Annotated in this window: 40 protein-coding genes, 3 tRNA genes and 3 pseudogenes (1 of these 46 only partly in view); 17 read left to right on the top strand and 29 right to left on the bottom strand. The window is 63.0% G+C overall.

Features of this window, described 5'->3' with window-relative positions; all coding sequences use genetic code 11:
• Positions 1-256: 256 nt before the first annotated feature.
• Together RCH11_RS02420 and RCH11_RS02415 are read left to right on the top strand one after the other, a co-directional pair.
• A pseudogene (locus tag RCH11_RS02420) lies at positions 257-3,349 on the top strand (RHS repeat domain-containing protein); the annotation flags it as partial.
• Positions 3,350-3,364: 15 nt separating this feature from the next.
• Positions 3,365-3,610, top strand: a pseudogene (locus RCH11_RS02415) (IS3 family transposase); the annotation flags it as partial.
• 184 nt (positions 3,611-3,794) lie between these two features.
• Here the strand turns inward: RCH11_RS02415 and RCH11_RS02410 are convergent.
• The 3 genes from RCH11_RS02410 to RCH11_RS02400 all read right to left on the bottom strand — a co-directional run bounded on the left by RCH11_RS02410 (position 3,795) and on the right by RCH11_RS02400 (position 5,407).
• Positions 3,795-3,870, bottom strand: a tRNA-Val gene (locus tag RCH11_RS02410).
• A 97-nt stretch (positions 3,871-3,967) separates the two neighbouring features.
• Complete coding sequence (locus RCH11_RS02405) at positions 3,968-4,441, bottom strand: peroxiredoxin (protein WP_327055377.1); 474 nt, start codon at positions 4,439-4,441, stop codon at positions 3,968-3,970.
• Between the two features lie 78 nt (positions 4,442-4,519).
• Positions 4,520-5,407 (bottom strand): aldose 1-epimerase family protein, encoded by an 888-nt coding sequence (locus RCH11_RS02400; protein ID WP_327055376.1) that lies wholly within the window; start codon positions 5,405-5,407, stop codon positions 4,520-4,522.
• A 153-nt stretch (positions 5,408-5,560) separates the two neighbouring features.
• Here RCH11_RS02400 and aceE point away from each other — a divergent pair, with 153 nt between their 5' ends.
• The 7 genes from aceE (at position 5,561) to RCH11_RS02365 (ending at position 14,433) form a co-directional block, all read left to right on the top strand.
• Complete coding sequence (gene aceE, locus RCH11_RS02395) at positions 5,561-8,287, top strand: pyruvate dehydrogenase (acetyl-transferring), homodimeric type (protein WP_327055375.1); 2,727 nt, start codon at positions 5,561-5,563, stop codon at positions 8,285-8,287.
• A gap of 18 nt (positions 8,288-8,305) precedes the next feature.
• Entirely contained in the window at positions 8,306-9,505 is a 1,200-nt protein-coding gene (locus RCH11_RS02390; RefSeq protein WP_327055374.1) for a PucR family transcriptional regulator, read from the top strand.
• A 161-nt stretch (positions 9,506-9,666) separates the two neighbouring features.
• Positions 9,667-10,584: an ACP S-malonyltransferase gene (locus tag RCH11_RS02385; protein WP_327055373.1), complete on the top strand. Its 918-nt coding sequence runs from the start codon at positions 9,667-9,669 to the stop codon at positions 10,582-10,584.
• A complete protein-coding gene (locus RCH11_RS02380) occupies positions 10,581-11,585 on the top strand; it encodes a beta-ketoacyl-ACP synthase III (RefSeq protein ID WP_327055372.1) in 1,005 nt (334 codons plus the stop codon). Before RCH11_RS02385 ends, RCH11_RS02380 begins: the two co-directional genes overlap by 4 nt.
• 40 nt (positions 11,586-11,625) lie before the next feature.
• Positions 11,626-11,874 carry an acyl carrier protein gene (locus RCH11_RS02375; RefSeq protein WP_327055371.1) on the top strand — a complete coding sequence of 83 codons (249 nt, stop codon included), beginning with the start codon at positions 11,626-11,628 and terminating at the stop codon, positions 11,872-11,874.
• Positions 11,875-11,989: 115 nt separating this feature from the next.
• Positions 11,990-13,225, top strand: a complete 1,236-nt coding sequence (locus RCH11_RS02370) for a beta-ketoacyl-[acyl-carrier-protein] synthase family protein (protein ID WP_327055370.1) — start codon at positions 11,990-11,992, stop codon at positions 13,223-13,225.
• The gene (locus RCH11_RS02365; RefSeq protein WP_327055369.1) at positions 13,222-14,433 is read left to right on the top strand and encodes a glycosyltransferase family 4 protein; all 1,212 of its coding nucleotides are present in this window, start codon (positions 13,222-13,224) and stop codon (positions 14,431-14,433) included. The genes RCH11_RS02370 and RCH11_RS02365 overlap by 4 nt, the downstream gene beginning before the upstream one ends.
• A gap of 33 nt (positions 14,434-14,466) precedes the next feature.
• On the opposite strand, the gene RCH11_RS02360 is transcribed toward RCH11_RS02365, so the two are convergent.
• Positions 14,467-14,958, bottom strand: coding sequence for a DUF3145 domain-containing protein (locus RCH11_RS02360; protein ID WP_327055398.1), 492 nt, complete (start codon positions 14,956-14,958; stop codon positions 14,467-14,469).
• Positions 14,959-15,179: 221 nt separating this feature from the next.
• On the opposite strand from RCH11_RS02360, the gene RCH11_RS02355 reads away from it, so the two are divergent.
• Positions 15,180-15,740 (top strand): PadR family transcriptional regulator, encoded by a 561-nt coding sequence (locus tag RCH11_RS02355; protein ID WP_327055368.1) that lies wholly within the window; start codon positions 15,180-15,182, stop codon positions 15,738-15,740.
• A gap of 1 nt (position 15,741) precedes the next feature.
• Here the strand turns inward: RCH11_RS02355 and RCH11_RS02350 are convergent, their stop codons facing one another.
• The 6 genes from RCH11_RS02350 to RCH11_RS02325 form a co-directional block, all read right to left on the bottom strand.
• Complete coding sequence (locus RCH11_RS02350; protein ID WP_327055397.1) at positions 15,742-17,424, bottom strand: bifunctional 3'-5' exonuclease/DNA polymerase; 1,683 nt, start codon at positions 17,422-17,424, stop codon at positions 15,742-15,744.
• 162 nt (positions 17,425-17,586) lie between these two features.
• Positions 17,587-18,018, bottom strand: a complete 432-nt coding sequence (locus RCH11_RS02345) for a DUF779 domain-containing protein (RefSeq protein WP_327055367.1) — start codon at positions 18,016-18,018, stop codon at positions 17,587-17,589.
• Between the two features lie 96 nt (positions 18,019-18,114).
• Positions 18,115-19,638 (bottom strand): acetaldehyde dehydrogenase ExaC, encoded by a 1,524-nt coding sequence (gene exaC / locus RCH11_RS02340; RefSeq protein WP_327055366.1) that lies wholly within the window; start codon positions 19,636-19,638, stop codon positions 18,115-18,117.
• A gap of 53 nt (positions 19,639-19,691) precedes the next feature.
• On the bottom strand, positions 19,692-21,041 hold the full coding sequence (locus tag RCH11_RS02335; protein WP_327055365.1) for a GAF domain-containing protein: 1,350 nt from the start codon (positions 21,039-21,041) through the stop codon (positions 19,692-19,694).
• Between the two features lie 389 nt (positions 21,042-21,430).
• The gene (locus tag RCH11_RS02330; RefSeq protein WP_327055364.1) at positions 21,431-22,276 is read right to left on the bottom strand and encodes a DUF1684 domain-containing protein; all 846 of its coding nucleotides are present in this window, start codon (positions 22,274-22,276) and stop codon (positions 21,431-21,433) included.
• 247 nt (positions 22,277-22,523) lie between these two features.
• A complete protein-coding gene (locus tag RCH11_RS02325; RefSeq protein WP_147784641.1) occupies positions 22,524-22,727 on the bottom strand; it encodes a cold-shock protein in 204 nt (67 codons plus the stop codon).
• A gap of 289 nt (positions 22,728-23,016) precedes the next feature.
• Here RCH11_RS02325 and RCH11_RS02320 point away from each other — a divergent pair, with 289 nt between their 5' ends.
• On the top strand, positions 23,017-23,490 hold the full coding sequence (locus tag RCH11_RS02320) for a YdeI/OmpD-associated family protein (protein ID WP_327055363.1): 474 nt from the start codon (positions 23,017-23,019) through the stop codon (positions 23,488-23,490).
• Position 23,491: 1 nt separating this feature from the next.
• Here the strand turns inward: RCH11_RS02320 and RCH11_RS02315 are convergent, their stop codons facing one another.
• Entirely contained in the window at positions 23,492-23,656 is a 165-nt protein-coding gene (locus RCH11_RS02315; RefSeq protein WP_327055362.1) for a hypothetical protein, read from the bottom strand.
• Positions 23,657-23,748: 92 nt separating this feature from the next.
• On the opposite strand from RCH11_RS02315, the gene RCH11_RS02310 reads away from it, so the two are divergent.
• Both RCH11_RS02310 and RCH11_RS02305 read left to right on the top strand, forming a co-directional pair.
• Complete coding sequence (locus RCH11_RS02310) at positions 23,749-23,898, top strand: hypothetical protein (RefSeq protein WP_327055361.1); 150 nt, start codon at positions 23,749-23,751, stop codon at positions 23,896-23,898.
• Positions 23,899-23,916: 18 nt separating this feature from the next.
• A pseudogene (locus RCH11_RS02305) lies at positions 23,917-24,837 on the top strand (winged helix DNA-binding domain-containing protein); the annotation flags it as partial.
• 135 nt (positions 24,838-24,972) lie between these two features.
• On the opposite strand, the gene RCH11_RS02300 reads toward RCH11_RS02305, so the two are convergent.
• The 4 genes from RCH11_RS02300 to RCH11_RS02285 form a co-directional block, all read right to left on the bottom strand.
• A complete protein-coding gene (locus tag RCH11_RS02300; protein ID WP_327055360.1) occupies positions 24,973-25,332 on the bottom strand; it encodes a hypothetical protein in 360 nt (119 codons plus the stop codon).
• A 114-nt stretch (positions 25,333-25,446) separates the two neighbouring features.
• Positions 25,447-27,474, bottom strand: a complete 2,028-nt coding sequence (locus RCH11_RS02295) for a glycosyl hydrolase (RefSeq protein WP_327055359.1) — start codon at positions 27,472-27,474, stop codon at positions 25,447-25,449.
• A complete protein-coding gene (locus tag RCH11_RS02290; RefSeq protein ID WP_327055358.1) occupies positions 27,474-28,205 on the bottom strand; it encodes an HlyD family efflux transporter periplasmic adaptor subunit in 732 nt (243 codons plus the stop codon). The genes RCH11_RS02295 and RCH11_RS02290 overlap by 1 nt, the downstream gene beginning before the upstream one ends.
• Positions 28,202-29,962: a glycosyltransferase family 2 protein gene (locus RCH11_RS02285; RefSeq protein WP_327055357.1), complete on the bottom strand. Its 1,761-nt coding sequence runs from the start codon at positions 29,960-29,962 to the stop codon at positions 28,202-28,204. Before RCH11_RS02285 ends, RCH11_RS02290 begins: the two co-directional genes overlap by 4 nt.
• A gap of 351 nt (positions 29,963-30,313) precedes the next feature.
• Between RCH11_RS02285 and RCH11_RS02280 the strand changes: the two genes are divergently transcribed.
• On the top strand, positions 30,314-33,550 hold the full coding sequence (locus RCH11_RS02280) for an HAD-IA family hydrolase (RefSeq protein WP_327055356.1): 3,237 nt from the start codon (positions 30,314-30,316) through the stop codon (positions 33,548-33,550).
• Positions 33,551-33,839: 289 nt separating this feature from the next.
• On the opposite strand, the gene RCH11_RS02275 is transcribed toward RCH11_RS02280, so the two are convergent.
• Together RCH11_RS02275 and RCH11_RS02270 are read right to left on the bottom strand one after the other, a co-directional pair.
• Entirely contained in the window at positions 33,840-34,394 is a 555-nt protein-coding gene (locus tag RCH11_RS02275) for a hypothetical protein (protein ID WP_327055355.1), read from the bottom strand.
• Between the two features lies 1 nt (position 34,395).
• Positions 34,396-34,968, bottom strand: coding sequence for a helix-turn-helix domain-containing protein (locus RCH11_RS02270; RefSeq protein WP_327055354.1), 573 nt, complete (start codon positions 34,966-34,968; stop codon positions 34,396-34,398).
• A gap of 310 nt (positions 34,969-35,278) precedes the next feature.
• Here RCH11_RS02270 and RCH11_RS02265 point away from each other — a divergent pair, with 310 nt between their 5' ends.
• Positions 35,279-35,974 carry a site-specific integrase gene (locus RCH11_RS02265; protein ID WP_327055396.1) on the top strand — a complete coding sequence of 232 codons (696 nt, stop codon included), beginning with the start codon at positions 35,279-35,281 and terminating at the stop codon, positions 35,972-35,974.
• On the opposite strand, the gene RCH11_RS02260 is transcribed toward RCH11_RS02265, so the two are convergent.
• From RCH11_RS02260 to RCH11_RS02245, 4 genes are all read right to left on the bottom strand, one after another.
• Positions 35,929-37,242, bottom strand: a complete 1,314-nt coding sequence (locus tag RCH11_RS02260; RefSeq protein ID WP_327055353.1) for a hypothetical protein — start codon at positions 37,240-37,242, stop codon at positions 35,929-35,931. The two genes, RCH11_RS02265 and RCH11_RS02260, sit on opposite strands and share 46 nt — an antisense overlap.
• Before the next feature lie 139 nt (positions 37,243-37,381).
• Positions 37,382-37,455, bottom strand: a tRNA-Ile gene (locus RCH11_RS02255).
• Positions 37,456-37,526: 71 nt separating this feature from the next.
• A complete protein-coding gene (locus RCH11_RS02250; protein ID WP_327055352.1) occupies positions 37,527-38,777 on the bottom strand; it encodes a glycosyltransferase in 1,251 nt (416 codons plus the stop codon).
• 22 nt (positions 38,778-38,799) lie between these two features.
• Positions 38,800-39,741, bottom strand: coding sequence for a DMT family transporter (locus tag RCH11_RS02245; protein WP_327055351.1), 942 nt, complete (start codon positions 39,739-39,741; stop codon positions 38,800-38,802).
• A gap of 40 nt (positions 39,742-39,781) precedes the next feature.
• Between RCH11_RS02245 and def the strand changes: the two genes are divergently transcribed.
• Positions 39,782-40,348: a peptide deformylase gene (gene def / locus RCH11_RS02240; RefSeq protein ID WP_327055350.1), complete on the top strand. Its 567-nt coding sequence runs from the start codon at positions 39,782-39,784 to the stop codon at positions 40,346-40,348.
• Positions 40,349-40,474: 126 nt separating this feature from the next.
• On the top strand, positions 40,475-41,911 hold the full coding sequence (locus tag RCH11_RS02235; RefSeq protein ID WP_327055349.1) for an HNH endonuclease signature motif containing protein: 1,437 nt from the start codon (positions 40,475-40,477) through the stop codon (positions 41,909-41,911).
• Positions 41,912-41,973: 62 nt separating this feature from the next.
• Here the strand turns inward: RCH11_RS02235 and RCH11_RS02230 are convergent, their stop codons facing one another.
• The 8 genes from RCH11_RS02230 to RCH11_RS02195 form a co-directional block, all read right to left on the bottom strand.
• Positions 41,974-42,279 (bottom strand): AzlD domain-containing protein, encoded by a 306-nt coding sequence (locus RCH11_RS02230; RefSeq protein ID WP_327055348.1) that lies wholly within the window; start codon positions 42,277-42,279, stop codon positions 41,974-41,976.
• Between the two features lie 180 nt (positions 42,280-42,459).
• Positions 42,460-43,305 (bottom strand): AzlC family ABC transporter permease, encoded by an 846-nt coding sequence (locus tag RCH11_RS02225; RefSeq protein WP_327055347.1) that lies wholly within the window; start codon positions 43,303-43,305, stop codon positions 42,460-42,462.
• On the bottom strand, positions 43,292-44,212 hold the full coding sequence (locus RCH11_RS02220; protein WP_327055346.1) for a sensor histidine kinase: 921 nt from the start codon (positions 44,210-44,212) through the stop codon (positions 43,292-43,294). Before RCH11_RS02220 ends, RCH11_RS02225 begins: the two co-directional genes overlap by 14 nt.
• Positions 44,213-44,469: 257 nt before the next feature.
• A complete protein-coding gene (locus tag RCH11_RS02215; RefSeq protein ID WP_327055345.1) occupies positions 44,470-44,817 on the bottom strand; it encodes an SHOCT domain-containing protein in 348 nt (115 codons plus the stop codon).
• Between the two features lie 176 nt (positions 44,818-44,993).
• The gene (locus tag RCH11_RS02210; protein WP_327055344.1) at positions 44,994-45,659 is read right to left on the bottom strand and encodes a response regulator transcription factor; all 666 of its coding nucleotides are present in this window, start codon (positions 45,657-45,659) and stop codon (positions 44,994-44,996) included.
• Positions 45,656-47,056: a sensor histidine kinase gene (locus RCH11_RS02205; RefSeq protein ID WP_327055343.1), complete on the bottom strand. Its 1,401-nt coding sequence runs from the start codon at positions 47,054-47,056 to the stop codon at positions 45,656-45,658. Before RCH11_RS02205 ends, RCH11_RS02210 begins: the two co-directional genes overlap by 4 nt.
• A gap of 135 nt (positions 47,057-47,191) precedes the next feature.
• Positions 47,192-47,264 (bottom strand) — tRNA-Asn (locus RCH11_RS02200).
• Positions 47,265-47,361: 97 nt separating this feature from the next.
• A protein-coding gene (locus RCH11_RS02195) for a lactonase family protein (RefSeq protein ID WP_327055342.1) crosses the window boundary here: on the bottom strand, positions 47,362-48,118 show its 3' portion. Its footprint extends 239 nt past the window's final position; 757 of the gene's 996 nt are visible here — the last part of the coding sequence; its start codon lies off the right edge, out of view; its stop codon occupies positions 47,362-47,364.

Genomic DNA, 48,118 nt, shown 5'->3' with positions numbered 1-48,118 from the left:
CGGAAATACTCGGTGGCCCCACACCGCGCTACTGACCAGATCGACCAGTGGCCCCGAACGTCAATATCGGTGGCCCCCAAAAGCTCAAATACTCAGTGGCCACTGTCCCGCTCCGACCCACTGATCTTCTCCCTGGATTGGCCCGTCCGAACATCGACAGCAACGTCGCTTGCGGTTCTCCCAGCCGGCGACGTTGACCCTCTCGGTGTTGTCGGATGTGGAGTCAGTGGTGACCATTTCACACTTTTCCTCTCGCATGCGGGGAACTTTAGCTGCGTCAGTTTCGTTGGTACTAGCGGTGGGCCTGGTGGGCGCGATTCCGTTGTCGGCGTCGGCGTCTCCGCTGCCGGCTCCGACCGTGGTTGGGATGACCGGGGCGCGGCCGTCCGCGACTCATGTGTCGTTTCCGATCAGTGACCAGGTATCGGCGGCGGTCGATGTGGGGACCGGGAATTTGGAGGTGGCGACCCAGGCGATGACGTTACCGGGGGTGACTTCCGCAGTCCCGTTGACTGCGGTGTTCAACTCCATGTCGCAAGTGGTCGGCGCTCCGTCACGGCCGGGAGCGAATAAGTGGATTGGCAGCGCGGCAGGAGCCGGTACCCTCACGCTGAACTCGACCTCGGGGGCTCTGGTGTTCGTCACCGCCGATGATGCAACATGGTCGTTCGCCCCGGTGGCCGGGTCCGCGGTGGCGTTCACCTCTCCGGCAGGATTTCAGGCCACGGTGGCGGCGCAGCTGACCGGTGGGACGGTGAGCGGATACACCCTCACCTCTTATGTGTCGCAAACGGTGGAAGCGTTCGATTCGAATGGGTTGGGGAAAACGATCACCGATCGGAACGGGAACGTCACCACATTCGGGTTCGACCCCTACGGGAATCCAACCAGCGTCACTTCCTCGGCCGGTCCGACTTCCGCACGCACGGCAACGATCGCCTATAACGCGGCCACGTTCACGGAGACGGTGACGCAGACGAATGGGGTGTTGACCCGGAGTGTGAAGTACATCAAAAATGCGGCATCTGATCTGACCAGCATTGTTGACACGATGGGTAACAGCACCGCGTTCACCTACACCTCCGGCATGCTGACCCAGATAATCTCCGTCACCGGTGCCGAAACTGATGTCAGCTACGACAGCTCCGGTCGGGTCACCCAGATCGACCAGCACAATACGACCGCAGGTTCTCCGGGCACCTCAACGACCCGCCTCACGTACCCGTCAGCCAGCCAAACACTGGTTGCCGGACCTGACACGTCCACCGGTACGGGGGTTGCGACCGGCCCGCACCTGACGTTCGCGATCGGCAGCGGATATCTGGTCTCCCAAGTGACCGATCAGATGGGTCGGGAACGTTCCGCCACATACAGTCCCACCAATCTTGCACCGGCCGCGTCGACCAGCGGAAACACCGACACCACCCCGCCGGCCGGGTCCACCCCCACGGGGACATCAGTGAACACGTTCGGTGCGAACGCCGGCCAGTCGTTGACCGCGGCCGCAGCCCCGGTAGGTGCGACCCGGACGGCTGCGTATGCGAACACGGGCAGCACCGCCTACCTTCCATCCTCCACCAGCAGCGACACTGGGGACCAGACGGTGAACCACTACACCGGATCCGGCAACATCGACCCGACCACCGACTCGACCACCAATGCGACCCTCGCCGCGACCGCAGCATTGACCTACAACCCGAACGGGACCGTCAGTACAGCTACAGCGCCGAACAATGTTGCCGTCGGGACAACCCCGGCAAACCCGACCAGGTACGGGTATGACCAGTACACATTGCAACTGAACTCGATCACCCCGCCCACCGGCACCAGCCTCGGCGTGAAAGCTCTCACCTATGACGGGTTCGGTCGACTGAAGACGATCACCGACGGGCGAGGCACCACCACCACCACCCATAACACGACCACCTACAGCTACGACAACATCGACCGGCTCCTGACCACCGCGTTTTCCAGCGGCCTCACCACGGTGACGAATACGTACAACAATGCCGGGCAGCGTTTGACCAGTGTCTCAGCGTCCGGGACGATCACCAACACCTACGACCAACTCGGCCGACTCCTCACGACAGCGAACACCGCCGGCGGCGGCACCGAAACGTACACCTACGACAGGGCATCGAACCTGGTCACCACCACCGACGGGTTCGGAACAATCACGAACACCTACGACACCTCTGGTGTGCTGCAGGATATGAAATATCCGCACAACGGCTCGTTTCAACATTTGGTCTTCACAACGGATGACCAGGGACGGCGCACCGACCAGTACCTGCAAGCCGATTCGACCGGCACCTACTGGGCAGGACACGTGCACACCACCTACGACACCTCCGGGCGGATCAGTGGATTGAGCGCTGCGACCGGGCAAGCACCCACCACCATCACCCCAGTGTTGGATATGACCTACTGCCACAACACGGCAAGTCCCGCCCCGACCTGCGGCACCGGAACATCTACGGACCGGTCGAAACTGCAGTGGCAGAAAGACAATCTCACCGGGCAAGTCACCGCCTTCGGCTACGACGCCGGCGGGCGACTGCTCACGGTAACCCAGTCCGGCGGTGTGACGAACAACACGTACACGTACACCTACGACGCGGACGGGAACCGGAAAACAGCGGTCGTGACCGGATCGAACCCGGCCACCCAAACCCTGACCTTCAACGCGGCCAACCAGATCACCAACACCGGGTACAGCTACGACGGTGCCGGAAATTTGACCGCCACCCCGACAGCGACATACACGTATAACGCAGCGGAGCAGATGACCCAAGCCGTCGTCAGCGGTGTCACCAGCACCTACACGTACGCCGGCGCCTCCCAATCCGAGGTGCTGTCCGAAACTCGAGGCGGGTCCTCGCCGATCGCCACGAAACTTGTGTATGGGCGCACCGACGCGAACGGGCAACCCGAGATTGAGCAGTACAGCATCAACGGTTCCCAGGCGTACGTGTTCGATGACCCCACTACCGGGCAACCGCTCGGGATTGTGACCTCGAGCGACCAAGCCTGCATGCTCGTCTTCGATGGCACCGAAAACCCGGTCGGACTGCTCACCAACAGCGCCACCGTGTCCTTCGCCTACAAGTACGACCCGTGGGGAGTGCAAACACTCACCAGCGGCGGGACCGGCAACGGCGCTACGCAGAACCCGTACGCATTCCACGGCGGGATCAAAGACCCCGGCTCCGGGCTGGTCAAGTTCGGCCTCCGCTGGTACAACCCCACCACCGGAACCTCGACCCAACAAGACACCCCCGACAACCCACTCGACCCAGCCAACGCAAATGGATATGCCTACGCCGGCGATGACCCCATCAACGGAAACGACCCGACGGGCGCAGGTGTCTGCGGTACAGCTTTGCGAGTTGGAGCGTGCGCCGATAACGCCGCCATGGAATCGTTTTTCTCACTGCCGCGAAAAATAGCACTGAATAAAAGACGGTGGCAGACCCGGGAGGAATTGCGCCTGGCCATCGTGACTTGGATCGAATTGACTTAGCATCACCGGCGCCGCCAACGACGCCTCGGATGCTTCACCCCGATCGAGTTCGAGGTAATCCACGCCGAGACCACTCACGCAGACTGAATGCCTTAAACACGACAAGTCATTTCAATCGACAGCGATTCGTTTGCGACTGATATCGGTCCGAAATTCCCAGTGAGTCTGACTCAGTGACCTTACGCACCAACACCACACCAACACGGCGGGGCCGAAGAAGTGGAGCCGCCCAGGATGGGGGGGCGAATCAACCTCTGACCAGCGCTTTATATGGTGGGCCCTACCGGGCTCGAACCGATGACATCCACGGTGTAAACGTGGCGCTCTACCAACTGAGCTAAAGGCCCGCAGTACATACCAAGGGGGAAGACCGCGACGAATTTATATCGTACAGGCATCCGCACTGCCCCAAGATTCGCTGGGGGAGCGCGATCCCAACGAAATCTAGACGGTCAGCGGAGCCAGCTCGGCCAGCGCATCGCGGTAGGCCGCGATAGATCGGGCCTCACCCGGCGCCGTGACGAAACTCGCACGGATGATGCCGTTCAGGTCGATGAGGAAGCTCGCTCGATTCGCGAAGCCCTTTTCGGGGAGAAAGACGCCGTATTCTTTCGCGACAGCACCGTGCGGCCAGAAGTCGGCGAGAAGATTGAAGTCGTAACCCTCGGCCTCGGCGAACGCCCGCTGGGTGGCCTTGGAGTCGACCGAAACTCCGAGCAGTTCGATGCTTTTGTCGCTGAAGAGAGCGAGGTTATCGCGCAAGTCGCAGAGCTCGCTCGTGCACGTACTCGAGAAGGCGAGGGGGAAGAAGACGAGGGCGACGGGCTTCTTGTGGCGGAAGTCGCTCAGCCTGATGTGCTCCCCAAATTGGTTGGGGAGTTCGAAATCGGGTGCCTGGGTGTCGTTTTCCAGAGTCATGCGTAATTCCTATCCTCCGGAAGATGTGAACATCCGGTAAACACAATCTTCAACCATACGCCCGGAAGCGGCTCGTACCTACGATGCCGGATGCTCGATCATGACGCCGTAGGTGAACTCGCGGCTCTCGCTCGGTCCGAGTACGAACTGATGAGGCTTCTTGTCGTATTCGCCGGAGAAGTCCGATGCTGCTGTCATGCCGAACCATGGCTCGATGCAGACAAACTCGCCCGGTGCCTTCGACCACAACCCGAGAATCGGGAAATCCGGAAATTCCACGGTGATGCTCGGAGCACCGGGCGCAGAGTAGCGGACCGAGCGACTCGACAGCTGATCAAAGATCACGGCATCCGCCTCGAAAAGCGACACATCGAGCTTCAGCGTGCGGTCGATTACGGGATTCGGGAAGGAGTCGACCGCGAGCAGGCCCTGCTCGAGGCGACGGATAGGTGCCGCCTCTGGCAGTTCGAACTCGATGACGTGCTGACCCTTACCCGCAGCCCCCGGAAGTGGCCAAACGAAACCGGGGTGAGCGCCGAGGGATGCCGCGAATGGCTCAGACCCGGGGTTCGAAACGGTTTGGGTAACCCGGACTGTGGCATCCACCAACTCGAAGCGAACTGCTAGACGGAACGAGAACGGGAAATGAATGCGAGTTGTTGGCGAATCGTCGAGGGTGAATTCGACCTCGGTATCGCTGATCCGGTCAAATAAGAACTCCCGGTCACGCGCGAACCCGTGCTGGGTGATGGGATACGCAACTTCCCTGTGCGTCAACTCGTCACCGGGCATCCGGCCGATGATCGGAAAGAGCACCGGGGCACGTCGATGCCATGCTTCGCCACCCTGCCACAGGAGTTCCTGATCTCCCCGGCCCGGGGCGTTCAGCCCGAGGCTGGCCATTTCAGCGCCCTTCGAGTTGATAGTCAGGGTGAGGTGTTGGTTCCCGAGTTCGACGATCGCCATACCGCCGACGTTACTCCCGGGTGCACCCACCGTGCGCGAGGGCGACTGGCGTGAGAACTAGACTTGACAAGGCCCTACATCGTGGCGACGGTCGCAACCCGATCTTCGCCGTGCGGGGTACGGATTGTCCACGGAAAAGATGCGAGGTCGACGTTGACGGTAAACGACCAGGACCCCTACTCGGTGAATCACACCGACCAGGACCCTGAGGAAACTGCGGAATGGCAGGAGTCCCTCGATGCGCTGGTGGCAGCGCAGGGTCATGAGCGCGGGCGCGAGATCATCCTCAGCCTGCTGAAGCGGTCGAAGGAGCTTCATCTCGGAGTGCCGATGGTTCCGACCACGGACTACCTCAACACGATCGCCCCGGAAAACGAACCCGAATTTCCTGGTAATGAAGAGGTCGAGCGCCGCTACCGCGCCTGGCTACGTTGGAATGCCGCCATCATGGTGCATCGCGCGCAGCGCCCCGGCATCTCCGTGGGGGGACACATCTCCACCTATGCCGGCTCGGCGACGCTTTACGAAGTCGGCAGCAATCACTTCTTCCGCGGCCACGACCATGTCGGTGGTGGCGACCAGGTCTTCTACCAGGGGCACGCCTCCCCCGGCATGTACGCCAGGGCGTTCCTCGAGGGCCGACTGTCGACCGACCAACTCGACGGGTTCCGCCAGGAGAAGTCTCACCAGGGAGGCGGACTTTCGTCCTACCCGCATCCGCGCCTTATGCCGGATTTCTGGCAGTTCCCCACCGTGTCGATGGGGCTCGGACCGATCAACGCGATCCACCAGGCGCAGCTGAATAAATACCTCACCAATCGCGGAATCAAGGACGCCTCGGACCAGCAGGTCTGGGCATTCCTCGGCGACGGAGAAATGGATGAGGTCGAGAGTCGTGGCGCGCTGCAGCTGGCCGCTAACGACGGTCTCGACAACCTTAATTTTGTCATCAACTGCAATCTGCAGCGCCTCGACGGACCGGTGCGCGGCAACGGCAAGATCATCCAGGAGCTCGAGAGCTTCTTCCGCGGTGCCGGCTGGAACGTCATCAAGGTGATCTGGGGCCGCGAGTGGGATGAACTGCTGGCCCGCGACTCGGAAGGCGCGCTCCGCGACCTGATGAATCGCACACCCGACGGTGATTACCAGACGTACAAGGCCGAGAGCGGCGCCTACGTTCGTGAGAACTTTTTCGGTCGTGACCCGCGCACGCTCGAGATGGTCAAGGACTACACCGACGACCAGGTCTGGGGTCTCAAACGGGGCGGCCACGACTATCGCAAGGTCTACGCCGCCTTCAAAGCGGCGTCCGAGCACAAGGGCCAGCCAACGGTCATCCTCACCAAAACCGTCAAGGGCTACGGCCTCGGGCCGTCGTTCGAAGGACGCAACGCCACCCACCAGATGAAGAAGCTCACGCTTGACAACCTCAAGCAGTTCCGCGATGCAATGCGCATTCCGATTACGGATGCAGTGCTCGAGGAGAATCCTTATCTGCCGCCCTATTACCACCCGGGTGAGGACGACGAGGCTATCCAGTACATGCGGGAACGCCGGTCGGCGCTGGGTGGCTACCTGCCCGAACGTCGAACCCGTCACATCCCCCTTAGCATGCCGGATGAGTCGGCGTACGCGATCGCAAAACGAGGCTCCGGCAAGCAGGAGATAGCCACGACGATGGCCTTCGCCCGTCTGCTCAAGGATCTTCTAAAAGCCAAGGACTTCGGGCATCGCATCGTGCCGATCATCCCGGATGAGGCTCGCACCTTCGGCATGGACGCGTACTTCCCCACCGCCAAGATCTACAACCCCAGCGGGCAGCAGTACACCTCCGTGGACCGTGAGCAACTGCTCGCCTATAAGGAGAGCGCACAGGGCCAGATCCTGCACGTCGGCATCAACGAGGCGGGAGGCTTTGCGGCCTTCACCGCCGCAGGCACCTCCTACGCCACCCACGGTGAGCCGCTGATCCCGGTCTACATCTTCTATTCGATGTTCGGGTTCCAGCGCACGGGTGATGCGATGTGGGCAGCCGGCGACCAGATGGCACGAGGCTTCATCATCGGCGCGACCGCGGGTCGCACCACTCTCACTGGCGAGGGACTGCAGCACGCCGACGGACACTCGTTGGTGCTCGCATCAACCAACCAGGCCGTGATTTCCTATGACGCCGCTTACGGCTACGAGCTCGGGCACATCGTCAGGGACGGCCTCGAGCGCATGTACGGGGGGTCGCATCCGCACCCGAACGTCATGTACTACCTCACGGTGTACAACGAGCCACTGGCGCAGCCGGCAGAGCCGGAAGATCTCGATATCGAGGGGCTTCTCGCAGGCATCTATCGGCTCAGTGCTGGCACGACCCAGGGACCGAAGGCGCAGCTTCTTGCTTCCGGAGTCGCAGTGCCCTGGGCGCTTGAGGCCCAGCAACTGCTTGCCGAAGACTGGGGCGTTTCGGCGGATGTCTGGTCCGTTACCTCGTGGACTGAATTGCGGCGCGACGGCTTGGCTGCTACCGAGGAAAACTTCCTCAACCCGAACTCCGAGAAGCGTGTGCCCTACGTGACGCACAAGCTCGCGGCAGCAGAGGGTCCGTTTGTAGCGGTCACTGACTTTATGCATGCGGTTCCGGACCAGATCCGTGCCTTTGTGCCCGGAGATTTCGCCACGCTCGGTGCCGATGACTTCGGTTTCTCGGACACCCGCGCCGCCGCCCGTCGATTCTTCAAAATCGACGGACCGTCGATTGTGGTTCGGACTCTCGAGTCGCTCGTCGCGCAGGGAAAACTCCACCCGGGCATCCCGCAGCAGGCGATCGAGCGCTACCGCCTGCACGATGTGACAGCTGGCACGACCGGCACTGCGGGTGGCGAGAGCTAGCCAGAGGCTCGCAAAAACATGGCACCCGCGGTCAAGACCAAGGAACAGACACTCGCCTGGCTGCGGGCGATTTCTGGTGAGCTCGCCACAGCGACTCTGAAGCGACTCGACGACACCCTCTCCTGGTACGGCGAGATGCCGCCTGGTCGGCGTTCCGCCGTCGGCCTTGTCGCCCAGGCTGGCATCACCTCCTTCATCCACTGGTACGACGACCCCACGTCAACCCCCTGGATCGCAGCTGATGTCTTCGGCGCCGCGCCTCGGGAGCTCTTGCGTTCGGTGAGTCTCACTCAGACGCTGCAGCTCATCCGGGTCACGGTGGAAGTGGTCGAAGACCGGGTCAGGGGCGCGGACGAGACGGTGCGCGAAGCCATACTGCTGTATTCGCGGGAGATCGCCTTCGCTGCGGCGGATGTCTACGCCCGAGCGGCCGAAGCCCGCGGACTGTGGGATGCCAGGCTCGAAGCCCTCGTCGTTGACTCCATCCTCAGCGGAGAGTACGACGACGAACTACCGTCACGCATTGCCGCCCTCGGCTGGCACGGACACGGCGAGGTGTCTGTGCTGGTGGGGACCGCTCCGAAGATGCTCGATGTAGACATGTTGCGCCGCACCGCCCGACACCTCGATGCCGATGTGCTGATCGGCGTGCAGGGAAGCCGGCTGGTGCTCGTGATCGGGCGCGCCCATCCCACGCCGCAAGCCGACGAGCCTGCCGGAGCGACCCTCACCCCTTTCCTCGATATCGCAACGGCACTCGAGCCGGGCTTTGGCGACGGCTATCTTGTGCTGGGGCACCAGGTTCCGTCCCTGGTGGAGGCATCCCGCAGCGCGAAAGCCGCTCTCGCCGGATTCGCGGTCGCACGCTCCTGGCGGAACGCGCCGCGGCCCACCCTCGCCGACGACCTTCTGCCCGAGCGCGCTCTGGCGGGCGACGCCCTCGCCCGCGCAACACTTATCAACCGCATCTACAAGCCCCTGCAGGCGCATTCGACCGAGCTGCTCGCCACCCTGTGGTGCTATCTGGACAATGGTCGTTCGCTCGAAGCCACTGCTCGCGAACTTTTCGTGCATCCCAATACCGTGCGATATCGCCTCAAGCGAGTCTCCGAAGTGATCGGCTGGGATGCCACCGGAGCGCGAGAGTCTCTCATTTTACAGGCGGCGCTGATCATCGGCTCGATTGCCGAGCCGGACGGTCCGCTGCGCCGGCGCTAGGTGCCGGGTAGCCAGCCTCGGTAGCCGACGCTGGCTGCCAGCCTCAGGACGATCACCGGGTTCGACCGTGCGTCACCCTTGTGGGATCGCCCCTATTGACGGCACATTTCTTAGTGGAGCTCTACAACCCACACCGGCGCGATGCACGGCAGACTGGGGTGATGATCGTTGTCGTCTGTCCCGGCCAGGGTTCGCAAACTCCCGGCTTCCTCTCTCCCTGGCTAGCGGAATCCCGATTCGCCGATCATCTCCAAATGCTGTCGGATGCCTCGGGCTTGGATCTTGCGACGCACGGCACGACGTCAGATGCCGACACCATCCGCGACACGGCGGTTGCCCAACCGCTCATCGTGGCCTCCGGACTTCTCGCCCTGTCCGTTCTCCTCGAGGGACGACGTGACCGAATCGGTGGCGTTGCGGGCCATTCTGTCGGCGAGGTGACCGCGGCGGCGGCCGCGGGAATCCTGAGCGAAACGGATGCGATGACACTCGTGCGCGAACGCGGAACGGCCATGGCCAGCGCCTCAGCACTCGAGCCCACCGGCATGAGCGCCGTGATCGGAGCGTCAGAAGAGGAATTGCTCTCCCGCCTCATCCCCCTTGGTCTAGAGCCGGCCAATTTCAACGGCGGCGGCCAGATCGTCGTCGCGGGAGCACTCGACGGACTCGCCACGCTCAAGGACGCCCCCCCAGCCGGGGCGAGAGTCATTCCCCTGCAGGTTGCCGGTGCATTCCACACGCGGTATATGTCGCCGGCGGTGGCTCAGCTGGCACCGGTGGTCGAGGGGCTCCGCAAACACGACCCGACGCTTACGATCTGGACCAATCACGACGGCACCGTCGTCTCAAACGGATCCGTGTTTCTCGACTTGCTCGTCGGGCAGGTTTCCTCCCCCGTACGGTGGGACAAGACAATGGACGCGTTCGCGGCCGCTGGTGTTACCGGCCTGATCGAGATCGCCCCCGCCGGAGCCCTGGTGGGTTTGGCGAAGCGCGGCCTCACAGGAGTGCCAACGGTTGCCGTCAAGACTCCGGACGACCTCGCCGCAGCATTCGACCTGATTGACGGGAAGTCATGAGCCACCCCATCCTGAACCAGACCCACGGCGCGGAATTTACTCGCATCTACAGCTATGGCGCGGCGCGTGGTGATGTGGTCGTGCCCAACGAGGACCTCATCGGGCCGATTGATTCCAGCGACGAATGGATCCAGCAGCGCACGGGAATCATCACCCGTACAAGAGCTTCGGCTGACGTCCTCGCGGTGGACCTCGCCACGGATGCCGCCCGCGAAGCCATTGCCAAATCCGGCGTGGCCGCTGGCCAGATCGACCTCGTCATCATCGCGACCATCAGCAACGTGCAGCAGACCCCCTCGATGGCCGCGGTTGTGGCGGATCGGGTTGGCTCCAATCCAGCAGCGGCCTACGACACCAACGCGGCCTGTGCCGGATTCAGCTACGCGGTCACTCAGGCCGATGCGCTCATCCGCTCGGGTGCCGCACACTACGCGCTGGTGATCGGTGCCGAGAAACTCTCCGACGTGGTGGACCCCACCGATCGCTCCATCTCTTTCCTGCTCGGAGACGGAGCCGGTGCCGTGGTGATCGGACCGAGTGACAGCCCCGGCATCGCTCCGGCGGTCTGGGGCTCCGACGGTTCCAAAGCGGATGCGGTCGGGATGAACTCCACACTCACCGATTTCCGCGACGGTACCGCCGAGTGGCCGACCCTCCGCCAAGAGGGTCAGACCGTGTTCCGCTGGGCGGTCTGGGATATGGCAAAGGTCGCCAAGCAGGCTCTTGAAGTCGCCGGCATCACCCCAGCGGATCTCGCCGCGTTTATTCCCCATCAGGCCAACATGCGCATCATCGATGAATTCGCGAAACAGCTCAAGCTGCCGGAATCCGTCCTGATCGCGCGGGATATCGCCACCACCGGAAACACTTCGGCCGCCTCGATCCCCCTCGCCACTCACCGGCTTCTCGCGGAGCATCCGGAGCTCAGCGGCGGACTCGCCCTGCAGATCGGATTCGGCGCGGGCCTGGTCTTCGGAGCCCAGGTCGTTGTGCTCCCGTAAGATAATCAACGGTCAATCGACACCCCTAGGAGATAACACAATGGCACTGTCCACCGAAGAAGTACTGGCTGGTCTCGCCGAGCTCATCAATGACGAAACCGGTATCGCCACCGATTCGGTGGAGCTGGGCAAGTCGTTTACCGACGACCTCGACATCGACTCGATCTCGATGATGACCATCGTCGTCAACGCAGAAGAGAAGTTCGAGGTGAAAATCCCCGACGAAGAGGTCAAGAATCTCAAGACCGTCGGTGATGCCGTGAGCTTCATCGTCGCCGCCCAGGACTAGAAGATCGGGCCCGCTGGGCCCACCAACGCGGCTGGCCAGCTCCAGAGGATCCTGTGGAGTTGGCCGCGCCCGTCGGAGGACGCCCGTCGCGTCTATTCACCAGAGAGATGCCGTCATGACCAAGAAAATCGTTGTCACCGGAATCGGTACAAGCTCGCCTCTGGGTGGTACCGCCCCCGAGTCCTGGGCTGCCCTGCTCGCCAGTGAGTCGGGCGTTCGTTCGCTCACCCACGAGTGGGTTACGCAATACGAACTGCCCGTCACCTTCGCTGCGGAGGCCAAGGTGCGTCCAGAAGCAGTTCTCACTCGCCAGGAAACAAAGCGCCTCGATCCTTCTTCCCAGTTCGCCCTGATTTCGGCACGCGAGGCGTGGGCGGATGCCGGCGAGCCTGAGGTCGCCCCCGAGCGTCTTGGCGTCGATTACGCCACCGGCATCGGCGGGCTGTGGAGCCTGCTCGACGCCTGGGACACTCTCCGCGAGAAAGGCCCGCGTCGAGTACTTCCGATGACCGTGCCAATGCTGATGCCGAACGCCGCCTCCGCCGCGATCTCGATGGCCCTTGAAGCGCGAGCATTCGCCCATACGGTGGCCTCGGCCTGCGCATCGAGCACCGAGTCGATCCATAATGCCTACACGAACCTGCAACTGGGGCTCGCAGACGTGATCATCGCGGGTGGGACGGAGTCTGCTATCCATCCGATCACGCTCGCCTCGTTCTCCTCCATGCAGGCCCTCTCCCGCCGCAACGACTCCCCCGAGACTGCCTCACGCCCGTACAACATCGACCGCGACGGCTTCGTCATGGGCGAGGGTGCCGGAAGCATCGTCATGGAGACCGAGGAGCACGCGCTCGCACGCGGTGCCCACATCTACGCCGAGGTCGCCGGTGGAGGCATCACGGCGGATTCTTACCACATCACCGCCAACGACCCGGAGGGTCGCGGCGCTTCGCGCGCTATCGCTCTCGCTCTGGCGCAGGCCGGAGCGACGCCGGACGAGGTGGATCACATCAACGCCCACGCGACGAGCACCCCCGTCGGCGACATCGCCGAGTACGCGGCCCTCAAATCGGCGTTCGGCGAACGCGTTCACAGTATCCCGGTCTCGGCTACCAAGGGTGCCACCGGTCATCTGCTTGGCGGGACCGGAGCACTAGAGGCGATTTTCACCATCCTCGCGCTCCGTGACCGCACCGCACCCCCGACGATCAACCTCACGGAACAGGATCCGGAGATCCCTCTCGATGTCGTCACGAGCCCCCGGGCCCTCGGCGCCGGACCGTTGCTCGCCATCAGCAACTCATTCGGCTTCGGCGGCCATAACGCCGTGCTGGCCTTCCGGAGCGTATGACCGGCGCGCCTGACGGCCCCCTGAAGATCGCCATCGTCAGCGACTACTACTTCGACTACGTCGGAGGCGCCCAGACCTCCATGCGGCAGCAGAAACTCGCCCTCGAAGAGGCCGGCCACACCGTGATCGTCGTCTCTCCCGCCCGGGGGATATGGGGAGCTAGATACCAGCCATCGCCTGACGGTCTCCTGGTGAAGCCGCTGTTCCGGTTGCCGGTGCTTGATCTGGCCGTAATACCCAATACCGCTCGGAGCGTCGCCGCGCTGGAGAAATACCTGCGCGCCGAGCATGTGGACGTCGTGCACGTGCAGACCGAATTCGGGCTCGCCCATGTTGTTGATGGCGCGGCCATCAAGATGGGGATCCCGCTCGTGCACACGGTGCACAGCTTCTACTGGGCGAGCGAGGGGCCGCCGCAGGCATCCGTCGCCTGGTTTATCCGCTGGGGGCTGCAGCTCGTCATCGGTGAAAAGATCCCCAATATCCTGTTCACCCCGCGCAAGACCGACAACCTGCTCCGAAATCTCGTGCTCGCCATGGCGCGCCGCGCGAAGCAGGTGGTGTCGCCATCGAAACACCAGGCCGACGATCTCGTCGCCGCAGGTGTCACTGGCACGATCTCCGTGATCCCCAACCCGATCGCCACAACGGAAATCGCGTCTCACCCTCTCACCATCGACCAGGCACGTCGCCCGAGTTTCCTCTGGGTGGCGCGCTGCGAACCGGTGAAGCGGCCACTGCACTTTGTGCGAGCCGTGATCGCCGCGCTTGCACGGACCGACAACGGATTCACGGTGGACTTCGTCGGTGAAGGATCAGACCTCGCGGCCCTGAAGAAACTGGCCGCCGATCATCCGGAGATCCGAGTGCAGGGCGCCCTGCCACACGACGAAGTGCTCGCGCTGATGGACGCCTCGGCTGCCATCGCCCTCACCTCGCTCGGGTTTGATAACCAGCCGATGACCATCGCGGAGGCCGTGAGCCGTGAGCGCGGGGTGCTGTACTGCGATCCGAAGCTCAAGGAGGGACTGCTCAACTCGGGCTATCTGTCGGAGTCTCCGGATGACGCGGGGCTGGCCGACGCGATCGTGGCACTCGTGGAAGACCCCTCGCTTCTCGTTGGTCTCTCGAGGGGCGCACTCGTCGATCGAGAGCTGTTCTCTCCGTCGAACTATGCGGAGCGCATCGTCGAGATCTACCGACGGTAGAGCGTCAGCCGACCTTCGCCTGGCGACTTTGTACTAGCCGACCTTGTGGAGCCAGACCACCTGGTTGGTATCGCTGGAGTGGCGGAAGGCCTCGAGTTCGTCATCCCATGCCTGGCCGAGCGCGAGGCGCAGCTCGCGGTGCAACTCGAACGCATCCGAGCCAGCGATCTCCATCGCGTAGCGCACCCGGTCTTCGGGGATCACGACGTTTCCAGCGGTGTCGGTCTGCGCGAAGAAAATACCGAGGTCGGGCGTATGCATCCAGCGACCACCGTCACTACCGTGAGACGAGTCCTCGGTGACCTCGAAGCGCAGGTGTTCCCAGCCGCGCAGGGCGGAGGCAATGGCGGCGCCGGTTCCCTGCACACCTTCCCAGTAGAACTCAGTGCGCATGGAACCCTTGAGCACCCGCTGTTCGTCCCACTGGAAATTCACGGCGCGATCAATTGCTCCCCCTGCAGCCCACTCGATGTGCGGGCACAGCGCTCGAGGAGCGGAATGCACGAAGAGAACACCCCGCGCCATTGCGACACTGGTCTTGGTTAGTGCAGCCACGATAACTCCATTCCGTTGAGGTGCGACTTCCCCATCGACCTCGGAATGATTCGTGCTGCGCTATTCAATTACGCGGCAAGCCACTTCGCCAATTATGGCCGAAGTTCCCGGTAAATAACAACCGTGTAATTGCCGAGTCCCTGAAAGACTATATACTCGGCATTGTTTTTAATCCGCCGGAGGAGGCTTGGGTGTCGGTTCGAGACGGCCTCCTCGCGGTGCTCTCTCTCGGTGAGGGCTATGGCCTCCAGCTACATTCCGAGCTCGCCGCGCGCGCCCCACACCGTGGCCCGGTGAATGTCGGCCAGATCTACAGCACCCTTGAACGTCTCGCGCGCACGGGCCTCGTCGAGCCCGCTGGGATTACCGCCGACTCCTTTCCGCTCTACCGGCTTACCGATGCCGGCACTGTCGCTGCCGCATCCTGGATGACTGAACCAGTGCTCGACGGCCTGCCAGAGTGGACCGAGATGCTCGACCAGGTACTCGTGACGAGCTCGATCGATCCGGTAGCGGCCAAGACGGTCGCGGAACGGTATCGGCGTTGGTGGGAGCGTGATCTCGCCGACACGCGGACCGAAGCGGAACCGACTCTGGCGGATGCTCGGCTGGCGCTCGTCGCGCGGGAGGCGCAGGCAGTCGCCGCGATCGCCTGGCTCGGATCGGCCGTCGCCGCCCTCGTCGACTACGACTCGTTTCGACCGTTATCGCAGTCGCGGCCGAAACGCGGTCGACGCGCGACCGCACACTGACTCACTTGGCCTGGCCGTAGTCGTCCACAATGGCGACGGTCAGCGGGAAGGTCACCGGCAGGGCGCCGAACATGAGACGGCCCGCCTCCTCGGCCGCCGTGCGGATTGCCGCCTCGACGGCATCCACCCGGTCTGCCTGGCAGTGCACGACGACCTCATCGTGCATAAAGAACACGAGGTGTGGGGAGTCCGTGATCCATGTTCCCCCTGACGATTCGTGCAGGGCGCGACGCAGGTTCGCCATCCAGCACAGCGCCCATTCCGCGGCGCTGCCCTGCACAATGAAGTTGCGGGTGAATCGACCCCAGCTGCGCGCCTGCCCGCGAGCGCGGCTCGCATCGGCCTCCATAGCGTTCTCGCCGTAGCCATCCGCCTGGCCGGCATGCCACTCAGCGCTCGGCCGGGGCGAGCTGCGGCCGAGTCGAGTCGTGACCACCTCGCCGCGTTCGCCCGCGCGGGCGGCTTGCTCCACCATGGCGATCGCCCTCGGATAGGTCTTCGTCAGCTGGGGCATCAACCGGCCGCTCTCGCCAGAGGTCGCCCCATACATGGCGCCGAGCATGGCCACCTTGGCCTGGTCGCGGGTCTCCACTGCTCCACCGGCGACGATTCCGGCATAGAGGTCGCCCGCACTGCCGGCCTCCACCATTCCGCGATCGCCCGAGAGCGCGGCGAGGATGCGCGGCTCGAGCTGCGAGGCGTCGGCCACCACGAATTTCCAGCCGGCATCAGCGACGACGGCTCCGCGAATCTGCTTCGGAAGTTGCAGGGCTCCGCCGCCGCCGGTGCTCGCCCAGCGTCCCGTGACGACTCCCCCCGGCACGTACTCAGGATGGAAACGGCCGGCACGCACGTTCGAGTCGAGCCAGTGCCATCCATTCGCCGCGAGAAGCCGGGCGAGCTTCTTATATTCGAGCAGCGGTTGGATAGCGGGATGCTTCAGTTTCTTGAGCTCCCACGACCTCGTCGAGGTGACCATGAGCCCCGCGACAGCGAGGGCCTTGAGCAGCTCGGAGGGTGAGTCCGGATTGAGAGTCGGCGCCTCCAACTCCGCCCGGAGGCGCCGCAACGTGGCGTCGAGAAGCGCAGGCCGCTGGCCGGACACTGGACGCGGGCCGAGATGGCTCTCGAGGATCTCGTTATGGATGTCCGCGCGCCAGGGCAGGCCCGAATGCATCATCTCTGCGGCAACGAGAGCCCCGGCAGACTCGGCCGCGAGGAGAAGGCCGATCCGTGCCGGGTCTTCAGCGCCAGCGATCGCGTCCCGCTGCGCTGCGAACTCGGCGAGGGTATCTTCGGTGGAGTCATCCGCCGGCACCTCGTCAAGGTCGAACAGAGTGTGCTCCGGTGGCTTCCCCGGAGGTTCGAGCGCACCACGATCCCAGGAGCACACAGCAGCAGTGGCGAGAGCTGATCCCGCCGTCAGCGAGGAGTTGCGAAGGATCGCGTGCGACAGCCGCAGGTCCACGCACCGTTCGACGCGGACGTGGGCCTCGAGGAGACCGGCGTACCACCGGGAGGTATCGTCCCAGACCCACCGTGGATGCTGACGCTCTAGGTCAGCGACTGCCGCCGAGAAGTCCGCCCCGGCGACCACCCGAACAGTGCCGTCAAGCGTGCCGTCATCCGCGAGCCGCTGGAGAGCGATACCTCCGGGAAGAGAAAAGACGGCAACGAACACCATCCCATTGTGCGGGATGCCACCGACCGCGGCATCCGCTGCCCGCACCCTCGACTCCTTCGCGCCCGTGAGTGACACTCGCGCCCGAATGTTTCGGCGCGAGTGTCACTCACGGGCGCGAAGGAGCCGAAGTGGTCGTGTCGACCCGCGCAGGCGAATGGGGCATCACATAAACGGGGTCACGGTCTGCATCAGGCGGGAGCGGATCATGAACCGCACACCCTCCGGGGCCTCGACCGAGAAGCCACTCCCGCGCCCCTTGACGACGTCGACCGTGAGGAAGGTGTGACTCCAGTACTCAAACTGCTCTGCCGACATCCAGAAGTCGATGACCTGGGGATCTCCTCCGGTCGGAGCAATGTCGAGGCGGCCGAGCAGCACATCCTGGTCTGAGGTGAGAAAGTCACCCGCCGGGAAACACATCGGGCTCGAGCCATCGCAGCATCCGCCGGACTGGTGGATCATGAGCGGCCCGTATTGGTCCCAGAGCTTACGGAGCAGGTCTACGGTCACCGGCAGGAATGCGACGCGGGGAATGGTCTCGCCCGGGACCGTGACGGAAGCGGTGACCACTCCGGTGCTTTCGATGACAGACATCGGTGTCCTTTCGATCTGGAGTAAGTATGCGCTCGAAGCCGGTGATCGAGCCGTGTCGCAATCGTGACAGGGCTCGATCACCGGGGTGGTGCGGGTTTAGAAGAAGCCCAGCTTGTTCTCATCGTACGAAACGAGCAGGTTCTTCGTCTGCTGGTAATGGTCGAGGGCCAGGCGGCTGTTCTCGCGCCCGATGCCGGAGCTCTTGTAGCCGCCGAAGGCAGCGCCAGCCGGATAGGCGTGGTAATTGTTGATCCACACCCGGCCGGCCTGAATATCCCGACCAGCGCGGTACGCCGTGTTGCCATTGCGCGACCACACACCCGCCCCCAACCCGTAGAGCGTGTCGTTGGCAATGGCGATGCCCTCGTCGTAGCCGTCAAAGCTGGTCACCGCGAGCACCGGTCCGAAGATCTCCTCCTGGAAGAGGCGCATCTTGTTGTGCCCCTCGAAGATCGTCGGCTGCACGTAATAGCCCTCGCTGAGGTCTCCCCCCAGGTCGGTACGCTCACCGCCGAGCAGGAGTTTGGCGCCCTCCTGCTTTCCGATGTCAATGTAGCTGAGAATCTTCTCCAGCTGGTCGTTCGACGCCTGGGCACCGATCATCGTGTCGGTGTCGAGCGGATTGCCCTGCACCGCGAGCGCGGTGCGCTTGACCGCGTCGCCGAGGAATTTATCGTAGATCGGCTTTTCAATCAGCGCGCGGCTCGGGGCGGTGCAGACCTCTCCCTGGTTGAAGGCAAAGAGAGCGAAGCCCTCCTGGGCCTTGTCGTAGAACGCGTCGTCAGCATCCGCGACGTCCTTGAAGAACACGTTCGGACTCTTCCCCCCGAGTTCCAGTGTTGCCGGAATAATATTTGCGCTCGCGTACTGCAGGATCAGTCGACCGGTCGTCGTTTCACCCGTGAAGGCGATCTTGCGGATGCGGGGGCTCGAGGCCAGCGGTTTACCCGCTTCGACACCGAAGCCGTTGACGACATTGACGACTCCTGCCGGGAGGATGTCGCCGATCAGCTCCATCAAGACGAGGATCGACGCTGGCGTCTGCTCGGCCGGCTTCAACACGACGGCATTGCCTGCCGCGAGGGCCGGAGCAAGCTTCCACACCGCCATGAGGATGGGGAAGTTCCACGGGATGATCTGCCCGACAACTCCGAGCGGCTCGTGGTAATGATAGGCGGTCATGCCGTTATCCATCTCCGCGAAGCTGCCCTCCTGGGCTCGGATCGCGGCGGCGAAGTAACGGAAGTGATCCGCTGCGAGGGGGATGTCGGCGTTCAACGTCTCCCGAATGGCTTTGCCGTTGTCCCAGGTTTCGGCGAGAGCGAGCAACTCTGTGTTGGCGTCGATCACGTCGGCGATCTTATTGAGCACCGCCGCCCGCTCGGTGGCGCTGGTCTTGCCCCACGCCGGTGCGGCCCTGTGCGCGGCGTCGAGTGCCGCATCGATATCCTCGGCGGTGCCTCGGGCAATCTCACAGAACGGCTTTCCGTTGACGGGTGAGATGTCTTCGAAATACTGGCCCTTCACCGGCTTAACCCACTCGCCCCCGATCCAGTGCTCATAGCGGGGCTTGTAGCTGAACTTCGCATCCGGTGAACCCGGGGCCGCGTAAACGGTCATTGCAACTCCTGTCGACGACACTGTCAAAAGGACCCTCTGGGTCCTGCTGCAGGTTAGGAGAGAGAAGGTTGCGACGAGGTTGCGACCTGTTGCAATCCGAGTTCGGCTTCGATGCGTTCGAGTCGGGCGACGACTGCCGCTCGCTTGGGGGACTTGGGCGGAAGCATCCGAAGGCAGGTCCTCCAGAGGTCGGCGTCGTACGCTGCTTCATCGGTGCGGGCATAGGCGAGAAGTGTTTCGGCGGAGGCGTCAGTGAGCAGGGCATCGCGAAGGCGCTGGCTCAGCTCCCGGCGGAGTTCAGCAATTCCCGGGGCGGACGATGTCGGAAGCAGTGCTCCCGAGTACGCCCCGAGCGCCACGCGGTGCGCCCCGCGGTCCAGAAACGCCAACACCCGGTGTGCATCCAGGTCCAGCCGCGCCGGCAACCGGTAGGGGCGTGAGAGCGGAACGAGCGAATCGTCAATGCGCTCCAGCACCTTACGCAGCCGCACCATCTCGGCACGGAGCGTGACGATTGACCCCTCCCGCTCATAGACAAGCCCGGCGAGCCGGTCGACCGAGAGGCCTCCCGGATGCCACGCCAGAAGCGTGAGGATCTCGGAGTGACGCATGCTCAGCTCGGTCGTTCGACCGCCGACGATGATGCGGCCGATATCGCTGCCGAGCACGGAGAGCACCGGCGGTGCGATGGCCCGGGGAGCGCTCAGTACCGTCGTGGAGCGGTGGGGGCGCGAGGTCAGCTCATCCAATCGACGGATGCGCATCTCCGACTCGACGGCCGCCACAGCGGCCTCCAGCAGAGGAAGGGTCGCCGGAGCCACGGCATCCGCTCCCCCGGTGATGTCGATGACTCCGAGGATGCGGCCGGAAGCCGGATCGTGCACCGGTACCGCCGTGCAGCTCCACGGGTGCACGATGCGATTGAAGTGCTCGGCACCCTGGATCTGGATGCCGTGGTCGACCGCCAGAGCCGTTCCCGGCGCGCTCGTACCAACCGCCCGCTCTGACCAGTCGGCACCTTCGACAAAGAGCATGCCCTCGGCTTTGCGTCGCAATGCCCGGTCCCCATCGATCCAGAGCAGTCGACCGGCCTCGTCCCCAATCGCGACAATCAAGCCGGCATCAAAGGTGTGACGGATGAGCAGGCTATGGATGGTCGGAAGCGCCAATGCCATCGGGTGGGCGTTCCGATAATCGTGAAGATCGCCCTCATCAAAATCGATTGCGGTACCGAGGTGGTCGGGGTCGAGCTCGAGTTGCAGTGACCTCTGCCAGGACTCCTGCACGAGCCGGCGAACACCAATTACTGCGGTGCGCGTCGCAATCACCGAGTCATGGGCAGACGCGAGTCGCTGCCGTTCTGAACTGTCGGTCGGGCGCGCTACTGTCCACGGACTTGCCATGGCACCTCCGATCAACAATGGCCGAATGGTGCAACCCTAGCCGGAGGTTCCGTGCACTTCCTCAGCAGTCCTGGCATTTTCAGCAGTCCGGGGATTTTCAGCACTCCTGGCACCGGCCGACAGGAGCGGTGAGCAGCCTGATACGTCCCGATTTCGCATCGGAGATCGCGAATACCGACGATCTCGTTGGCATTCAGGTCGCAGTAGGTCGAGCTTCGGTGACGACCACTTCACCAGATGACTGTGGCGAGCGTCGCCGAGGATGCTGCGGTGCCGAGACTTAAGAGTCAGCTATAGAGGCAGCGACCGAGGCAGCTACCGAGTCAGCTGCAGAGTCAGCTGGAGAGGCGAAACGCCGCGGCCTGTTTATGCACTCGCTGTAGTGCCGCTCACTCGTGCAGCAGTGAGCCGTCTTTTTTCAAGACCTGCTTCTCGCCAGCCTCGATAGGCACCGCAAAGCGATTTTGCTTGGGCGGCATCGGGCAGTTGAAGGCGTAGCTGAAGGCGCAGGGCGGCAGGACTGCCCGGTTGAAGTCGAGAGTGATCGAGCCATCCGCATTCGGGGCGATGTACAGGAAGCGTCCGACGCTGTAGGTGGAATCGCCGCTGGTGGAGTCCGAGACGACGAGCTGCAGCGCACGCCCCGCCTTGAACGCGGCGAGGTTATAGTCGATCCCATCTTTCGAGAAGGTGATCTCGCCAGGGATGGGCAAATCCCGAGTCTTGCCGTCGTCCTTGAGGTGCTCAAAACCCACCGTTGTGCCATCCGGGAGCTCAGTGAATGTGCCGGTGACGACCCACTCTGGGTCGTAGTCAAAGCTCGAGATGGATCCGAATTCCTGGATGCCCTCCGAGTTCGCGTCCCACACCCGCAGGGCGTAGGTGCCCTCTTCGCTCGCGATCACGAATCCGCTGACCGTGTCGCTGAAGACAATCTCGCTCGGCGTCTCGGCATCTTTGCCCCGAACAATCACGTCGCCATTGACGAGCATTCCGTCCACGGTGATATTCGCCGATGTTTCGGCGGTAAGCATCAGTCCGGACTCGCCGAGTGGCAGCGGCGCCCAGGTGCCCGGCACGCCCCAAATCGTCTGGGACGAGTCAATCCACTGCGTGTTCACGAGGGCGAGGCTGCCCGTGGGCTGCACGACCGACAGCTCCCGGCGAGCGTGGTAAACGGCGTAGGCCTCGGCCGGCGTCGGGGCGGTTGTCGATGAAGTGGTGGTGTCAGTCATGTGTCCATCCTTGCTGAAGTCGCTCGACGTTTCGACCGGTAGCACTCGGGCATCCCTCGACCGGCCGCGCACCCGCGCATGAAAAAACCGGCCCCGCACAGGTGCGGGACCGGTTGATTCGGAGTATCAGCTGCGATGGGCGATGCCCACAGCATGCGGGAGTCCTTATCCTCAGAGGAAGGAAACCCACAGCGCCTATTCGGCGCACAAAGCTGCATCCAGTTCGGCCACTACGGCCATTGTTGAATTACAGAGGGCGAATGTTCTCGGCCTGGGGTCCCTTGGGGCCCTGGGCGAGGTCGAATTCGACCTTCTGGTTCTCGTCAAGCGACTTGTAGCCGCTCGAGGCGATCGCCGAGTAGTGTGCGAACACGTCTGGGCTTCCGTCGTCCGGGGCGATGAATCCAAAGCCCTTTTCAGCGTTGAACCACTTCACTGTTCCTAGTGCCATTATTTTCTCCTTCAGGAGTCTTCGCGTGAACCCGACTTTCGGATCCACTCGTCGCGGTGTTCATCGTCCGCTCCCGAAAGAAACATGGCACCCATCGTTCTGGTTATTTCTAACCAGTGCGGCGAGCTCCAAGCATTCAAGATGTGCGAGGTACTGCAACTGCACGACCAACTGTAGTGCACGTACCTCGTTTTGGGCACCCGTGCGGTAAGAACGGGACACATTGGCCTCGAGATATTGTTCCCGCGTTGACTTTTGCGGCGGCGCGGAGCACCGATACAGTTTCGAAATGGCCGTGACTTTCTCCACCTCTGTTTTCCAAGTACCCGGCATGAACGCGACCGGCCTGCCGGTCCCCGACACTGCGATTCAGGAACTCGGCTCGTCCCGAAAGCCAGCAGTGACTGTCACTATCGGCACTTACTCCTCCAGCAGCACAGTCTCCTACCGGAGCACAGTCTCTTCACGGCAGGGCGGCTACATCCTTCCCCTGAGTTCCATTCACCGGGATGCGACCGGGCTGTCGGCCGGGGATGAGGTCGTGGTTACCCTGGACCTCGACCAATCGCCCCGGCAGATCGAGATACCGCTGGATCTCGCTGAGGCGCTCTCACAGCGCGCGCGGTCGGCATTCGACGCTCTCTCGGCGTCGCGCCGTGGCGCCTTCGTGCACCAGGTGGAATCGGCCAAAGCCGCCGACACGCGTGCTCGCCGCGTGGCGAGAATCGCGACACAACTGGACGAATGTCCCCGCCGGACATAGGTCAGACCTTCGAGCGACTGCCGCCGCGTCTGAAATAGCCGACAATCGCAGTGACAACGAAGAGCACGATGCCGATAACGGCAAGCCAGAAGAGCCCCTTGATGACAAAACCCAAGAAGGCAAGACCGAGAAAGATGACGAGCAGGAGCACAATAAAACCGATCATGACCGCGACCGTACTCCTCCCTGTGCATGATTGGGTGTCTTTGCAGGATCGGGCCTGAGCCCGACATCGGGGGTCGACACCATACTGGAGCAATGTCCGCGATATCCACCGTCATCTCGCAGAACCAGATTCTGGATCGGCGCCTCTCGAGCCAGCACCTCGCATCGACGATGGAGGAGTGCGGGAATGTCGCCGCGACGGTGCTGCAGCTATTCGCCGTCCAATCTCAGGACTTCGCATAGTCGCTCTGGAGCGTCGGCCTCCGCACGCCGGGAGCCCATCGCTCAGACCTGCTCGCCGCGATGGCAGAGGGTTCGATCGTGCGGTCGTCGTCACTTAGAGGCACGCTGATGATGGTCGCCGCCGAAGACCTCCGTGAGATTCTGGCGCTCACCGCGGGGCGGACTATTGCGTCGATGAGCTCGCGGCAGCGGCAGCTAGAGCTCGATGAGGACACGATGACTCGATCGCAGGAGGCGATCGAAGCGGCTATTTCCGGGCGAAACGCGATGGGTCGCGAGGCTATTCTGCGCACGCTCGAGGGTGTCGGAATCCGCACAGATTCGCAGCGCGGGTACCACATCCTCTGGCTGCTGGCCAAGCGCGGAATCGTCTGCTGGGGTCCCCCGAGCGGCACCCGGCAGGGTCTGGTGCTCGTGGAGGAATGGATTGAGCCCACCCCGGACCGCGAACGCGACGAGTTGCTCGCTCGCTTCGTGATCCGGTACTTCGCCGGGCACGGGCCCGCGACCGTCGCCGACCTCGCCTGGTGGGCACGACTGACAATTGCGGATGTCCGGCGCGGCATCGCTGCCGCCAGCGACGCCCTCTGCGCTACCTCTGTTGACGGAGCTACCTATTGGATGACAGCTGACTCGCCTGCTGCCCCGCGCCGGCGAGCGGAGGTGCTCGCCCTGCCCGGATTCGACGAGTACCTGCTCGGCTATTCAGACCGATCGAGGCAGCTTGCGCCTGAGCATGCCAGCAGGATCGTGCCAGGTGCAAACGGGATCTTCCTGCCCACGATCGTTGCGGCCGGCCGGGTCATCGGCACGTGGCGCCGAACAGTCACCAATGGGATTGTCGGAGTCGTGCCAGAGCCGTTCGAGGATCTCACGCCGACGCAGTCCCGCTCGTTCGGGGCGGCATCCAAAAGATACCGCGAGTTCTGCGCAAACTAGCCGCTCGGCACCCGCGGACGGCTCGGCCCACAGCCACCTCGCCCACGATGCACCGCAACCCCCCCGTCGCGGCTATCACGTCTCCCCAGCCACAGCGGACACCACGCATCCTGCGACATCAGGTATCTGCACCCCTCAGTAGAGTTCGAGGCCACCGGGGTCAGGGTCGGCCGAGTCGAGATCTCCGCCAGAGATTGCGGCGCCGTGAGCTGGTGAACTCGACTCCCCGATTTGTAAAGCCCTCGCGCGAAGAGACGCCGCGGCCTCCCGAGTATCAGGCTCGGCCAGCGATGTCTCGACCGGGGAAGTGATGAGTTCACTCGACGGACCGATCACCAGGTTGACCGTAATGACCTGACCGTCGGGGAGCACAGCGGGTAGAGCCACGACTTCCGCCACGCCGCTCATCGCGGCTGAGGTAGCGAAATCCAGCAGTGCCGCAGCACCCTCGTCACTGGTAATAAAGGACTCGCCCCCGTATGCAACACGCTTCATACCTCTACTGTGCTCCTGATTCACACGGAACGTCAGCACGTTGCGCTAATACGGAGATAGGCGTATCACAGACCGTTACGCCTCCCCGCAGAACGGTGACCCGCAGGCGAGCACTCAGCGGCGCGTCATGATCCAGGCGAGCAGGTAGCTACGTGAATTACCGTCGTCGATGAACTTCTCCGGGAGATCTCGTGCGGTCGCGAGTGCCGCCTTCGCCTGGTCGGCGCCGCCAAGCGCGGCGTACATCAGCAGATAGTCGCCGAATTGTTTGTTGTAATCTCCCAAAGTCGCTTCACCCACGCTCTTCGCGATGCGTGTCGATTCCCCACCAAGGTAGCCGCTGACCGGACTCATCGGGATGAGCTGGATGCCGAGTTTGGCGTTCGCATCCGCACTGAACCAGGTGGAGTAGTCGCGTTTGCCGCCCCAGTTGAGGGCGACCACAGAATGCTGGTAATTCGCGTATACGGGGTCGGAGGTATCGAAGTCTGTCCAGTACGACCGGGCGGATGCCGCTTCGCTCGCCAGCATCCACGATGCCTCCTTCTTCAGTGCGCTGTTATCGCTCACCGAGCTCCAGAGGGCGAGGCCGTTCCAGGCGTTCACCGCTTCGGAGCTGGACTCGAGGTTGTTACCGTCGGCGAACGGCGAATAACCCGAGGCCCAGGAATGACCGGAATAAGCATCGAAACCCCGGCGATCCGGGAAGTACTTTGAGTCGCCGCTTGAGGCGAGATCCGCTGCCAAGAGGTTCATCACCGGGCTGATCTCCGTGCGGAGAGCCGTGTCGTGGGAGGCGGCAACGCTCGCCGCATAGAGGAAGTAGCCGTAGTGGAAGTTGTGGTCATTGAACTGGTCTGAGCCGAACGAAGGGGTGAGTCCGACGATCCCCTTCGTCTTGGCGTCGTAGACGAAACAGCGCTCCGCGTTGGACTTGCACCGGGTGGGATCCGTCCATTCGCGCAGGGCGTCGCTGAGCTTTGTGCCGACCGTCTTGGCGGCGGCCGTGTCCCCGAGTTGGTCGGCAAGCATCAGCAGGTTGGCGAGACGATAGAGCGCCTTGCCACCGAAGTAGGTGTCGGACGGGAGGGCGGCGGTCTGCGCTACATCCTGCGCGAGCGTCGAAGCGAGACTCGCTTTCTGGGCCGCATCGAGGGAACCGAGTTCGAGGGTGTCGGATGCCGCGACTGTTGGGCTCGTCCAGGAAAGGGTCTTCGCTGCACAGAGGTGCATCGTGCCGTAAATGGAGGGGTAGCTGCCCAGAGAACACGGGGGCGTGGTCATCGACTTCTGCTGGTGCGGGAGCGTGGCGATGAGCGTGTCGTCGTCGTGAGCCGTGCTGTAGCCGAGCGTGGTCGAAGCGGTGGTGCGACCGCTGGCGTAGTCGAGCTTCACCGCGGTGACCGGCACCGCGTGCGCGGCGACCGCGGCGAGCGTGCCATCCAGAGGCACCGGGAACCAGGCAGCGGTCGCTCCATCCGCGAGACTGAGGCCGGTGCCGTCCTTCGACACCGATCCCGTGGTGCGGAGGCCGTAGGTGGTCTTTCCGACCCTGGCGGAATAGATGCCCGTGCCGACTGGGCTGAACTTCTGACCGAGCTTCAGTGTGAGCTTCTTCGCAGCGGTGAAGCTCACGAGAGGCGAGCCCTCCGCAATGACCGTCGACCCGGCGGTACTGCCCGAATTGGTCTTGTGGGCAATGGTGACCGAGGCGTCGTCGTACGCGGTGATCTCACTGGTTCGCGCACCGGCATCGATGGTGACACTCGGAGCATTGCCTCCCGTGATGGTGTTTGGGGTCGTCGTGACCTCCGGCAGGCCAAAGGTGAATCCGGTATCCGTGAGACCGAACGACAACGGTAACGGGAAGACGGGAAGCGGATGCTTGCCGAAGACCAGCCCGGAAAACCACCGGTTCGTCGGTGGCGCGAGCCCGTGGGCAAGGCGGGTAACGGGAACCTCGCCGACGGACTTCTGTGGAAGCTTGGCGATCGTCGCTCCGATGGCACTGTCGGAGAAGACGCCGGCGTGTGACGAGTCCCCTCCTGTACCACCTGCTGGACCGCTGCAGGCAGCCACGACGGAGACGATAACGCCGATGGTGAGAATACCCGTCGCGCGGGAAAGCGTAGAGCTATTCATCAAATTCCGATCTGCTCGAGCAGTGAGAAGAACGAGTTCTTCACGCCGGCGAGCGGTCCATTGTCACGGAGGTGCAGGATCGCGGTCACCGGAGTACCCGGTTCGACGAGCCCATCGTTGCTGCCAGCGACCAGGTCTGTGCTCGTGACCTTGATCGCGGCATCCGCCGCACCGCCCACCGTCTGTACTTTGACGTCGGAGACGGCGCCCATGATTCGTTTGTGATTGGGCAGCACGATCTCGACCCGGGCGTTCTTTTGGATACGGGCGAAGTCATAAGAGTCGACCCGGAACTTTGCCAGCACGAAAAGTGGACCGGTGCGGTCAATCGTGGCGAGCGGCTGGCCGGCGCCAACGAGCCCTCCTACCTGCGCCCTGACGCTCGAGACGATCCCGGGTTGGGTTGCGGTGAGGGTGAGGGTGCCATCCGTTGAGGTCGTATAGGCGGTGCTGACCGGAGAAGTCTTCGGCGACGAGAGGTCGCGAAGTAGCGTGGCGCTCTGGATGGTCATGAGGGGGTCGCCCTTCTTGACCTGGTCGCCCGCCTTCACTGATTCGGCAACGACCGAGCCCGCATAGTCGGAACCGACCGAGTAGGAGATGGCATCGAGCGACGCTGAGCCGCTTGCCACCTGATTCTCCCGCTGGTTGAGCACGAGAGTTGCGCCGCCGACGATGGCCAGCACGAGTATCAGTCCGCCGAGGAGGCGGAATCGGTTTCCCCAGGTCATCGGATCACCATTTCTTTCGAGTTGAAGATTTCGGATGTCGCGGTGACGTTCAGGGGAACGGCGACAGCGGACGGGCGAGGTGCGGAGCGCGGCACGCGGGCGAAGGTGGGATAGAGCTCCGGCGGTGCGGGCACCGTTACGCGAGCAAGGTGGGATTCTTTCATCGCGGCCCCGATGAACACCGCGAACACGAGTGTGCTCGTGAGGTTCCAGGCCGTGGCGAGCGTGATCGTGCCGTGCCCCACATCCTTCGTGACCGCCACCACGGAGGTGAGCAGAAGGAAGGCGAACATGAGCACCTGCGGAATCATGAAGTTGAACGGTGACACCCGCTTGCCGGCGGCTCCCGTGACGTGCCACTTCTGCTCGCGACCGGAAAACACGTTGATAAAGGCGCGGATGTAGATCGGGAACGAGACAGTGGCCATCACGAGAGTTGCCGGTCGAAACGACCCCATCGTGTTGAAGGCCAGCATGATCTGCAGGCCGTAGAAGCCCAGGTAGAAAAGCAACCAGGTGAGCCAGGTGACGGTCAGGTTCACCGGGCGCAGGTCGAAGTAGATCTCGAGCGGCGGCACCATGAGTAGCAGCAACGGGGTGATGCCCACAAGGTAGTGGGTGGCCGTGACGGTGTACTGGAGGCGCTGGTCCATCGTGAGACGATGTCGCGGATTGAGCGGATTGTGGCGCATCAGTATCTCGAAACCACCGGATGCCCAGCGCAACTGCTGCTTCGTATAGTCCTCGACGGTCTCCGGTGCGTCCCCCACGGCGAGTGTCACGGGGATGTACACCGAGCGCCAGCCGTTCTCGTGCAGCATGAGGGAGGTCCAGACATCCTCCGACTTGGAGTCGGTAAACATGCCTCCGATGTCGATGATTGCCTCACGGCGGAAGATCACGTTGGTGCCGACACAAAATGCGGCGTTGAATCGGTTGCGACCGGGCTGGATGAAGCGATAAAAGACCGACTGCATGAAGCCTGCGCCGCTCGAGACGAGATTCTTCATGTTTCCATAGGTCTGCGGCGTCTGCACGAAGGCGACGTTGCTGTCGATGAAGAACGGCACGGTCTCGTAGAGGAAGTCCTCGTTCGGCACGAAGTCCGCGTCAAAGATCGCGTAGAACTCACCGCTGCTGATCGAGAGAGCGTGGTTGACGTTGCCGGCCTTCGCGCCGCTGTTGCTGAGGCGGCGAACGTAGCGAGCGCCAAGATCGGCGGCAAGGTCCCGCACGGCGTCTGATTCGCCGTCGTCGAGGATCCAGGTGAGGTGCTCGCCGCGCATTGCGATGGCGGCGGTGGCCGTGCGGCGGATGATGGCGAGATCTTCCCCATAGACCGTGATGAAGACGTCGATGCCGATGCGAGTGTCATCGAGGAACACTCCCCAGCGCTCGGGGAAGGCATCGGTGCCCTCGTTTTCGATCGTCACGGCGTCGAAGAGGCGCTCCTGGGAGTGATGGAAGGCGAAGTCGCGCGGGTCGATACCCCCGGAGAGGATCGTCCACATCGAGACGAGCGCCTGGGTCACGAGGATGACCTCCGCGGTGATGACCAGGCTGTACGGCAGCCAGTCACCGCGGTTGGCCGGGTTCAGCAGGAAGAACGTATAGGCGAGCACTCCAACCGTGGCAATGAGCACAAAAAGCACAAGGGTCGGGGAGTTCGCTGCGCCATTTTCGACGGCACGTGGCAGGGGGGTGTGCTCGCTGCGACGTGCGCCACGAAACGGTTTTTCCTTCCAAATCTGACTCACGGTACTGTTCTCCATTCCGTAGGGCGCGCGGGAACGCGTGGCGGCGGCATGCTACCTGGGGCGACGACGGTGGCTGGCAGTGTGGGGCCGAGTGCCCATCATCTGCAAATAAAAAAAGCACTCTCTACGTGGGCAAGCCGCCTGACAGTGACGTCTTCTGGGGGTCTCGCTCACGGATTATGCCTGTTCCAGAGTAAACACGCCGATTGGCAGAAGTCCCGCTAGATGAGAGTTTTGTAATGAAGCTCACCGGCACCAGCCTCGGTTCCATCACAATCCCCCACCGCGGTGATACCCCTGGCGGGACCAAAGGCACTTTCACGCCTGGCCCCGCCGCAGTAGCCTCCGAGCATGGGCGAGTTGCAGGCCACCGGTTCGGTCTCGAGCGCGTCACCCCTGGTAGACGCGGTGATCTTCGACCTCGACGGCGTCGTCACCGACACCGCGAGAGTGCACGCGCGGGCTTGGATGAGACTCTTCGACGCCGCATTGCCCGGACTGAGCCCGACCGCGCGACCCTTCGACCCGGATGGGGACTACCGCACTCTCCTCGACGGGCGAACGCGGGAGGATGGCATCCGAGCGGTTCTCTCCTCTCGGGGAATTCACGTCGCCGACGACGACCCCATCGTCGCCTCGCTCGCCGCCGATAAGCAGAAACTCTTCGAGTCGGAATTGGGCGCCAATGGGGTATCGACGATCGCCGGTACAGTCGACTTTCTGAATGACCTCCGGCGGAGGGGCGTGCGGACTGCCCTTGTCACCTCGAGCCGCAATGGACCGGCAATCGAAACCGCTGCGGGGGTGACGGACCTCTTCGACGTGCGTGTCGACGGCAATGATCTGCGGCGACTCAAGCTCGCAGGCAAGCCAAGCCCTGCCCTGTTCCTCGAGGCATGCCGGCGTCTCGAAGTAGACCCAGCGCATGCGGTTGTCGTCGAAGATGCGGAAGCCGGCATCCGGGCGGGAGTGGCGGGAGGTTTTCGTCAAGTCATCGGGCTGGTGGCCGGCCAAGATCCGTCATCACCGCGGTTTGCCGCGCTCACGGAGGCCGGGGCGCACGTCGTCGTGTCGGACCTGCGAGATCTCGACTGGAGCACACTCACCCTGACCGACCACACTCCGGGCGATCTCGACTCCACACGCCCTTTGGGACCTGATGACAGCGACGATTCCACCGGCCAGTGGATGCTGGCCTGGGACGGCTTCGATCCCACTGAAGAGGGCACTCGCGAAGCCCTCTGCACGCTCGGCAACGGCTATTGGGGCACGCGAGGGGCAGCCTCCGAAGACGACGCAGACAGCATCCACTATCCCGGGACCTACTTCGCAGGCGTCTATAACACCGTCACAACCGAGCGAGACGGCGTCACGGCCGACAGCGAGAGCATGGTGAATTCCCCCAACTGGTTGGCCCTGTGGTTTCGTATCGACGACGGGGACTGGTTTTCCCCCGCACGGGCAGCGCTCCTCGACTATCGACAACAACTCGACCTCCGCCGGGCCATTCTGACCCGGGAGCTGCGTTTCAACGACGGAACGGGCCGCATTACCCGGGTGCGCACACGAAGGCTCGTCTCGCAGGCGAATGTGCACACGGCGTTCGTCGAGACCACGATCGAACCGGAAAACTGGACCGGCTCTCTCACAGTTCGCTCGGCCATCGACGGGCGCGTGACCAATCGCGCCGAGAGGGGGTCCGCGCTGCCCGCCCGCAGACATCTCAGCGCGCGTAAGACCCGGGAACTCAATGACGAGAGCATCCTGCTCGAGATGGAGACCATCCGATCCGGAATCCACATCTCCCTCGCCGCACGCACACGCGCTTTCGACGGACCGGAGCTGCTGGCCACCACACGCCGCCTCCTCGTGGATGAGGCAGGGTGGGTGGCGCACGAATTCGATCTGGCCGCGACCATTGGGCGTGCTATTCGAATCGAAAAAGTGGTGGTTGTTCGCACCTCGCGTGACCGCGCGATCGCCTCCCCTTCCGAAGCCGCGGAGACCCTGCTCGCGCGAACGCCGGGTGCTGACAATCTGCTCGCGGCACACGAGCGCGCGTGGCGAATACTCTGGGACGAATTCCGAGTCGAGATGGAATCCGGCGACCGTCAGTCACTCGCCCTCAACCTCAACACCTTTCACATTCTGCAGACACTCGCGTCGGTGACGGCAGACCTCGATGCCGGAATCCCCGCGCGGGGCCTGCACGGTGAGGGGTACGGCGGCCACATCTTCTGGGATGAACTCTTCGTCTACCCGATGCTCACCCTGCGGCGTCCCGACCTCAGCCGGGCGCTACTCGGATACCGCTACCGGCGACTCGCTGAAGCGAAATATGCTGCCCGAGCCGAGGGTGTTGCGGGGGCAATGTTCCCGTGGCAAAGCGGCATCGACGGCCGCGAGGTGACACCGCGCGAGCTGTACAACCCACACGCCGCTGCTTGGATGCCCGACAATTCCTACCGCCAGCGGCATGTGGGACTGGCGATCGCCTACAGTGCGTGGCAGCACTACCAGGCGACGGGAGATCTCGGCTTCCTCATTGAACAGGGGGCGGAGCTGGTGATCGAGGTCGCACGTTTCTTTGCGGGACTGGCCACCTACGATTTCGAGGAAGACCGTTACTCCATCAGCGGCGTGATGGGCCCGGACGAATTCCACGACGGCTACCCCGATGCCCCTGGCATGGGTCTCCGCAACAACGCCTACACGAACGTGATGACCGCATGGGTACTCCGTCGCGCGGCGGAGATCGTTGAACTGCTCGAGACCCGCTCGTGCCGACCGCTGCGAGACAGGCTCGACCTCCACCCCGACGAAGTGGAGAACTGGCTCGGTATCAGCAGGCGGCTTACAGTACCGTTCTGTGCTGACGGCACTATCTCGCAATTCGAGGGATACCATGCACTCGCCGAATTGGACTTTGAGAGTTACCGGGCCACGTACGGGTCACTGGGGCGGCTCGATCTCATCCTGAATGCCGAGGGTTCGAGCACGAACCTGTTCAAAGTATCCAAACAGCCGGACGTGCTGATGCTCTTTTACCTTTTTTCGGCCGAAGAGTTGCGCGAACTGCTGGCCGAGATGGGCTATCCGCTGCCGGTCGAGGCCGTGATCAGCACCGTGAATCACTACACCGAGCGATCCACCTATGGTTCAACCCTGTCTAATGTCGTGCACTCGTGGATCGAGGCCAGGCAGGACCGGGAAAGGTCGTGGGACTTCCTGACGCGAGCGCTCGAGAGCGATCTCTCTGATATTCAGGGCGGTTCGACACGGGACGGCATCCATATCGGCGCCATGGCGGGCTCGATCGATATGGTGCGCCGCTGCTACACGGGCCTGGAGGTACGCTCAGACATGCTGTGGCTGCATCCGCTGCTGCCGCCGGAGATCGACTCGATCGCTTTCGGTTTCACCTACCGGTCGCAGGACATCCGGCTTGAACTGTGGAAAACCCAGTTACGAATCACAGTGGGGCTGAGCAGCGCTCCCTCGGTGATCGTGATGGTCGAAGGAAATCGCACCGAGCTGTCCCCGGGCGAGACCCGAGTATTCGCGATCGGCGGCGTCGACGGGCCATAAGGGACTGGTCGGTACTTCCGGCGGTTATTCGAAAGTGGGGCGAGCGGGACTTGAACCCGCGACCGACGGATTTGGTCGGAGCGATCCTCGCTTGCCTACATGCTTCGATCGATCTCAACAGATCTGGATCTGGCCGGGAATTCCTTGCTCGGCGTGGCTTCATGTTGTCGAGACGTCTCGAATGGTCCGGGCTGATCTCGGGTCAATAAATGTCTGAATAAACGTGCACGCATCACGTCACCCAAATCGCCGCTGGGCACGTGCTCCACGGGAGCCGCTTATTGGGGAGTCATATTGATACGGCGGGTGGCGGCTCAGGGATCTCGGGCAGCCCTTTCGCGAAGACCACATTCAAGATCCGATGCGCCTTCGGCTCGAGTATCTCGCCGGGGTAGAACTCCTCGTACAGCTCCCCCGCGTCGTCCGAGTTGGCAACTTCACAAATGGCGAGGAGGTTCGCGATATCGTCGTCGTCGCGTCCGGGCCTGCTTGCTCGGAGCTTCATCGCGAGCATCATTCGAGCTGACGCCACCCAGACGCTCACCTCACCGTCGTCGTACAGCGGTTCCCACTCGGCTATCGCAAAGGGGACGAACTGGGCCGCCGCTGTGTTGAACCACGAGGTCGTCCAACCGTTCCTCGCAGCAACCTCAGATGCTGCCAGCATTGCCGGCTCAGTTGGATGGACGGTCGCGTCGATGTCGTCGGTAGTGCCGCGTTCGAAGTGCCGTAGCGATAGCGCCGCACCGCCGATGATTCGGATTCCGCCGGGTTCGCCTGCCGCCCGCAAGTGTTCGACGACCTGGCGAAGTCCCAGGATGAGGTCCTCTCTGGAGAGGGCCAACTCAGATGCTCGCGAGCGTTAGCTCGTCGACGAGGACACCGCGTTCGAGGAACTCTGCAGGCACGTTCTTGGGATCCACGGGCACGACATATCGTCCCGCGTTCAGCGTCCACCGCTTCCTGAGTCGGCGGCCGGGCTTCAACGTCCAGCTGGGAGCCGGAAACCCCTCCTCGCGCAGGCGGTATGCGACCACCCCGGCTATGGCTGCGTCCCAGTGTTTTTGCCCGGTAGACGCAGGTTCCGCGGTCCCGAGGATGTACCGCACCTCGTTCTTCTCGGCGAGCAGATTGTCGTTGAGCTGGATGAAGTGACGGAGGGCGAGGTCGGAGCGACCGGCGGTGACCGCTTCACCGATACGGTTCGCGATGACAGCGGCTGTCTCTCGGAGAGTGGGGATAGCGATCAGCGTGTGCCCGGTGAACTTCAACAGTTTTTCCGCTGTCTCGATCGTCGGGCTTCGCTTGCCGTTCTCGATCAGAGAAAGAGAGGAAGCTGCAACTCCAGACCTCTGGCTCAAGCCCTTTTGGCTCAGTCCGCTAGAGCGTCGCGCGTCTCGGATTAGGTCAATCGTCATGAGATACCGCCTTTCTAGCATTTAAGTTTACTTTCTAGTAATTATAGGCCCATTAAAGACTCGTTTCCACACGCTACAACCGTGAGGAAATTCACCGAGCGAAGCAAACGATCGCCAGGTTGCACAACGTAGATCTCTTGGGCGGGGCGTCGTTGGAACTCCGACAACCGCTCTGAACTGAATGGCTTCTGCCGGCAAAACATCGCTTGTGGCGGACACTCGAGGCGTTCACGACTGAGAGCCCGACACGCGGCGCAGCAATAGTTGGACTCGAGAAGCGGGCCGAGTCGATGGAGACCGCTTCGAGCCGATTTTTCTCTCCCCCATAGATATTGAAGCGCTGGCTACGGAACTCGACAGTTACGCTCCCGACGGTTTGTTCGTCCGTCTCGCCGCATACACAGGTCTGCGTTCAGGGGAGATTCAGGCGTTGCAGATTCGAGATGTGAACCTAATGCAAAGACAGCTAGAAGTGCGCAGGACCTCGGTGCGCACCTCTGCCGGCTGGGAGGAGGGCTCCCTCAAATCTGAGAAGTCCATCCGATCGGTCCCGTTACGGCGGGAGTTAGTCAAGTCACTTACCGCGTACATCGCCAACCACTCCAACGCCGCCGACTCGACAGCGTTGCTTTGCCCGGGTCGGTTCTACGGAGGGTACGGCGACTATCGCGGCTCGCTCGACTGGACAAAGCGACTCGACTACGAAAGCTTCTATCGGAACCGCTTTCGTCCCGCCGCGAAAAAGCTCGGACTTACCGACCTCCGCTTTCACGACCTGCGCCACACCGCAGCGAGCCTGTTTGCCGCTTCGGGGATGCCGTTGGCGAGGGTTGCCCGTGTGCTCGGCCACACCGACACCGTGACTACCTATAAGGTCTACCTACATTTCTTACCGGACGACTTCGCCGCAGACATGGACCGTCTGGATGAATACCTGGGAGGCAGTTCGGAGCGCAACGATCAGGAACCGGGACCCGTACCGAACTGGTCCCAGAATGTCGGATAGAAGCGAGACAGAGGGGTCTCGGCTTCGTTCTGTTCGTCCATCGCTGAACGGCACTGCCGAGCTATTTCCGCGCGATACGTGTCGATCTGCGGGACCAGCGTGTAGATGCTGGTCGTATCTATTGTGACTGTTCTAAATTGACCAACGTCGAATGGTAGAGGATCACCTGTCCGGATGACCTGCACGGTTGGTTTACGCGAAGCATGCCGAAGGGCCAGTTCGTAGAACACATTCGGGTTGCCGAAAGACAGATCCGCGATTACCAGCGGCGCACGCACGAGATGGTCGATTACCTGGCTGGTAATGAGGCCAGGTGTAGAGATTTTGTCGGCCCGAACTAGTCGCATGCCCAGCGTCGCGAGCGCGGGCTCGATTAACGAGCCCAACATAAGGTCTGCGTGTTGGCGCTGCTCGGAGCCCTCATAGCCAATTGGCGTAACTAGGAAGCAGACGTTGGATAAGTCGGAACTCTCAGCTACCACCTGTGCGGGGGATGAGCCCGGTCCGACGATCCTCGGCGACGATTTCGCTACATCGACCGGGACGTCATGCGGCGTCTGCGACACTTGACCTCCCGTTGTGGCCGGGACGGCATTGCTCAGCTCGTCGAGAAGGATCTCAAACGTGAGCAGGCGTTCCGCACCTGCATAATTGGTCAAGAGTCCGAGGTCGCGTGCGTTGGCCAGAAAAGTCTCAACGCACTCATCAGCAGTATCTTCGGCAGCAAGCGATTGCTCGATTGCGAAGTCACGCATGACAGAGGTGGCCGGGAGCCTATTGTTCTTGAACTGCTCGTAAAGGGCGTTGAAGGCGGCGATCTTGGCGATGGCAAGTTGAAGTCGGGCGGCGTGTCGTGCCCGTCCGAGCGACGCATCTCCCGACGCAAGCTTCCCCACCTCTGTCAACTCGATGTACTCGGAGGTGTAGTTGCCTTTGGTCAATCCATATTGGTTCGAATTTGTGACCAGCTGTCGGCTCGTGCCGCTCTCGGCCGATCGACCTAGCTGTTCGAAGAGTGTGAGCCGCCGAATTTTTTGTCCGGCCGCGAACGCCTGAATGGCTTCCGCTAACGGCAAGGCCTCGATGAACGAGGACGCCGGGAAGCCCCGCGCAGTTCGTGTCCTACGTTTGCGCCCTGTTCCGCCAGCAGCTCTGGTTGTAGCAGGTCCCTCGTCTGCATCGGGAATGTCTGCTTCATCATTAGTTGCATCGTTGTCCTCGCGGGATTCGGTAACCGCTTCAGCGCCCGCGTCGATGACAGTCGACATGTCTACTCCCCGCTTAGATGTGATGGCAACTGCACACATCCGAAGCATAGTTGAGAGAAAGACACGCAGGAGGGGGTTTGGAGGGGATCTGCTTCTGGAGCTATGCGGCCGAGCGGCCTACTTCCCATACAAACATTAGTGGGGCGAGCGGGACTTGAACCCGCGACCGACGGATTATGAGTCCGCTGCTCTAACCAGCTGAGCTATCGCCCCGCAGCGCTCCAGAGAAACGGTGCGACACCACGATACAGGCTGGTGCGCCCACGAGCGTCAGGCAGGCGGCCTCAGCTGACCTGCTCGTCGAGCGACGCATCCGTCACCGGGTCCGTGACTTTCTCGCCACGGTAGAGCTGCTCGAAGATGGACAGCGTGCGCTGGATATCGTGGGCCGCGATGTAGCGCAGGCTTGCTTCCTTCATCCGGCGCAACTCCGAATCAGGCAGGCTCAGAACGCGGCTGAGCTTATCTGCCAGGTCCTTCGCGTCGCCTGGATCGAAGAGGTAGCCGTTCTCCCCCTCGTGCACGAGGTGCGGAAGCGCCATCGCGTTGGCGGCGACGATCGGCAGGCCAGAGGCCATGGCCTCCATCGTCGCGATGCTCTGCAACTCGGCGATCGAGGGCATGGCGAAGACCGTGGCACGCGTGAGGGCGGCCCTAAGTTGCTCATCCGTCACATACCCGGTGAAGGTGACGCGCTCGTCGATGCCGAGTTCGCGGGTGAGCTGCTTGAGTTGGTTCATCTGGTCTCCAGTGCCCACGATTTCGAGCTGCACATCCAGGGCCAGGTCGATCTGCGCGATCGCCCTCATGAGCACCTCGAGGTGCTTCTCACCCGAAACACGCCCGACGAAGATCACCCGGTTCTCCGTCCGTGGCTCAAAGTTCGCCGTATACAGCGCCGCATCGATCCCGCAGGAAATGGCATGAACGTGCTCGAGATTGGTCTCGGTCTCGAGGAAGTCTGCGGCCTTGCGGCTGGGCGTCGTCACCGCTTCGCAAAAAGCGAAGGTGGACGCGGCATCCTTCCAGGCGGTGCGAATGGCCCACTTGCGCGCAAAATAGGGCAATCGGGTGTGATCGATGATGTTCTCTGGCATGAAGTGGTTGGTGGCGATCACGCGGATGCCCCGCTTCGCGGCCTGTCGGGCGAGTCCCCGGCCCACGACGATGTGCGACTGGATGTGCACGACATCCGGCTTGACCTCGTCGAGGATTTGCGCGGCATGGGCCTGGCTGCGCCAGGGCAACACGAACCGTAGCCAGTCGTGCGGATACCAGCGCCAGGAGTAGACGCGGTGCACCACGAATTCGGCGCCGTCATGCTTCTCGAGAAACGCGCCGCGGGTGCCGTTGAATGCCGGAGCTTCAACGTGCACGGTGTGACCGCGTTCGGTGAGTCCGGCGGCGAGCCGGGAGCCGAAATTGGCGGCTCCGTTCACGTCGGGAGGGAAGGTGTCGGCGCCAATCAGGATACGAAGGGGTGCCTTCGCCTCCGTTGGGGAGTCGTGCGGGGTGTCGGACAAAGTCTTAAGCATCCCTTGCAGTTGAAACCATCGGTCACAGCCTAGCGGCGGCTTCGGGCTGTCGCTTCGACAGTTGCACCACACCGTATACGGCGAGCGCTCCCGCCACAACAAAGGCGAGGATCGCGAACCAGGGTGCGGTGGACGCTTCCTGCAGCACGATGATGCCGATCGAGACCGCGACGATCGGGTCGATCACGGTGAGTCCGGCGATCACCAGATCCGGAGGGCCGGAGGAATACGCGGTCTGCACAAAGTAGCCGCCGAGTACCGTAGCCGCGAGAAGGGCCACGACGCAGGCGATGGTGAGCCACTCGAATCCTTGGGCGCCGTTGATGATGATCGTGTGCACCCGGTCAATGACGACTTTGGCGAGAGTGGCGACGAATCCGTAGAGAACGCCGGCGCCGACGATGTAGATGAGCGCACCGAATTTGTTGCGCAGAAAGGCGAACAGCAGCGCGAATGCGACAGTGACGACGCCGAGCAGCACGAGCACGGTCACGAGCTCGGTCTGGGTGATCTCCTTCGACCGGGCAAAGATCGTGGCGAAGGTGACGAACAGCGCGACACCCCCGACGCAGAAAATTATGGGCCGGATCGCATCCTGCTTCAACTTCGCACCCGAAACCCGCGCATTGACGATCGCGGTGATTATCAGCGCGATCGCTCCCAGGGGTTGAACAACGATGAGCGGCGCGAAAATCAGGGCAGTGAGCTGGAAAACGACCGCGAGGCCGAGCATCAGGGTGCCGATCACCCACGAGGGCCGGCGCAGAAGGAGCAGGAGCTGGCCGAGATTCAGACCTGCTGTAGACGACTCCGTTGTCAGGCCGTCGACCTTGGTCACGCCGCGGTGCTGGAACTGCGCGCCCAAGGCGAGAAAAACTGCCCCCACCAACGCAATCGGAATGCCGATATAGGCGGATGGGGTGAGGGAGATCTGGTCCGAGATGGCACTGAGGTCTGGTGTCACGGCATGACCTTACCCGCTGGCGCTCCGATATTCTTGGCGAATGGCCGTCCTCCCGATTCAAATCACGGGCAATCCCGTGCTCCATGCCCGCGCATCTGAAGTCACTTCCTTCGATCTCACTCTGGCGACCCTTGTCGCCGACATGTTCGAGACGATGGAAGCCGCACCGGGCGTGGGGCTCGCGGCGCCGCAGGTCGACATCCCGCTTCGCCTCTTCGTATTCAACTGGACCGATGATGACGACACCGTCTGGCGCGGCGTCGCGATCAACCCCATCCTGTGGGTGAGCCCGGTGCCAATTGGACCGGCAGATGAAGAAAAGGAATCCGAAGGTTGCCTCTCGGTGCCCGGCGAGCGGTATCCGCTCCGGCGATCGGAACTCGCCATCCTCACGGCTGTCGATCTCGACCAGAAGCCCTTCGAGATTCGAGCGGAAGGATGGCTCGCCCGTATCTTCCAGCACGAATACGACCATCTCGAGGGCGTGCTTTACGTGGACCGTCTCGACCATGCGGCAGGCAAGGCGGCCGCCAAGGCGGTGAAGAAGAGTGGCTGGGGCGAGCCAGGGTTGAGCTGGACGCCGGGGATCGACGACCTCGAGGGATAGGGGTGTCGCGGTGGCCTCTGCTCTCGTGTGAACCCGACTTCTCCTCCACACCGTCCCGACCAACTCCTTGTCCACAGATTCGACAGAGGGCTTTCGATCTGTATTCGACTCTGAAACACTCGAGGTATGCCATTAAACGAAGCTTTGTTCGAACACTCCCCGGAGGAGTCATTCGACGCATCGCTTGTTGGCGCGCGTCGAGCGCTTAGTCTCGTGGCGGGATGCTCTCGATTGGTGAATACTCTTTCCGACTCCGATTTGCTCCGCATCCAACGCGAGCTTTCTGACCTCGCCCGCGGAATCGGGGCCAGCGCTGCGGTTGTTGCGGGCGAGATCGGTCATCGGTCCCGGCCCGGGCTCGGTTATGCCGGGCTCGCCCAACGAGAGGGTTTTCGAACTGCTGAGGCCCTAATTCGCCACGAGACCAAGTCGACGGCGCACAATGCGTCCGCCCTCGTTCAGGTGGGCACGATGGCACGTGACTCCGGAGACGTTGGGGCTGTGTCGAGTGCCGAACCATGGTTTCGGGAGGTCGGCGCGGCTGTCGCGGCGGGAAGCCTCTCGGTGGATGCCGCTCGTGCGATCCGCAGCGGGCTCGGCTCACCATCCGAACGTACTGGTGCGGTGACCCCTGATGATCTTCTGAGCGCTGCCCACCTCCTTGTGATCGAGGCAGCACAGGTCGATGCGGACGAGTTGTTGCGCCGTGCTCGCCGCGCACGAGACGATCTAGACGAGGCCGGCATCGCTGATCGCGAGCGGGCGGCGTTCGAGGAGCGGTCTGTGCGCCGCACACGGCGGCCCAATGGGCTCCCGCGGTACATAATCGACCCGGATATCGAGTCCGCCGCCTTCTGGGACGACGTCTACGACTCGCTCACGTCGCCCCGCCGTGGAGGCGTGCGCTTCGTCGATGACGCCGACAAGGCCTGGGCCGAGGGGATCTCTTCCGATGAGCGCACCACGGACCAGTATGTGCACGATTCTTTTACGCAATTGCTTCGGATTGCAGTGAGCGCGGAGACCGGTGAGAGCAGGCGAATCGTCGGCTCTCGACAGCCATCGGTGCGGGTTCTGGTCACCAGGGCGGCCCTCGAGGCCAAGCAGGGTCATGGACGTATCGAAGGATGCGATATTCCGATTTCCCTTCAGACTGTAGAACGCGTTGCCTGCGAATCCGGCACGGTGCAGCTCGATTTCGACGAATCAGGTCGCCCCCTCGACCTTGGCCGCGAGCAGCGACTCTATTCACACCGACAACGGATTGCGCTCGCCGCCGCGCAGGGCGGGTGCATGTTCGGGGACTGTGATCGGCCACCTCGTTGGTGCGAGGCGCATCATGCACAACATTGGAAACGGGATCACGGCGAGACCAACATCCTGGATGGAGTGCTGTTGTGCCGGTATCACCACCTGCTTGTTCACAACAACGGCTGGGAGATCGTGCGGGATGACGCGGGATTCTGGCTGATTCCGCCCCGAGAGGTTGATGCGGAACAGCGGCCACGTCTCATGCCCTCGAAGAGTGCCGCCCTTCGCGATCTGAGACTGCTCAGTGCCTAGGCGGGGTGTGGGCGACGGGGTGTGGGCTGTGGGCTGTGTATTGCCGAACGGGGTTTTCCGCGCTAGAAGACTGCTCGGATGAGGGCGGCCACCGCTGCCGCCGCGATCACGACGACGATAAACGGCACTCGCAGCGCGAGCAGTACAGCAGCTACGGCCAGCGCGGGAAGTCGCGCATCGATGACGATGCGGTTTCCTGAGCCAAGGGTCTGCACCGCGATCAGTGCGGCGAGTAGGGCAACAGTTAGCAGGTTGGCGATCCGGGCCGGGGCGGGCTTCTCGAGGAGGGAAGCAGGCACAAGGTACCCGGCGATCTTGAGCGACAGACACGCCAAGGACGCGATGATCACGATGAGCCACAGTGTCATGAGAGTGCGCCTGTCATGAGAGTGCGCCTGTCATGAGAGTGCGCCTGTCATGAGAGTGCGCCTGTCATGAGAGTGCGCCGGTCACGAGAGGGCGCCGGTCACGAGAGGGCACGGCCGTGAGAGGGCGCCGGCCATGAGCGAATTTTGTCATGCGCTGCACTCGGGCAGGAGGGAACAGGGTCACGTCGGAATTCCCGGGGGATCAAGTTGGGGACTCGGACTGCCGAACCAGTTGAACCCGCCCACGATTACCGCGACGATTCCCGCAACGAGAACCGGCAATCCAGGAATCAACACCGGAGTGGTTGCCGCGGCGATCACAGCGGCGGCGGCGGCGACTGCGATCGCCTGCAATTGGCGCAGGCGGGGCCACAGCAGGCCGAGGAAGGCAGCGGCGGCGGCGGCATCCAAACCGTACACGCGCACATCGCCCAGGGCATTGCCGATGAGCGCACCGAGGAGCGAGGTGAGGTTCCAGCCAATGAAAACTGAAAGTGCAGTCACCCAGAAGCCCAGGCGCTGGCTGCGAAGCGTTGGCTGGCTGGTGGCAACTGCGGAGGACTCGTCGATGGTTACCCAGGCCGCAGCGAATCGGCGCCACCGGCCGGCGCCGATGATGGGAGCGACGCGGATGCCGTAGATACCGTTGCGAATACCGAGGATGGCGGCACTCGCGATGGCTGCTGGCCCGGCTGCCACTCCCCCGGTGGCGATAACCCCGATCAGAGCGAACTGCGAGCCTCCGGTGAACATCAACAGGCTCATCACGCAGGTCTGCCAGACATCAAGTCCGGCAGCAACTGCCAAAGCCCCATAGGAGATACCGTAGGCGGCCGCGGCGAGCCCCACGGCCACGCCCTTACGAGCGGTGGCGAGGTCATCCGTGTTCCAGCGGGACGCGCGCGAGACTGCCTGATCGTCGGCTGCTTGATCGTCGGCCGCCTGATCGTCGGCTGCTTGATCGTCGGCTGCCTGATCGTCGGCCGCCTGATCGTCTTCGGAGGGGCCGGGTTCAGTCCTGGCCATCGCGCAGATTCACTCCGTGCACGCCGTTGTCATAGCGGATCGACGGGAATACCGCCGACACAGTGAAGCCAACACCGGGCAGCATCTTGGCGTTGAGGATGCCCCGGTACAGGGCGGCGCGCTCGCGCATCTCGCTCATCCCGGGGCCGACTACGACCTCGGTGAGGGCATCCAAGTCATCCTGGAAGGTGTAAGTGCGACTCTGCGCGAGTTTGTCGGGGTCGAGTCCCTCACGACGAGCGGCCGCGCGCACCCCGTCGTCATCGATCACCACCTGGAGCCCCTCATCAGTCCAAGTTGAGGTGATGCGCACTCGCGTGCCGGCTCCACCATATTTGAGCGCATTGGACAGCGACTCCTGCACAATGCGGAATACCGCGAGCTGCGGGCCATCCCCGAGAATGAAGGGCTCGCCATTCTCGGAGAAGGTGATCTCGAGGCCCGCATCCCTCATCACGTCGAAAAGCTCGCGGGTCATGTCGGTACGGGGATGCGGCAACGTGTCGTCGACCGGACCGCCGACGATGGTCATCACCCGGCGCAGGTCCGCGAGCGTCGAGCGAGCGGCCTCGGCGATCGTGGCTGAAGCGCGCACGGCGGCTCCGGCATCCGCGGTGGCGGCATACTGCGCTCCATCGGCCTGGCTGACAATCGTCGAGACGGAGTGCACCGCCACCTCGTGCAGTTCGCGAACAATGCGCAGCTTGCCGAGTTGTTCCTGAAGAGAGGCTTCGAGATCGAGGTTGTCACGCTCGGCATCCACCCGGGTGAAGTACTGGCGTCGCCGCTCACGGGCAGCACGGATCCAAAGCACGAGAAAGACGATCGAAAGCACGAAAAAAATCGCGGATGTTGCGCTGAGAAGGATTATCACCAGCATCGAATGCTGCTGCAGCCAGATGTTCACTCTGTTCCCCCTCTGGCTGACAACGACCTGGCTGACAACGACCTGCTGACAACGACCTGCTGACAACGACCTGCTGACACCTTGAGGTTATCGCGAACCGGGGGCAGCGACGTGCTGCCCCGATTCGCACCATCAGCCGCTCGGGAACTATCGGGCCACATAGCCGTCGAACCCAACAGTTGTCGAACCCATGAGTTGTCGAACCCATGAGTTGTCGAACCCATGAGTTGTCGAACCCATAGCGAGCGGGCCAGAAGCTACGTCACGGGCGGCTGCGGCCGGGCGTTCGCCTGTAGAACGTCGAGACGCGCACGATAGTCCTTCTCATCGATGTCACCCCGCGCAAATCGCTCGGCAAGGGTCAACTCTGCTGCGCGGGACGGACCACCCCAGTTGCCGCCACCGACACCGCCGACGAAGCCGGGGTGAAAGTATCCTCCGTTCTGCGCGAACCATGAGGAACGACGCCGGCGGGCGACCGAGATCACGATCGCGAAGAGCGCGACCCAGAAGAGCGGGATGAGCAGGAAGAAGAATCCGACGCCGCCGACCCAGAGTCCGACCAAATGGGCTGCGGTGCCGTGGAGAGCGAGTGTTGCGAGCACGATGTGTCCGTTTCTGTGGGGGTCCCTGTGGCGGAAGCCGGTGGAACCGTTATCGAAAACACTCGTCGCCCCAACGGCGAAGCGAATCTGCCCCGTGGATGCTGTTCATTACAACGCGGGGAGCACACGCTGACCCCTGGCTACTCCGGGAAGCAGAGGCAGCACCGGCGGTGGGATTACTCCTGGTACCCCGCGCGCACGAGACCGGTCTCATAGGCCACCACCACGAGCTGCACCCTGTCCCGCGCGAGAAGCTTTGACATGATGCGTGAGACATGGGTCTTCGCCGTGAGCGGGCTGAGGAAGAGGTGGCGGCCGATTTCATCATTGGTGAGTCCGTGCCCCACGAGGCCGAGCACCTCACGCTCACGCTCGGTGAGGACGGCAAGCTGGGAGGTGTCGGGCGCCTCTTTGAGCGAACCGGCGACGCGCTCGAGCAGCCGCTTGGTGACCCCGGGCGAGAGGAGGGCCTCTCCGCCCGCAACCACCCGAACGGCACGGATCAACTCCTCGGGTTCCGTGTCTTTCACGAGAAACCCGCTTGCGCCCGCGCGGATCGCCCGTGCAACATACTCGTCGAGTTCGAAGGTCGTCACGATCACGATGTGCGTGCCCGCAAGCGCCGGGTTCGCCACGATCTGTTCGGTCGCCCAGAGACCGTCGCCATCGGGCATGCGAATATCCATGAGCACGACATCCGGCTTTTCCCGAGTGACGAGCGCGACCGCTTCGGCGCCAGTGCCGGCCTCGCCCACGACGTCAAGATCCGCTTCCGCCTCGAGGAGGGACCGGAATCCGCCACGGATGAGTTGCTGGTCGTCGGCGATTGCGACGCGGATCATGCGGAGTCCTTCGATGTCGGGCGAGTGGGAGAAGTGGGCTCCGCAGGGACGCCCGCCGGGGAAGGCTCCTCGGATGCGAGGGGATCCGGCGCACCGGCCAGGAAAGCGGTCGAAACAGCGCCATGCGGAATGCGCGCGGAAACGCAGAATCCGCCCGCTTCGCCTGGCCCGGCCGTGAGGCTGCCACCGAGTAGGTCCGCCCTCTCGTGCATGCCGAGGAGGCCGCGACCGCCGGAGTCCTGCCGCGGTGGAGTTCCGATGCCGTTGTCGGTGATCTCGAGGAGGTAGCCGCCCTCGTAGTCGCGGGCGACCACGCTCACGGCGGTCGCCTTCGCATGGCGCACGACATTGGTGAGCGATTCCTGGGCGATGCGATAAAGCGCAAGCTGCACGGCCGCACTCGGCAGGGTCTCGATCATGTTGCGCACGTCGACCGCGATGCCCTGGGAAGAGATCGACGCCGCGAGCCCGGTGAGCCGAGAGAGATTTGGCTCTGGCACGAGAGGAGCGCTGGGGTCGGCCCCTCCCTCGGCTCGGAGGATCCCGAGCACCGAACGCACCTCGTCGAGGGCGGTCTTGCTCGATTCTTTGATGCTCGCAAGGGCCGCCTTGGCCTTCTCCGGCTGCTTATCCATCAGATGCAGTCCCACACCGGCCTGCACATTGATCTGGCTGAGCGAATGGGCGAGCACGTCATGTAGCTCGCGGGCGATCCGCACGCGTTCGGCCTGCACCTCGGATTGCTTGCGCTCGGCGATCCGACGGGATATCTCGGCAAACTGCTCTCGCCGCGTGCGCAGCCCCTCCCCCACGCCCAGCACGATCAGGATGCCGAGAGTCACCGCCGCGATTCGTGGCGGTGACACATCGATTCCCAGCGCGAGCGCGGTCGCGAGCGTGAGTATCCACGCTGTGCCCACCGAAATCCAGGCCCAGATCCGGGCACCCCGCATGACTGCAGACACGATGGCGAACGCCAGGGCGACATAGGGCGGATGATCCGAGTTATTCAGCCAGAGGAGATCGGCCCCGCCCGCCGCGGCGGTGATCGCGACGACGGCAGCCGGGAACCGACGAGCGGCGAGAAGTGCGAGGGGGCCGAGGAGCGAAAGAGTGAGACTGACTTCCAGCAGCTTCGGGTCTGTCCAGACACCGGAGTGAACGAGCCCGGTTCCCGGCCGAAAACGGAAGAACACCGCCGGAATCTGAACGAAGAGGGACACGATTACAGGGATAATCAGCCGAATCCGTCGCGAGCCGCTGGAGACTTGACGCTGGGTATGCCAGGTCTCCATGTCATGCCACGGATCGTGTCGGCGCTTGAGGGCGCGCTCGCCGGAACGCACTGTTTTCCCCTTCGCCCAGCGGGCGCTGGGGAAACGAGGGTGATCGGGCATGGGTCGATCGTAGTTGCGGGTCTTGCCCCCGGCATCCGCTCCGCGAAGGCGGCAGGTTACTCCTCCGGGAGTACACCCAGACACAGGCGTTAACGACGAAAGCCGCAGGGGGTGGAGCCCCGTGCGGCAATCGAGCTCCCCGACTTGGACTCGAACCAAGAACCGCCGCATTAACAGTGCGATGCTCTGCCAATTGAGCTATCGAGGATTGCTGAAACAGCTTCATCAGTTTACCAAAGGAACGCAGTGCAGCAAATCACGCATGCGATCGGTCTGGTGCAGTGCTCACCGCTGAATCGACGTGCCTATGTTACCGGCAACAGGAAGGTCGGCGATGCAACATTCACCGGTGAGCCGAGCGGGAACGGAATTCCTGTGCTCGGGTCGAGCCCGAACACCGCCACCGTGGACGAGAGCTGATTGGCCACAAAAAGCACGTCCCCTGTGTCACCCCCGTTGATCAGACACAGGTGCCGCGGCCAGTCCCCGCCGCAGGAGACAGTCGCAACCGGGCTCAGGTCAGCCGCTCGGAACACGGCGATGCGGTTGGAACCACGAAGTCCCGTGTAGAGGAATCTGCCCGAGGTGGCGATCGCGAATCCCGCGGCGTGATCTCCCTCGACCCAGACTTCGGAGACACTGCCCGCGGCAGTGATCCGCCCACGCTCGTCGAGGGCAAACACGCCGCCATCCAATTCACCGAGCAGGATCGAGCGACCCGCGTGCGCAATCAGGTCTCGCGGCCCGGTGCCGGGGAGAAGAGCAACGGATGCCGTGCGCACGAGTCGCCCATGCTCCAGCGTGTGCACGTGCACCCGATCGGCTCCGAGGTCTGCGCTCAGGAGAGTCGTGCCACACAGGAGGGTCGAGTGGGCGTGCGGACCCTGCTGCACGGGATTCGGACCACTCCCCTGCGACGGGAGTGTCTGAATGAGCGAATCGACCCTGCCATCGACAGCAAGCGGAAAGACATCGATCGAGCCGTCGAGATAGTTCGACACAAACAGCCGGTCCCGAGTGACGCTCACGTGACAGGGTGACCCGCCGCTTGTCGGTTGGCCA

This window comes from Glaciihabitans sp. GrIS 2.15 (assembly GCF_035984695.1).
Classification (GTDB): domain Bacteria; phylum Actinomycetota; class Actinomycetes; order Actinomycetales; family Microbacteriaceae; genus Lacisediminihabitans.
The sequence above is the reverse complement of the archived record's forward strand: the minus strand, read 5'-3'. Positions and strand labels throughout refer to the sequence as shown.

Bases quoted from the DNA above. Each gene is read 5' to 3' on its own strand.
- RCH11_RS02280 (WP_327055356.1), top strand. From the start codon at position 30,314: ATGGGCGAGTTGCAGGCCACCGGTTCGGTCTCGAGCGCGTCACCCCTG.
- RCH11_RS02365 (WP_327055369.1), top strand. From the start codon at position 13,222: ATGACCGGCGCGCCTGACGGCCCCCTGAAGATCGCCATCGTCAGCGAC.
- RCH11_RS02310 (WP_327055361.1), top strand. From the start codon at position 23,749: ATGTCCGCGATATCCACCGTCATCTCGCAGAACCAGATTCTGGATCGG.
- RCH11_RS02385 (WP_327055373.1), top strand. From the start codon at position 9,667: ATGATCGTTGTCGTCTGTCCCGGCCAGGGTTCGCAAACTCCCGGCTTC.
- RCH11_RS02210 (WP_327055344.1), bottom strand. From the start codon at position 45,659: ATGATCCGCGTCGCAATCGCCGACGACCAGCAACTCATCCGTGGCGGA.
- RCH11_RS02405 (WP_327055377.1), bottom strand. From the start codon at position 4,441: ATGACTCTGGAAAACGACACCCAGGCACCCGATTTCGAACTCCCCAAC.
- RCH11_RS02270 (WP_327055354.1), bottom strand. From the start codon at position 34,968: ATGACGATTGACCTAATCCGAGACGCGCGACGCTCTAGCGGACTGAGC.
- def (WP_327055350.1), top strand. From the start codon at position 39,782: ATGGCCGTCCTCCCGATTCAAATCACGGGCAATCCCGTGCTCCATGCC.
- RCH11_RS02330 (WP_327055364.1), bottom strand. From the start codon at position 22,276: ATGACTGACACCACCACTTCATCGACAACCGCCCCGACGCCGGCCGAG.
- RCH11_RS02205 (WP_327055343.1), bottom strand. From the start codon at position 47,056: ATGCCCGATCACCCTCGTTTCCCCAGCGCCCGCTGGGCGAAGGGGAAA.
- RCH11_RS02380 (WP_327055372.1), top strand. From the start codon at position 10,581: ATGAGCCACCCCATCCTGAACCAGACCCACGGCGCGGAATTTACTCGC.
- RCH11_RS02230 (WP_327055348.1), bottom strand. From the start codon at position 42,279: ATGACACTGTGGCTCATCGTGATCATCGCGTCCTTGGCGTGTCTGTCG.
- RCH11_RS02235 (WP_327055349.1), top strand. From the start codon at position 40,475: ATGCCATTAAACGAAGCTTTGTTCGAACACTCCCCGGAGGAGTCATTC.
- RCH11_RS02315 (WP_327055362.1), bottom strand. From the start codon at position 23,656: ATGATCGGTTTTATTGTGCTCCTGCTCGTCATCTTTCTCGGTCTTGCC.
- RCH11_RS02335 (WP_327055365.1), bottom strand. From the start codon at position 21,041: ATGGCAAGTCCGTGGACAGTAGCGCGCCCGACCGACAGTTCAGAACGG.
- RCH11_RS02260 (WP_327055353.1), bottom strand. From the start codon at position 37,242: ATGTCGACTGTCATCGACGCGGGCGCTGAAGCGGTTACCGAATCCCGC.
- RCH11_RS02225 (WP_327055347.1), bottom strand. From the start codon at position 43,305: ATGGCCAGGACTGAACCCGGCCCCTCCGAAGACGATCAGGCGGCCGAC.
- RCH11_RS02290 (WP_327055358.1), bottom strand. From the start codon at position 28,205: ATGACCTGGGGAAACCGATTCCGCCTCCTCGGCGGACTGATACTCGTG.
- RCH11_RS02320 (WP_327055363.1), top strand. From the start codon at position 23,017: ATGGCCGTGACTTTCTCCACCTCTGTTTTCCAAGTACCCGGCATGAAC.
- RCH11_RS02300 (WP_327055360.1), bottom strand. From the start codon at position 25,332: ATGAAGCGTGTTGCATACGGGGGCGAGTCCTTTATTACCAGTGACGAG.
- RCH11_RS02390 (WP_327055374.1), top strand. From the start codon at position 8,306: ATGGCACCCGCGGTCAAGACCAAGGAACAGACACTCGCCTGGCTGCGG.
- RCH11_RS02345 (WP_327055367.1), bottom strand. From the start codon at position 18,018: ATGTCTGTCATCGAAAGCACCGGAGTGGTCACCGCTTCCGTCACGGTC.
- RCH11_RS02400 (WP_327055376.1), bottom strand. From the start codon at position 5,407: ATGGCGATCGTCGAACTCGGGAACCAACACCTCACCCTGACTATCAAC.
- RCH11_RS02350 (WP_327055397.1), bottom strand. From the start codon at position 17,424: ATGGTGTTCGTTGCCGTCTTTTCTCTTCCCGGAGGTATCGCTCTCCAG.
- RCH11_RS02370 (WP_327055370.1), top strand. From the start codon at position 11,990: ATGACCAAGAAAATCGTTGTCACCGGAATCGGTACAAGCTCGCCTCTG.
- RCH11_RS02360 (WP_327055398.1), bottom strand. From the start codon at position 14,958: ATGGCGCGGGGTGTTCTCTTCGTGCATTCCGCTCCTCGAGCGCTGTGC.
- exaC (WP_327055366.1), bottom strand. From the start codon at position 19,638: ATGACCGTTTACGCGGCCCCGGGTTCACCGGATGCGAAGTTCAGCTAC.
- RCH11_RS02325 (WP_147784641.1), bottom strand. From the start codon at position 22,727: ATGGCACTAGGAACAGTGAAGTGGTTCAACGCTGAAAAGGGCTTTGGA.
- RCH11_RS02295 (WP_327055359.1), bottom strand. From the start codon at position 27,474: ATGAATAGCTCTACGCTTTCCCGCGCGACGGGTATTCTCACCATCGGC.
- RCH11_RS02250 (WP_327055352.1), bottom strand. From the start codon at position 38,777: ATGCTTAAGACTTTGTCCGACACCCCGCACGACTCCCCAACGGAGGCG.
- RCH11_RS02375 (WP_327055371.1), top strand. From the start codon at position 11,626: ATGGCACTGTCCACCGAAGAAGTACTGGCTGGTCTCGCCGAGCTCATC.